Source organism: Sphingobacterium bovistauri (assembly GCF_020295405.1).
GTDB classification, from domain to species: Bacteria; Bacteroidota; Bacteroidia; order Sphingobacteriales; family Sphingobacteriaceae; genus Sphingobacterium; species Sphingobacterium bovistauri.
This window is the reverse complement of record NZ_JADEYP010000009.1, coordinates 1-57,671: the sequence shown is the minus strand read 5'-3', so window position 1 is coordinate 57,671 and position 57,671 is coordinate 1. Positions and strand designations below refer to the sequence as shown.

47 protein-coding genes and 2 tRNA genes (1 of these 49 running past the window's edge) are annotated in these 57,671 nt (G+C 33.8%); 18 read left to right on the top strand and 31 right to left on the bottom strand.

Annotation, left to right across the window (positions count from 1 at the left end):
- Positions 1-1,048, top strand: partial view of a hypothetical protein gene (locus tag IPZ78_RS06485; protein ID WP_225552185.1) — the 3' portion only. The gene continues 74 nt to the left of window position 1, outside the view; only the last 1,048 of its 1,122 coding nucleotides appear in the window; its start codon lies off the left edge, out of view; its stop codon occupies positions 1,046-1,048.
- Between the two features lie 6 nt (positions 1,049-1,054).
- Positions 1,055-2,722 carry a HEPN domain-containing protein gene (locus IPZ78_RS06480; RefSeq protein WP_225552184.1) on the top strand — a complete coding sequence of 556 codons (1,668 nt, stop codon included), beginning with the start codon at positions 1,055-1,057 and terminating at the stop codon, positions 2,720-2,722.
- 141 nt (positions 2,723-2,863) lie between these two features.
- Here the strand turns inward: IPZ78_RS06480 and IPZ78_RS06475 are convergent, their stop codons facing one another.
- From IPZ78_RS06475 to IPZ78_RS06420, 12 genes are all read right to left on the bottom strand, one after another.
- Positions 2,864-3,322: a JAB domain-containing protein gene (locus IPZ78_RS06475; RefSeq protein WP_225552183.1), complete on the bottom strand. Its 459-nt coding sequence runs from the start codon at positions 3,320-3,322 to the stop codon at positions 2,864-2,866.
- Between the two features lie 262 nt (positions 3,323-3,584).
- Positions 3,585-4,253 carry a hypothetical protein gene (locus tag IPZ78_RS06470; protein WP_225552182.1) on the bottom strand — a complete coding sequence of 223 codons (669 nt, stop codon included), beginning with the start codon at positions 4,251-4,253 and terminating at the stop codon, positions 3,585-3,587.
- Between the two features lie 5 nt (positions 4,254-4,258).
- Positions 4,259-5,170: a relaxase/mobilization nuclease domain-containing protein gene (locus IPZ78_RS06465; RefSeq protein WP_225552181.1), complete on the bottom strand. Its 912-nt coding sequence runs from the start codon at positions 5,168-5,170 to the stop codon at positions 4,259-4,261.
- Positions 5,151-5,513, bottom strand: a complete 363-nt coding sequence (locus tag IPZ78_RS06460; protein ID WP_225552180.1) for a plasmid mobilization protein — start codon at positions 5,511-5,513, stop codon at positions 5,151-5,153. The genes IPZ78_RS06465 and IPZ78_RS06460 overlap by 20 nt, the downstream gene beginning before the upstream one ends.
- Positions 5,514-5,627: 114 nt before the next feature.
- Positions 5,628-5,960, bottom strand: a complete 333-nt coding sequence (locus IPZ78_RS06455; RefSeq protein ID WP_225552179.1) for a hypothetical protein — start codon at positions 5,958-5,960, stop codon at positions 5,628-5,630.
- Positions 5,961-6,054: 94 nt separating this feature from the next.
- A complete protein-coding gene (locus IPZ78_RS06450) occupies positions 6,055-6,987 on the bottom strand; it encodes an AAA family ATPase (protein WP_225552178.1) in 933 nt (310 codons plus the stop codon).
- Complete coding sequence (locus tag IPZ78_RS06445) at positions 6,984-7,292, bottom strand: DUF3853 family protein (protein WP_225552177.1); 309 nt, start codon at positions 7,290-7,292, stop codon at positions 6,984-6,986. Before IPZ78_RS06445 ends, IPZ78_RS06450 begins: the two co-directional genes overlap by 4 nt.
- A gap of 402 nt (positions 7,293-7,694) precedes the next feature.
- The gene (locus IPZ78_RS06440; RefSeq protein ID WP_225552176.1) at positions 7,695-8,621 is read right to left on the bottom strand and encodes a HipA domain-containing protein; all 927 of its coding nucleotides are present in this window, start codon (positions 8,619-8,621) and stop codon (positions 7,695-7,697) included.
- A complete protein-coding gene (locus IPZ78_RS06435) occupies positions 8,614-8,949 on the bottom strand; it encodes a HipA N-terminal domain-containing protein (protein ID WP_225552175.1) in 336 nt (111 codons plus the stop codon). The genes IPZ78_RS06440 and IPZ78_RS06435 overlap by 8 nt, the downstream gene beginning before the upstream one ends.
- A complete protein-coding gene (locus IPZ78_RS06430; protein ID WP_225552174.1) occupies positions 8,949-9,152 on the bottom strand; it encodes a type II toxin-antitoxin system Y4mF family antitoxin in 204 nt (67 codons plus the stop codon). Before IPZ78_RS06430 ends, IPZ78_RS06435 begins: the two co-directional genes overlap by 1 nt.
- Positions 9,153-9,264: 112 nt before the next feature.
- A complete protein-coding gene (locus IPZ78_RS06425; RefSeq protein WP_225552173.1) occupies positions 9,265-10,305 on the bottom strand; it encodes a hypothetical protein in 1,041 nt (346 codons plus the stop codon).
- Between the two features lie 211 nt (positions 10,306-10,516).
- A complete protein-coding gene (locus tag IPZ78_RS06420) occupies positions 10,517-11,593 on the bottom strand; it encodes a phage integrase SAM-like domain-containing protein (RefSeq protein ID WP_225552172.1) in 1,077 nt (358 codons plus the stop codon).
- Between the two features lie 340 nt (positions 11,594-11,933).
- Here IPZ78_RS06420 and IPZ78_RS06415 point away from each other — a divergent pair, with 340 nt between their 5' ends.
- Positions 11,934-12,188 carry a hypothetical protein gene (locus tag IPZ78_RS06415; protein WP_225552171.1) on the top strand — a complete coding sequence of 85 codons (255 nt, stop codon included), beginning with the start codon at positions 11,934-11,936 and terminating at the stop codon, positions 12,186-12,188.
- A gap of 516 nt (positions 12,189-12,704) precedes the next feature.
- Here the strand turns inward: IPZ78_RS06415 and IPZ78_RS17340 are convergent.
- On the bottom strand, positions 12,705-12,875 hold the full coding sequence (locus IPZ78_RS17340) for a PLDc N-terminal domain-containing protein (RefSeq protein ID WP_225552239.1): 171 nt from the start codon (positions 12,873-12,875) through the stop codon (positions 12,705-12,707).
- A gap of 104 nt (positions 12,876-12,979) precedes the next feature.
- Here IPZ78_RS17340 and IPZ78_RS06405 point away from each other — a divergent pair, with 104 nt between their 5' ends.
- The 3 genes from IPZ78_RS06405 to IPZ78_RS06395 all read left to right on the top strand — a co-directional run bounded on the left by IPZ78_RS06405 (position 12,980) and on the right by IPZ78_RS06395 (position 14,539).
- Positions 12,980-13,333, top strand: a complete 354-nt coding sequence (locus IPZ78_RS06405) for an HNH endonuclease (RefSeq protein WP_225552170.1) — start codon at positions 12,980-12,982, stop codon at positions 13,331-13,333.
- A gap of 343 nt (positions 13,334-13,676) precedes the next feature.
- The gene (locus IPZ78_RS06400; protein ID WP_225552169.1) at positions 13,677-14,090 is read left to right on the top strand and encodes a hypothetical protein; all 414 of its coding nucleotides are present in this window, start codon (positions 13,677-13,679) and stop codon (positions 14,088-14,090) included.
- A 107-nt stretch (positions 14,091-14,197) separates the two neighbouring features.
- Positions 14,198-14,539: a Rieske (2Fe-2S) protein gene (locus IPZ78_RS06395; RefSeq protein WP_225552168.1), complete on the top strand. Its 342-nt coding sequence runs from the start codon at positions 14,198-14,200 to the stop codon at positions 14,537-14,539.
- Positions 14,540-14,587: 48 nt separating this feature from the next.
- Here the strand turns inward: IPZ78_RS06395 and ppnP are convergent, their stop codons facing one another.
- From ppnP to IPZ78_RS06380, 3 genes are all read right to left on the bottom strand, one after another.
- Positions 14,588-14,866 carry a pyrimidine/purine nucleoside phosphorylase gene (gene ppnP / locus IPZ78_RS06390; RefSeq protein WP_225552167.1) on the bottom strand — a complete coding sequence of 93 codons (279 nt, stop codon included), beginning with the start codon at positions 14,864-14,866 and terminating at the stop codon, positions 14,588-14,590.
- A gap of 37 nt (positions 14,867-14,903) precedes the next feature.
- On the bottom strand, positions 14,904-16,547 hold the full coding sequence (locus IPZ78_RS06385) for a glycoside hydrolase family 43 protein (RefSeq protein WP_225552166.1): 1,644 nt from the start codon (positions 16,545-16,547) through the stop codon (positions 14,904-14,906).
- Positions 16,548-16,656: 109 nt separating this feature from the next.
- Positions 16,657-17,028 carry a hypothetical protein gene (locus IPZ78_RS06380; RefSeq protein WP_225552165.1) on the bottom strand — a complete coding sequence of 124 codons (372 nt, stop codon included), beginning with the start codon at positions 17,026-17,028 and terminating at the stop codon, positions 16,657-16,659.
- A 428-nt stretch (positions 17,029-17,456) separates the two neighbouring features.
- Here IPZ78_RS06380 and IPZ78_RS06375 point away from each other — a divergent pair, with 428 nt between their 5' ends.
- A complete protein-coding gene (locus tag IPZ78_RS06375) occupies positions 17,457-18,524 on the top strand; it encodes a fatty acid desaturase family protein (protein WP_225552164.1) in 1,068 nt (355 codons plus the stop codon).
- A gap of 61 nt (positions 18,525-18,585) precedes the next feature.
- Here IPZ78_RS06375 and IPZ78_RS06370 read toward each other — a convergent pair whose 3' ends face one another.
- The 4 genes from IPZ78_RS06370 to IPZ78_RS06355 form a co-directional block, all read right to left on the bottom strand.
- A complete protein-coding gene (locus tag IPZ78_RS06370) occupies positions 18,586-19,563 on the bottom strand; it encodes a c-type cytochrome (RefSeq protein WP_225552163.1) in 978 nt (325 codons plus the stop codon).
- A 175-nt stretch (positions 19,564-19,738) separates the two neighbouring features.
- A complete protein-coding gene (gene odhB, locus IPZ78_RS06365; protein WP_225552162.1) occupies positions 19,739-20,962 on the bottom strand; it encodes a 2-oxoglutarate dehydrogenase complex dihydrolipoyllysine-residue succinyltransferase in 1,224 nt (407 codons plus the stop codon).
- 65 nt (positions 20,963-21,027) lie between these two features.
- Positions 21,028-23,766 carry a 2-oxoglutarate dehydrogenase E1 component gene (locus IPZ78_RS06360; protein WP_225552161.1) on the bottom strand — a complete coding sequence of 913 codons (2,739 nt, stop codon included), beginning with the start codon at positions 23,764-23,766 and terminating at the stop codon, positions 21,028-21,030.
- 141 nt (positions 23,767-23,907) lie between these two features.
- Entirely contained in the window at positions 23,908-25,086 is a 1,179-nt protein-coding gene (locus IPZ78_RS06355) for a deoxyribodipyrimidine photo-lyase (RefSeq protein ID WP_225552160.1), read from the bottom strand.
- Between the two features lie 180 nt (positions 25,087-25,266).
- On the opposite strand from IPZ78_RS06355, the gene IPZ78_RS06350 reads away from it, so the two are divergent.
- Together IPZ78_RS06350 and IPZ78_RS06345 are read left to right on the top strand one after the other, a co-directional pair.
- Positions 25,267-26,118 carry a hypothetical protein gene (locus IPZ78_RS06350; protein WP_225552159.1) on the top strand — a complete coding sequence of 284 codons (852 nt, stop codon included), beginning with the start codon at positions 25,267-25,269 and terminating at the stop codon, positions 26,116-26,118.
- Positions 26,119-26,196: 78 nt separating this feature from the next.
- Positions 26,197-28,035, top strand: a complete 1,839-nt coding sequence (locus IPZ78_RS06345; RefSeq protein WP_225552158.1) for a UbiD family decarboxylase — start codon at positions 26,197-26,199, stop codon at positions 28,033-28,035.
- Between the two features lie 657 nt (positions 28,036-28,692).
- On the opposite strand, the gene IPZ78_RS06340 is transcribed toward IPZ78_RS06345, so the two are convergent.
- A complete protein-coding gene (locus IPZ78_RS06340; RefSeq protein ID WP_225552157.1) occupies positions 28,693-29,394 on the bottom strand; it encodes a response regulator transcription factor in 702 nt (233 codons plus the stop codon).
- A 106-nt stretch (positions 29,395-29,500) separates the two neighbouring features.
- A complete protein-coding gene (locus IPZ78_RS06335; protein ID WP_225552156.1) occupies positions 29,501-30,667 on the bottom strand; it encodes a voltage-gated chloride channel family protein in 1,167 nt (388 codons plus the stop codon).
- 302 nt (positions 30,668-30,969) lie between these two features.
- Between IPZ78_RS06335 and IPZ78_RS06330 the strand changes: the two genes are divergently transcribed.
- On the top strand, positions 30,970-31,983 hold the full coding sequence (locus IPZ78_RS06330) for a hypothetical protein (protein ID WP_225552155.1): 1,014 nt from the start codon (positions 30,970-30,972) through the stop codon (positions 31,981-31,983).
- Positions 31,984-32,555: 572 nt separating this feature from the next.
- Entirely contained in the window at positions 32,556-34,268 is a 1,713-nt protein-coding gene (locus tag IPZ78_RS06325) for a tetratricopeptide repeat protein (RefSeq protein ID WP_225552154.1), read from the top strand.
- Between the two features lie 87 nt (positions 34,269-34,355).
- Here IPZ78_RS06325 and IPZ78_RS06320 read toward each other — a convergent pair whose 3' ends face one another.
- The 3 genes from IPZ78_RS06320 to IPZ78_RS06310 are packed head-to-tail and all read right to left on the bottom strand — an operon-like array spanning position 34,356 to position 38,721.
- Positions 34,356-35,267 (bottom strand): fimbrillin family protein, encoded by a 912-nt coding sequence (locus tag IPZ78_RS06320; RefSeq protein ID WP_225552153.1) that lies wholly within the window; start codon positions 35,265-35,267, stop codon positions 34,356-34,358.
- Between the two features lie 58 nt (positions 35,268-35,325).
- Complete coding sequence (locus tag IPZ78_RS06315) at positions 35,326-37,017, bottom strand: SUMF1/EgtB/PvdO family nonheme iron enzyme (RefSeq protein WP_225552152.1); 1,692 nt, start codon at positions 37,015-37,017, stop codon at positions 35,326-35,328.
- 18 nt (positions 37,018-37,035) lie between these two features.
- Positions 37,036-38,721 (bottom strand): SUMF1/EgtB/PvdO family nonheme iron enzyme, encoded by a 1,686-nt coding sequence (locus IPZ78_RS06310; protein WP_225552151.1) that lies wholly within the window; start codon positions 38,719-38,721, stop codon positions 37,036-37,038.
- Between the two features lie 399 nt (positions 38,722-39,120).
- On the opposite strand from IPZ78_RS06310, the gene IPZ78_RS06305 reads away from it, so the two are divergent.
- Entirely contained in the window at positions 39,121-40,779 is a 1,659-nt protein-coding gene (locus IPZ78_RS06305; protein ID WP_225552150.1) for an ABC1 kinase family protein, read from the top strand.
- Between the two features lie 13 nt (positions 40,780-40,792).
- Here IPZ78_RS06305 and IPZ78_RS06300 read toward each other — a convergent pair whose 3' ends face one another.
- A complete protein-coding gene (locus IPZ78_RS06300; RefSeq protein WP_225552149.1) occupies positions 40,793-41,842 on the bottom strand; it encodes an alpha/beta hydrolase in 1,050 nt (349 codons plus the stop codon).
- A gap of 169 nt (positions 41,843-42,011) precedes the next feature.
- Between IPZ78_RS06300 and IPZ78_RS06295 the strand changes: the two genes are divergently transcribed.
- From IPZ78_RS06295 to IPZ78_RS06285, 3 genes are all read left to right on the top strand, one after another.
- Entirely contained in the window at positions 42,012-44,309 is a 2,298-nt protein-coding gene (locus IPZ78_RS06295; RefSeq protein ID WP_225552148.1) for a TonB-dependent receptor, read from the top strand.
- A gap of 15 nt (positions 44,310-44,324) precedes the next feature.
- Entirely contained in the window at positions 44,325-44,924 is a 600-nt protein-coding gene (locus IPZ78_RS06290) for a hypothetical protein (RefSeq protein ID WP_225552147.1), read from the top strand.
- Positions 44,925-44,973: 49 nt separating this feature from the next.
- Positions 44,974-45,045 (top strand) — tRNA-Arg (locus IPZ78_RS06285).
- A gap of 238 nt (positions 45,046-45,283) precedes the next feature.
- On the opposite strand, the gene IPZ78_RS06280 is transcribed toward IPZ78_RS06285, so the two are convergent.
- The 5 genes from IPZ78_RS06280 to rpe all read right to left on the bottom strand — a co-directional run bounded on the left by IPZ78_RS06280 (position 45,284) and on the right by rpe (position 52,574).
- Complete coding sequence (locus tag IPZ78_RS06280; protein WP_225552146.1) at positions 45,284-47,548, bottom strand: aconitate hydratase; 2,265 nt, start codon at positions 47,546-47,548, stop codon at positions 45,284-45,286.
- Positions 47,549-47,745: 197 nt separating this feature from the next.
- A complete protein-coding gene (locus tag IPZ78_RS06275) occupies positions 47,746-48,243 on the bottom strand; it encodes a DinB family protein (RefSeq protein WP_225552145.1) in 498 nt (165 codons plus the stop codon).
- A 95-nt stretch (positions 48,244-48,338) separates the two neighbouring features.
- The gene (locus IPZ78_RS06270; protein WP_225552144.1) at positions 48,339-48,713 is read right to left on the bottom strand and encodes a hypothetical protein; all 375 of its coding nucleotides are present in this window, start codon (positions 48,711-48,713) and stop codon (positions 48,339-48,341) included.
- A 94-nt stretch (positions 48,714-48,807) separates the two neighbouring features.
- Positions 48,808-51,570 carry a bifunctional aconitate hydratase 2/2-methylisocitrate dehydratase gene (locus IPZ78_RS06265; protein WP_225552143.1) on the bottom strand — a complete coding sequence of 921 codons (2,763 nt, stop codon included), beginning with the start codon at positions 51,568-51,570 and terminating at the stop codon, positions 48,808-48,810.
- Positions 51,571-51,893: 323 nt separating this feature from the next.
- Positions 51,894-52,574, bottom strand: coding sequence for a ribulose-phosphate 3-epimerase (gene rpe, locus IPZ78_RS06260; protein WP_225552142.1), 681 nt, complete (start codon positions 52,572-52,574; stop codon positions 51,894-51,896).
- 168 nt (positions 52,575-52,742) lie between these two features.
- Here rpe and IPZ78_RS06255 point away from each other — a divergent pair, with 168 nt between their 5' ends.
- From IPZ78_RS06255 to IPZ78_RS06245, 3 genes are all read left to right on the top strand, one after another.
- A complete protein-coding gene (locus IPZ78_RS06255; protein WP_225552141.1) occupies positions 52,743-54,872 on the top strand; it encodes an HD family phosphohydrolase in 2,130 nt (709 codons plus the stop codon).
- Positions 54,873-54,998: 126 nt separating this feature from the next.
- Positions 54,999-55,088: transfer RNA gene (locus IPZ78_RS06250), tRNA-Ser, on the top strand.
- Positions 55,089-55,353: 265 nt separating this feature from the next.
- Positions 55,354-56,715 (top strand): site-specific integrase, encoded by a 1,362-nt coding sequence (locus tag IPZ78_RS06245; RefSeq protein WP_225552140.1) that lies wholly within the window; start codon positions 55,354-55,356, stop codon positions 56,713-56,715.
- The last annotated feature ends 956 nt before the right edge of the window (positions 56,716-57,671 follow it).

The window sequence follows — 57,671 nt, the reverse complement described above, 5'->3', positions numbered from 1 at the left end:
GCTAAAAGAGACATTCCAAGAATTTTCAACAGCAACGCAAATTCAGAATGAACTCTATGAAATTATGACATTGGCTGTCCGTAAAAATTATTGGATGACTTATGAATCTCCTTTAATACTTTACAAAAAGTACAAGAAATTGATTCGTTTAATTGAAGCAGGGTGGCTAATTGAGAAAATAAGACCTGATCTTGATTTATTAAAAAAGTTGTCTAAACCTTATAAAGAAATTCAAGTAAACACTTCAAAAGATTCAAATCAACGTCAATACGACTCACTCACTAATGCCTATCAAACACTAATCAGTGTTTACAATTCTGAACCTTTATTTTTATTAAAAAATGATCTATATAATTTGCTTTTTGAGGGGCTAATGCCTACCGCCGTTCACTACACATATGAATTCGAGGGATATATGGCCAGAGCGGTTGAACAAATCAATGAATTAATTATTTCATTACACAACATTTATAATTACGAGAAGGATAAAATATTATCTGATTTAGATATCGAAATTTTATCAAAAGAAAGAGATGAATTTATAAAAAGAGATACTGTATATAACTATAATGGTGGTTATTATGATTTATACAGTTACTCAATAAAAGAAGATGTAATAAATGCTGTAGCTATTTCAAAAGAAATATTGTTTACTAAAAATTTTTGGAAATTTCACGGCAATCCAGGTAATATATTACACTATTATCATGATTTTCTATTTATTTTAGACTGCTATTCAACACATTATAAATATATTCTTAGAAAGGGAATAGATATAAATACTAAATGGAAATATCCTAAGGAAAAGAGAGAAGAGCTATTCAGCAAGGGCTACAAATGGATTAAAAGACCTTGGAAATACTTACATAACCAATTTCAAAAAAAGTCAATTTATGAATGGCGAGAATTTCTTGAACTCTGTTTGGAAGATGTATTGAGTAACCAACAAATCGGATATAGAGTTGACTTTGATCATAACGAAATGTTGGATTTTATTGTTGCTTTACTTTTTTTACAAGAAATATCAGATTATGAACCAGAAATTTAGTAGAGCATGAAATATATTAAAGATCAGCAGAACTTAGAAAATATTGTTTCCATCATTACTTCTAGGTTTAATATTGAACAAATCTATCTTAATACATACGAAAGTGATATAACTACCTATGAACTTATTATACTTGTTTCGAATAAGTATGTAAAAACTTTAGGGAGTGAAGTACCTAAAGTTGTGAATTTAATTCGGGACTTCCCGCAATATAAAGTTATCTGTTATATAGCCTTTCAAGCAAAGGACAAAATCAGAGAAGGAGGTTTGTTTTTATTTAACTCTTGTCAGCCTGAAAAGCTTATTTATAAAAAAGAAAAATCAACATTTGAGATTATTCCTGAAAATTATAATTACCAAAATTGCAAAGAGGCTGCGATTAGTTTACATGAACGTGAAAAACAAAAAATTAATGAATTTAAGGATGGATATTTTCATTTTAAAAATATTGGAAAACTTTCTATAGCTTCATTTATGTTACATCAGGTTATAGAATTAACCTATAGAAATCTCGAATTGATTATTCTATCTAAAGAGCGTATCACACATTCGATAAGATGTCATCATATATTTATAAAAGAAAGCAGTGCAATTTATTCAGGGATATTTGATGAAGAAAAAGATAGCGATATTGCATTATTACAAATTTTAGAGGACATCTATCGCGCGACTAGATATGAAAATAAATTTGAAATCTCTTTAGAGACTTTAAATGAATTAGAATTGAAAATGGAAGCATTATGTAATAATGCTGAAGAACTTGTTATTAAAATGTTTGATGTTTTCGAACAACAAAATATGCGTACTTCAATTTCTATCGCTAAAAAAGAGATTGTACCAACATCCATAAAATATGCTGGAACTGAATGTTTGAAGCAAGTTGTTGACTACATAAATATTCATCTCTCTGAACTTTCGGGCATTTATATATTTGGAAATCGAACTAAGTCATGTATTACTTCTGGCATTAACTTAAAGGAAGATATAGATCAATGTGATTATTATTTTGATTTGTTGGTTGTTAGTCAAATTGATCAACGCGAAAAACTATCTAATATTCAGTCTAAAATAAACGAGAATTCAGGTGTTTCTGTATTTATATTATCGTTTACATCTGATCAAGTGCAAAAACTATTGGATAAGAATAATCCATTTTTCCATAAGGTCTTACAGTTTGCTGACCCCTTGTTAGATTCATTAAATAGTAATTGGTCATTTCATGAAAATAATGGAATTCGAACTAATCAGGAGTTAGAGAGTATTAGGACAAAATGGTACAATCGTAAAAATCATTCTACAGGTTTCTTTAATGGCGGTCAGGCAATTGAACACTCAGAAGAAGTTGTAGTTAAAGTTTTATTATTTAATCAGGCTATCGAGCAAGCTGCTTTGGGGTTATTGGAGTTCTTTTATGGGTATAGACCGTATAAGTACAATTTGAATCATTTATTTACCCTATGTTGCAGTTTGTGGCAGTTTCCAAATGACTTGTTTCCAAGATCATCGACTGAAGAAAAGGCTATTTATAATGATTTTGTAAATGTTGTAAAAGAGGTTCGGTATGAGGGGATGTCATATCTGGATTGGGATGAAGCTTATAGATATCAATCTAGGTGCGAACACTTCCTCGAAGAATGTACTGCCTTAGTTCATGATACGTTTAGCGATTCGTAATTTATAGACTAAAATAAAATCGTTGATGTCAAATCATAAATTTTTCTATTTTTCTCTAACCATATTACTATAATTATTAATATTTAGCAAAATAGTTTTTTGGTACAATGAATACATTTGAGTCTGTAAATGAAGGAGAGTTTAAAACTCTCCTTCATCTCTGAATGAATAGTAGTTTTCAGAAATCAGTATGATATGATCTAATAATTGGATATCCAAAACTTTTGCTGCTTCATTTATTCTATTAGTTAAAGTTCTGTCTGCACAGCTTGGTTTAAGTGATCCAGAAGGGTGATTGTGTGCTACCGCAATCTTTGTAGCATTGCACAAAAGAGCAGAGGACATAATCAATCGCATATCTACCATAACGGTATCTAATCCACCATCCGCTATTTTTCGGTAACCTATGACATCCAGTTTTGTATTTAAATATAAAGCATAAAAGCTTTCTCTAATTTCAAGTTCCTCTAAATCCCAAATTCTACGGAATGTTCTATCCATTAGTTTGGAATTATTAATACACTTGAAATCATCAATAGATAATTTAGCATTTTTGTGATAGCTTAATTTTAGTTCATTAGCGATAAAGTTCTTTTTCATGATTGTAAGTTTAAATGAATTGAAAATTGAATTAACGCTTAATGGCTTACGAGTCTAAGGCTGACTAAGCAAAAGAAAATAGAATAAAAATGACGAAGTGAAGGAGGTTCCATTCCTAAAGAATGGATACCCATTTTTTGAACTATTTTATTGTGTGGATTGGGGCTGGAAGTATGGGGCGTGTCAAGCTGACGAAGTAACTTTGCGACTAATTTAATGTAGAAAAAATACCTTAAGCTCGATGCCTAAGGTATTTTAGAACTTAATTTTGTAATTCAAGAATTTCTCGCTGTTTCTCCTTAATGCTCCATTTTAGGCGCTGTTGTTCCTCTTTTTTTATTACTAAATCATGAAATTTATCAGGATTTAGATTGTAGGAAGAGTCAATATTAGATGTTGCATTTGGCAATTCCAATTCCATCATTCGATAGCGCATCTCATATGATTTTCTTTTGTCTATCTGACTGTTTTTCTCGTATAATGCACCGAGTCCAAGCGATATAATGACCGTTAATAATACCATGACAATAACCACTGGAGTTGATTTTATATCAATACCATATTGATATTTTATATTGACCTTTTCTGGTATCTCTGAAATTTTTGACACAATTTCCTTTTCTTTGTCTGATAACACAACCAATTCCTGTCTAGCCGTAGTGGAAATTTCATTAGCGACATCTTGAAGAGAGCCATAATCATTGATGATCTTTGTTAGGATATCATTTTCACGTTTGATGAACCCTTTCAATTGCGTCATAACCTCCTGATCTTTAGCACGTATCTCATAGAATTCCTTCATTTTCTTTTCATTTTCAGAAAGTAGCGATACGATATTTGGTAAAATTCGCACTATATCTTGTGTGATTAAGTCTATGTTTTCTTGTAGAGAGTCTACCTGTTGTTTAATATTCTGTAATTCTGTATGCATTGTCTTTAACGTTTAAATGAATTGTTTTCTTTCATTTTTCTTTTTTTTCTCAAAGGATCTTCCTGTTCTGGTGAGATTTCAAGGATAGAGAATAGTTCAGATGTAATTTCACCAATTCCACTGGTCATACTGTGATCCATAGATTTTTCTACTGATTGGATGTTTTCCATTGTCTGGAGTAAATCTTCTGTTTTAACTATGCTATATAGAGCCTTGTCTATTTGTCCGAAGCTTAATGAACGATCTATTACAGAACCTCGAAATACTTGTCCGTCTTTAGAAAATGAAATCCCCTGAATTTCGTCTGATCCCGATCTGTATTTGAATTGAATTGCAACTCCTCTATATTTGATATATTTTTCTAGTTCAATCCAATTTTTGCAGGCTTTGATGCCTGCTTTTACGGTATCATGGATCTGATACTTTATAAGATCGCTACCTTTTAATCTACCTCTGTTTACATTTTTTTTGCCTTCCGATTGTTTAAAACCGTATAGAGTATTCAATTCTTTACAGGCTTTAAAACTCTTATACCGTCCATTACTGTTTGATATCGTTTTACCATGATCGTTGACCCGATTATAAATAATATGTATATGATCGTGCTTACGGTCATAATGTCTAACCATCAGGCATTGTGTATCCCTAATGCCCATTTTGGAAAGATAGCGTTTGGCAGATGATACCATGATATCATTGCTGAGCATATCCTTATCTGCAGTGTTCCAGGATAGTATAATGTGTCCAACGGCTTTGCCCAATCTAGGGTTCAGCATTCTTTGAAAATTGAAATCTTGTATAATGGTTTTTACATTTTCTGTCCGCAGTCCTACTGAATGAATAATTTCACTATCTTTCTTTAAGGCATAAGCAACACATCCTCCAAATGATCTTCCTTCAATTATCTTGGCTATCATGGTGTAATATTTTATCGATAAAATAATTAATATGTATGATTGTATTCTGACATTGATTTGCGATGTCTTGTAATCCTGATTGATGTGCCATTTTCGTAAGCTGATTAAGGTTGTTTGAAACTCCTGTAATAGCCCTTAATGCTTTGAGCTGTTCTTCTGTAAACCTGGGAACAACCTTACGAAGAATTGCAGATTTGCGCACCCATTCAGATTTACTCATACCAGCAATTATGGCATTTTGTAAAACTTTTTTATATTCTAACTCATCAAATCGAACATTGATTCTGAACTTCTTTTTATTTTCGATTAAAGGTCTTCCCCCCTTTTTACTAATATTTATCATGATTACTTTTTTTTAGCTGTGACCATCGGGAGCTTATCAGTTTTGGGGTCACCAAAACACAACCTTGCTCCTATTTAATTACTTAGATTATTTAAGATATTCGGATTGTAACATCTATCTATTTTCTTCCTTAGATTTTAAGAAATCATTCATATCTACAAAGCCATTATAGATATCGCACCAATCTTGGAACTGGTGCGATAAAGATTTAGATTTCTTTTGTATAGAGCTAACCTTTGCCTTATTACTAACCAGAAAAATTTTTATTTTTTTAAAGCTTTCACCAATAGCTATTTCGAAATCCTTAAATATCCTTCCTTGTAAGTCAATCGAGGTATTACGATGTTTACTATATGGCGCATTAAAAATTATATAGATCGTATATTTTAGAGCTGAGAATATCCCCTTTAATGACAAATAGTCATCAATTACATTATTGATATTCATAAAATTTTAGATTATTTCGCAGTATTCGTAATACCTCGTAATATTTTTAAATTACGAATGTTACGAGAATTACGAGCCTACGAGAATTTTACATTTAGTAATTAGCTTTATCTAGCCAATTTCGAATTGTCCCCTCACTTCTACCAATCTGACGAGCTATTTGAACATTACTCATTCCTTCAGCTTTTAATTGAAGTACTTCTTGAATCTTATCTTCATAATTTGATGAATCTTGAGATTTTAGTAAATCTCGTTCACCCCTGTAACCTATTTCTGTAAAACCCAAATATCCACTCTTGGTGGTCAACTCACAAACCAAGACATTCTCTTCGTCATAGAGTAGCTCTCCACTTCTGACTTTTAATTGCTTGATATAGCGCAGATTTTTATCAAACGCTGAACGACCGATTGTGAAAACAGAATCTGCAAAATTCGACTTCATTTTAGAACCTTGAAGATCATTCAGATTAATTGGCCTCCATTCATCAACTTTTTTATTGTGTTCTAGTACTAAAAAAGTAATACCTTTTTCAAACTTCATTGCTGATAGAGCATTCATAATGGGTATTGTACTTTTTGCACTATCAGTAGAGCCTGATACTACTTTTGTCATATTATCGATTACAACAACTTCAGCATTAAACTCTTTAATTCTTTCTTTTAAAGAATTAATAAAGAAATCCTCATAGAGAATATCAGCTGGTACTTCTCTTAATATTTCATAAGTTGCTCTATAGAAATTTGATGGAAAATTGAAATGTTTACCATCTTCATTACGATACCTCTTTTCAAATTGCTTATCTGTCAACTCTAGATCTACATACAATAGCTTGTACTTACTTGCTATAAAAATGGCAATTTGAACACTTAAAGCTGTTTTACCTATGCCAGTATCAGCAAATAATATGGTAACTTCCCCCTGAACAATCAGTGGCTCGTATAAGAAAATCGGATCAGGAAGTAATGCTGCATCAGCGAGCGTTTGATTAGCTGACTTAATCGCCAGCATATTGAATACTTTACTCATACCAACCTCCCCTTTTTATTTCTCGAATGCGCTTGAAATAATTCTAAAGCTTTCTTTACATCGATAATAATAGTTCGCTGATCTTGATCAATTGCCCCCTTTATTATCCCATCCTTTAATCGTTGAGCTTTTGATTTAGAGCAACTGAAGATTCGCATTATGCCACTCAATCCATACTCAAATTCTGGAATTGTTTTGATAATTTCTTCTTTTGGAATTTGCTTAATAGCTTCCGCCTGCAAAGCTATTAGCTCTTCCCCAGTCATCATGGCGACTGGCTTTTTTAATAATGAATGTATATCCATGTTTCAAGATTTAAATTTTAATAATTAGCTGTGTACATCAGCCTTATTTTCATTCTAGAACATGGTACTAAGGTAAATGGATATATAGGTGCACAAGAGTGCAACCCACCTCTACATTAAATTTTATACAACTGAATAACAGGTGTTTATAATTAATTTTTAAAATAAAAAATGCACCTTTGGTGCAAGATTATACATAAACATCTAAAAGTCTTAAATATTGAATTTTAAGGAGATTTAAAACCACGAAAAAAGCCTCAACGTTTTTAATGTTGAGGCTAATCTTAATCGTAATTACATATTAATAAGCGAATTCTATCAATAGCTTATTATATGCTTGCAATATAAAATATTGCTTAACCATATTCATATGTTTCTTCAAAACCTTGATAATCATAAAAACTAAATCCCTATTTGCTTCAATTTATTATCAAAAATTTGAAGGTATTGAACTTTATAATCATCAGGCAAGAAACTTCTATCAATAAGTTCAGCAATTTTCTTAGTCTGTTTTGAAAATTCTTTATACAAATTATCTCGAACAACATCAGACAAACCTAAGCTCATAGCAAATTGATCAAAATCTGATCGCTTAATCTTTGATTTACGACCACCTAAAGTCAGTGCTAAATCTTCCCTATCTTTTGGATAGATTAGGTTTACATTCAATAAATCATAAGCTGGAGTGAGTAAAATTTCATCATCTGAATGCATTAAAGAAAAATTCTTTAAATGCATATCATTATTTCCCGTGAGAAAACAAAAAAGCACCAACTTAAAATATTTAATCACATCCAAACCGGAATTAGATGCATATTGCTTAATAATCTTTCCTACACGTTCGTATGAACTCTTATATTTCTGTTCGGTGAGTAATTCGGATAACTGACATAAATCTTCTATGTGAACTTTTTTTCCTTTTATTCGGTCAAATCTTTTCGTAATATATGCCAAATCACCTTCTGAAGTACGTATAAGTGCATGACTTGCGGTCTCAATTTTAAACAGTTTGGCCAGGTGCATAGTCAGGTCTTCCACTTCAGGCATATAAGCATAATCAGTTGACTGAGGCTTTAGAATATAATCTCCCCAAAGTCCTACTAAGGTTAGTCGTTTACTTCCCTTTTCTCCTTTTAAAGTCAACGATATTTTTGGTTGAACTCCTGTTAATGCCAATCTCTCATTAACAGTTATTTGAGCCAGCTTATTTAATTTCTCACGATCTAATTCAAGTTGTGGAACCACAGCAGTACCAAAGAATTTTTTAGAACAAGATGAGTGATACTCCGCTGTTTCAATGGTTTTATAGCAAAACAAACAATTAGCCATTGTTTTCCTCCTCTATCGGGTAAACGGATACAGCACCTATTGTATCTCTACATAAATTGATTAATAATTCAAAACGGTCTCTGGGATTTAGCTTCCAATGCTTCTCCCCAATTTCCAAAAGCCAACCTTCTGGAATTAAACCATCAAAAAAAGGAAATAGCACGTTACTATGGAAAGGATACGCTGAAAGTGGCAATGTTAAACTAATTGGTTTAGCATTATCTAACTTTAAATATTGCTCATCATATTTAAACACATACCCTCCATCACCTTCGATTAGATAACCAGCTAATTGATCCTGATATAATATTTTTGCTTGACGTGCCATTATTCTCTATTTATATCTACAACTCCTACTTCCTTACCAAATAGCGCTAGCACATCATTAACTTTGTCTAAACGAAGTGTTTTCTTTCCTTGCTCCAAATCACGTACAAAACGTAACCCAACTCCTGCATTCAATGCTAAATCTTCTTGCGTAAGTTTTAACTCTTTACGCTTATGCTTAACAAATAATCTTATTGAATCCATAATTATACCTTTTCTGATATAAATATACGTAAAATTATATTTTTATATCAAATCGGGTATAAAAATTATATATTTAACATTTTATATACCCCAAAAGGTATAAAATAGATGTTTACTTAAATTCCTGTGGATCTATATAAATTAATTGCGCTAATTTCTCCTTTATTTCTTCTGATGCGCCTTTTCTTTTCTTTCGAATTTTGACAAGTATATTTTCTAATGACCATTCTTCAGTCCATTCTATATGATATATTACATGTTCTAACCAATTCTTGGAATTATCTTTTACCAAATATTCAGATAAGTTGTACAATATAAAATACGCATTTTGTACGTTGCCCTTTCTAATTTTCAATTTGGTTTTAGAATGATGCCCTTGAAATATATTAACAAATGAATTTCGTTCAATTTGTTCAAAAACGTCATCAGCTAATACTGCATACATATTATGAAAGACATTAGAATTAGGTAAAATACTTCCATTCAAAATTAAATCATCAGGTTCATTATTTGAATTGATTTTTACTTTCCTTATAAAACATACACTTATTAAATCATCTAAGTAACCTAATAAATCAATATGATATGATTTTATGTACCTGATATTTTCATGTATAAATTTTCTATTGCGAGAATAGAGTTCATCTAATATGTTTGTTTGAAGAATGAAATTAGGCTTCAAAATCTTCTGCTCCTGAGCCTTTTTTGCTCCTAATAATCTATGTTCGTTTTCCGACATACTATAAGTAGCAGATTCAAATGCTTTATCAAAAGACTCGTACTCTTGTCTTATTGCTGTTGTTTTCTTTAATTGTGTCCGATATTCATTATTCAAAATACTTTCTTTACGCTCAAATACATCTAGGAATATATCTTCATCAATTTTGATAGTATGAAGATTTATGAATTCTAACAGTCGTTGCTTTTTATTTAAAACAACACTATGCATATTTAAATACACCTCATCTGAAGAATCAACGATCTCCTTTAAAATAATTGCGTTTAAATCCTTATCGCTTAAAACTGATATCACCCTTTTTTGCACATCAACTATTTCATCCCAAAATGGATTATTCTTTGAATAAATTGACTCTGTAATTCTAATATATAAGTCAACTGTATTCAGTACATCATAAATTGATTTTGTCATCATTTACATCTTATTAAATATTTCCATAGCTTTCGAGCGCATTGAATCGACTGTGTCGATATATGGGCGCATTGAATCGTAATCTGAATGTCCTGTCCATTTCATCATAATATGAACTGGGATCCCCATATATAATCCATTACAAATAAAACTTCTACGACCAATATGCGAGGTTATATGATCGTAAAACGGTTTTATAGATTCCAAGCGCTCATTACCACTGAAAAAAAACTTCTTTTATAGGATCTTTAAAACCTATAAGCTCACCAAGCTCTTTTAAATAATCGTTATATTTTTGATTCGATATAACAGGCAAAACTTTATTTTTAGGAAAGCGTGTAAAACGATACTTTTCAATAATCGCACGTGTATGATTATTAAGTTCTACAATTATTTTATCATCAGTTTTTTTTGTAATAAATTCTAGCGAATCTGATTTCATGTCATCCCAAGTTAACGCATAGAGGTCAGAATAGCGCATTCCTGAAAAGCAAGAAAAGATTAGCACATCTCTAACTCTTTCTAAATATTGTTTTTCAGCAGGTATTTGAAATTTTTTAATTTTATCTATTTCGTCCTTAGTCAAAAAGATTACTTTTTTACTTACCTTCTTAATTTTTGGAGAATAATCTTTGTAAGCATCATTTGCAATATATTTTTTTCCTACCCCCCACTTTAAGAATCTTTTGAGAAATTTCAAATGCTTTTCTAGAGTCGTGTTTTTGTATTTATGTTTGGTAACCAAGTAATCTAAATATTTATCAAGCTTTTTATGATCAAAACTATCCAACGAAATACGACGGTCAAACTTTTTTAGGTTATTTCGTAACGTAGTATATTTCTTTATCGTACTCAAGGTCCAATTATTTTCTTTAGCACATTCACGTTTAAATTCATCGAAGGTTTCAAAAAAATTGATATTTGTAGATTTATTTTCAACTAATGGAGCTTGAATTTTTGACTTTAAATTTATATCTTCTTTAAGTGTTTGCAAAGAAGGTATTTCTTCTTTCACCTCGTAGGCTTTAAAAAGATCTTGGATAATACTTTCAATCTTTGTTAAGGAAGCATTAATTTCACTTGCAGATTGTTTTAATTTATTCGTTGTAGAAGGTTTTACTCTTTGCTTTCCTTCATCCCATTTATTCAAATCCACACGATACCCAGTAGACAAATCAAGACGTTCTCCAGCATATATAATACGAACTCGAATTGGAAGATTTTCTACTACTTCAAGATTATTCTTTTTTCTTTTCTCCAGTGAGAAAATTATGTTACGTTTGATTATCATTTTTAGGTAAAGGGTTATAATCTACACCCAAATTTACACCCAATTTTTGTAAATACCTAAAAATATAAAAGAATACAAAAGAACCCTAACCAACTATATATCAACACATTAAACAAGATAATAAAACACAAGAATTCGTAAAAACACACATAAAAAGTGCCTCCGACTCCACTTAGAAAAATTGATAATCAGCTTGTTAGAATACGTCCTGACAAATCACGGACACTTATACCTTCTTACAAGCTGATTAATTCTTACGATACATTGGAGATATTACCAAATATGGTTTGTTTCTTACAATTATTTAATCCCTGAAGAGCTTCGAAAAACTAATGGCAAATTGTATGAAAGATTTAAAGTCTTTAATACAATTAATTCCATTCATACCAAAAAAGAAAGATCTGCACAACTAAAAAAAGTAAAAGAAGCAATTTCTGAACTTTTTTTTGCCGGATTCAATCCCTATGATAAATTCAAATATTCAGATCAATACATTGACGATAGATATAATACTATAAGATGCTTTGACGATTATTTAGATTTCGTAAAATCAGTATTGAAAAAAACACCTACGAAGTTTATTACGATAGCTTAAGTAAATTTAAAGTATATCTTTCGGAAAAAGGAATCAATTTTAAAAGAATTAATTCAAGTGCCATCCGAAAACTCAAAAATAAATAAAACCCAATATATACCTGTTGACGATGAGTTCCTAAACATTCTTCTCGATATGAATTTGGATCGATATAATAAATTCGATTACATTTTTACAATTGACGGGAAACCTTGACCGAAACCAGCATATGAAAGCTACTTTAGAAAGCAATTTGTTCCTATAAAAAAGAAATTAGGCATCAATAATAGTGAAACTTTGTACAGCTTTAAACATACTAGATGCATTCATTTAGTTGAAGATGGTGAAAAACTTCATAATATAATTAAAATAACTAGACATCAAACCCTTGCTGAATTAATGGACTATTTAAAAGATATGGGAGTAATTCTTGTTGATGAAGTTAGACTAAAAAGTAGAAGTATATAATCATAGAACAACTCCACCCCCTTCTAAAATCAAAAGGAATAGATATTAATATTGGTAATTGGTGTTTATTTAAGAAGTTATAGTACGCTTTTTATTGTTCCCCCAAACCCAATATGCGATTGCTCCTAAAATATTAAAAATAAGGAAAATGATAATCCAAAATAATCGCTCATTAGCTGTTAGATATTTATCGACAATAAGTTTGTAAAATGAATATAAAAATAAAATGGATGGAATCATCAATATCATGATATCTATCCCGGTAAGGTTAAAAAACAATAGGTTCATAATTTTTAGTTTAATCAAATATAACAACTTAAATCATTAATCACCTATAAATCAACATGAAACGTTCAAAAATTCAACACCAAACACTGAAAGAAAAATATCAAGGTCGTTGCGCTTATTGTAGCAACCTTCTCGGAGAACGTTGGCACGCTGATCATATAGAGCCAATTGTACGTAATTGGTGGAATGGTAAGTGCGAACATCCCGAACGTAATACTTTAGAAAACTTCAATCCCTCTTGCCCTAGTTGCAATATCGTAAAGAGCATGTCTTTGGATAGCTTTCGTAAAATCATAGGAGGATTCATTACCTCATTAAATAGAGATAGCACCCAATACAAATTTGCAAAGCGTTATGGTTTACTAGAAGAAAAAGAGATTGAGGTTAAGTTTTATTTCGAAACTATTTAGTATTTTAGATTATGGACATTAACAAAACAATTGATAATCAAGATAAATCTAAAGGGTTAAGATTTATTAAAAATTACTTTAAATACCTTTTAGCTATTGGAGGTATAATTATTATTGGCTTATAATTTAGTCATGGGTTTGAATTTAAAGAATGTCCATTGGAAACAATTTTATCAATATTTATTATTCCATTAATTGCCAGCATATTTTACAGCTTATTCACAAAAGCCTAACCTAACCGTTAGGCTTTTGTAATTGCAACAATTCATCATCACTTCATTTGACAATATCTTCAAAAAATAATTTCTTTTTTTACTTTTATATTAACTAAATTATAAACTATATGAAAAAACTATTCGGCCTACTACTTATTTTAATGACAATATTTTCATGCTCGAAAAGTGAAATAGATTTTAATCCCGAAGAACCAATATTTGGAAAATGGGAATTAAAAACCTCTATTGATAATAGTTTTTTAGGTGATATAAAAGAGTATTCTTTTGTTTTTGATACAGCCAATTTAGGCATTAGAGGAATAAGATTGAATGGAAAGTGGGGAGGAGCTATTGCGGGGTGGAATGGTAATGCTACAACAAACCATGATTACTCACTATCAGATGATAAAAAAAAAATATACATTCATTATGAAGGTGAACTATTGGATTTTGATATAATAAAGTTAGACAAAACCTCACTCATAATTATATCAAATAATAGAAGCTACAATGACACTCTTGAATTTAAAAGAGTAAAATAACCCTCTTAAAAGACAACAAACAAGCAATTATAAGAGCTAATCTAAATTTTAAACTTAATTTATTCCAATTAAATATATCTTTCCACTTCTCCTATTTTCAACCTAATATGACATGGCACAAAATACCTCACTCAGCTATTGACTCTAAAAAAGCTATACAGCAAATTAAGTTGGCAGGAAAAGACTTTTGTTTAATTTATCATGAAGAAAAATGGCATGCTACTTCCATAAAATGCCCTCATGCAGGGGCTAATTTTACTGGTGGATGGTGTGAGAATGGAAGACTTATTTGCCCATACCACAGGCATAGCTTTGCCCTTGGTGATGGAAAAGGAGCCTTAGGACAATACAATGCCATAACAATTTATCGATTAGAACAAAAAGACAGCGAATTGTATATAGAATTACCAGAAAGTATATTTACTAAATTGGCTAATATTTTCAAATAAAATTCGAAAACGGATATAAAAGAACTACCCCTTATATCCGTAATATGATTATTTATATTTACATAAATACGAAGTCGGAGTGCTGACTTTTACTTTGAATGAAGCATTAGCAGCTACTTCAAACTGTTGTCCAGCTGAAAACAGTTGCCAATCTCCTTGCCCAGGAAGTAGCACTTTCATTTCCCCTTCAATAATAAGCATCGATTCTGGAGTTGACGTTCCAAATTCAAACTCACCTGTATCTATAACTCCCACGGTAGACTTTCCACCATTTTCATAAGCCAATGATTTAACGGCTCCTTCAAAATATTCGTTTAAATTGATCATACTACTAAAATAATGATATCTAACTAATTTACTAAAATTATTTACTCATTCTAAACCAGTCAATATCGGCTTGTCCGCCATCATTTAATGGGAATGAGCGAGAACAAAAAACACCTACTTTAGCGCCAATCCACTTCCCCTCTCTTGCTTTGAAAGATTTACCTAACAATTTGAAATCCTTCCCATCTAAACTGTAATAGAATTGACAGGTGTTATCTTTTATATATTTAACCTGCAAATAAATTTGTCCATTTTGTAATGCTACACTTTCATTGACTAGTTCTTGTTTCCCCTTTTCAGCACCATAACATTCTATTTGTGCCAATTTATAGTTACCAGACTCATATTCAACAGCCAAAACTGCATAATCCATCCCCATTATTACTAATCCACTTCTTTCCTTCTTGGCTTGCGGATTTGGTTTAAAATCTAATTTTGTGGTAGCTACAAATTCTGGTGCAGGAATTTTCTGTAACAATAAATTCGGAACATCAAACAGATTTTTGTACGACTGAGGAATAGCGACTGAATACAAACTCAGCACACCACTATTTACATTGGTATAATGCCACCAATCTTCAGGGTTTCCATGCCACTGCCACTGCAAACCTAAAGCATTAGTATTAAATTCATCCGATTCTTGAGGGTGCTTTTTGACAGTATTAGCAATTGGTTTGGCATGACTTTTAACCGGTCGACCTATACCATCCTGTCCCTTATCCTCACCAATAACCGGCCAATCATTGCTCCATTTCATAGGTTGCAAATGAACTATACGCCCTACTACACCTACATCTTGAAAATGATAAAACCAATCTTTACCATCGGGGGAATTCACCCAGGCACCTTGATGTGGCCCATTCACATCTGTATCCTCTTGCGCTAATACGACTTTACGCTCATATGGCCCAAACACATCCTTTGACCTCAGTATGGTCTGCCAACCTGTAGCAACACCTCCTGCTGGACAAAATATATAATAATAACCATTACGTTTATAAAACTTTGGTCCTTCTATGGTCTTATCCAGCTCATGTCCATCGTATATTATTTTACTTGTACCTACAGCTTTTTTACCATCTGTAGTTAATCTAGACACAGCTATCAAACTCTTAATCCCTGCCCTGCTTCCAGCATAGGCATGTGCCAGATACACATTTCCATCATCATCCCAAAATGGACAAGCATCTATTAATCCCTTTCCTGCTTTGACCAATACTAATGGCTCCCAATTACCGCGAGGGTCTTTAGTTTTAGTCATAAAGATTCCGAAATCAGGGTCACCATAATAAATATAAAATTCTCCATTGTGGTGGCGTATCGAAGGAGCCCAAACACCATTACCATGTTGTGCTTTATTAAAAAAGTCAATAGGTATTCCTTCGGATGCTTCCAACCTAGGAATAGCGTGATTGATAATTTCCCAATGAATCATATCTTTGGAATGGAGAATTGGCAAACCTGGTACCGCATTAAAACTTGATGCGGTCATATAGAAATCATCTCCTACTCTACACACATCAGGATCAGAATAATCCGAGTATAGTATTGGATTTTTGTATTTCCCATTGGCTAATTCAGGTTGCCAAACAGAAGAAATATATGAACTTTGGCCGTACACTTCGGTAGCAAGAAATATGCATACCACCGGGGCAAGAACTTTAAAAACAGAACGTATCATAATTAGATATTGATTATCGCTAACAAATTGATTGAAATTTAAAACTAATCAATAAGTAACAAAGAACTGTCCTGCTCGTAATAGTTAGAAATCCAGCACAACTTAAGGTCTAATCATTGATATATATTTTTTTTATATCAATGATTACAGATGAATTTTTAATATAATTAAGTTTTTTCTTTTTGAAGATCATATATGAAGCCTTCTTTTCACTTGCTATTATAAAATTGTAAAATTCTGAAAAATACAATTTGCGCAATGTCTTGTCTTGTGTCTTATTTGCATTTATGTACGAAAATGCGTCCATATTTACCAAGAGACGCACATCTCTATTCGCATCAGCTATCAACTCTACCAAAACAACATCAGAGTCTATTAAAAATATGGAATAAGCGATCATATTTTCACCTTTATCCACTATATACCCTTGAAATGAAAATTTCCCAACAAGAATGCTCTCAACTAAAATTAATTTCTTCATCTAAATAGGTGCATGCCAATATAATTGGTTTTAAAAAACTTATCTAAAGATAATACAAAAGCGTAGAAATCTAATCTATTTCGAATTAAAATATTTATTGTGCAACAACTATAAGACAAATAAATTTAACTGTAACAATGCCTGAAAAAAAACAGACGACCATTAATATTGAATTGCGCGAATCTCACATATGACACCATTAAATACATTAATCACCTCAAGACATCAACTTAAACAAGGTTAAATCGTCTAAACAGAAAGTCTAATATTAATCATAGATTAAAAAAAGTTTTTATTGATATCCTATGCTGATTACAAAAAATAATGTGAGTATTTTTAGAGCTAATTATAAAAGTTAGTTAGTTATCATTATATTTAGATAATTTAAAAAGCAAATTGTATTGCTTTAGTATACTTTTAAAATTACAATGAATCAAACCGTAAAGTTTAATCAAAAGGGTTCTTTATTCTCAAAGACTCTTAAACAGAAAACAAATAATTACTTCAGCAGTACTTTCACTAAAAAGACAGGAAATAGAAAAATATTCATTAAGGCATCTGTACTCTTATTAACATTTATACTTCTTTATAGTATTCTTGTCTTTGTGCAACCACACTGGATCATCAGTGTAATATTATGTGTGATATTTGGTGTCAATCTAGCGGCTATCGGTTTCAATATTATGCATGATGCAGGTCACAACTCTTTCTCTGAGAATAAAAGATTAAATACTATCCTGTCCTATAGTCTAAACCTACTCGGTGGAAATATCTATTTCTGGAAACTAAAACACAATATTGCGCACCATACTTTTACCAATATTGATGGTGAAGATCACGATATTGAAATTAAATTCATGCGTATCCACCATGATCAACAATTGAAAAAACACCATAAATACCAACATATTTATTTCATTCTTTTGTACAGTATTTCTTATTTAGCGTGGATTTTTTACCAAGATTATGAAAAATACTTCAGACAAAGAATGTCTGTAAATGCAGATATATTCCACTTTCCTTTACAAGAAAAAATTATATTTTGGTCATCTAAAATATTTCATTTTATATTATTCTTAGTCATCCCTATCGCAGTGTTAGGATGGGCTAAAGCATTAATAGGATTGTTGATCGCTGCAGTAGTATGTGGTCTTTGTTTAGCAATTGTATTCCAACTAGCTCATGTCGTAGATGGAACAGCATTCAAATCCCAAGAGAAGGTCGATGAAGAATGGATGATACATCAATTGCAAACAACAGCAAATTTTTCTACGAAAAGTAAAGTATTAACTTGGTTATTGGGCGGCTTAAACTTTCAAGTTGAGCATCATTTATTTCCAAAAATAAGTCACGTACATTATCCAGCTTTAAACAAAATCGTACGTGAGACATGCATAGAACATAATGTTACGTATATTGAATATCAAACAATTTGGCAGGCATTCATGTCACATATCAAAGTGATAAAATTCATGGCTAAACCAACGTATAATTAACAAGTATTACAAAAATAAAGGCGTAAAAAAGAGGGAAGATTCTAAAATCTTCCCTCTTTTGTTATTTCCTATGCGGTTCAAATTTAACCACCGTATGATCCTTGGGCTCGAGTGAGTTTAAATAAGTATATATAGCTTCTAAATCAGAGTTTTTCATTCCTGCATACATTATCCATGGCATGGGTGTATTCCAGTCATTAGGGCTTAATTCTTGAGCCTTGTAGCTACTATCAACATATTGTTTGAATCGCTGTACAAAAGTCTCCATAGTCCAGCTTCCGATACCTTTACTTTTATGCATTGTTATATTCGCTCCTCGTACTATTCCTGCAGGTTGAATAAATTCCATTCCCCCTCCAAATTCTGTTCCTTTAATCAAAGCTCCCTTATCTGTTTGACTATGGCAGTGAACACATCCAGCAGCATTTATCAAATATCCACCATATGCTACCTGATCTGACTCACTTGGTATGGTTGCAAGATTAGCCTTAGCGGGCATGGTATTCACTAGCAAACTTACAGGAAAATCAAGTTTTCTTTCTTCAACCGAACTTTCAATTGATTCTAGCGATCTCAAATATGCTATAATACTATAAATATCTTCCTGATCCATTTGTCCATAATTATGATACGGCATAACAGAAAACAAAGCTTTTCCGTCTTTATCTACACCAGTAGTAATCGCTCTAAAAAGTTCTCCATCGGTCCAAAGTTTTAAATTATAAGGCGTTATATTAGAGGAATAAATAGTGCCCGGAAAACCCATTTCATGACTAAACTTTTCACCTCCTGCACCCAAATTTCCAGCGAGTGGAGCTGAAAATTTCGTCCAATCTCGCGTACTGTGACAATCCATACATACTGTCACGTGATTAGCTAGATATTTACCTCGCTCGATTCTTTCTGTTGAATATTCTAAAGTTACTTCAGGTGCTGCACCGACATTAGGTAAGAAGAATGATAAAAAGGCTCCAGATACGAACACGAGTAGAATAATAGCACCAAGTACTCCCAACAGTACTTTATAAATTTTTTTCATAGGTTTTGGTTAATAAGATTAATGTCTTCGGAATGATCCGTAAATTTAGGATAAAATTTTAAATAATAAACATAAATTACACTATTTATTAAACAAAACTCATCAACTTAAACTATGCATATAACAAAAAAGCCCCATCAAATAATGGAGCTTTTTGTTATATATTAAATTCTCATTACACCTCTAATAACAAACGAGCTGGGTCTTCTAATAATTGTTTAACACGAACTAAGAAGCTTACAGACTCACGGCCGTCGATGATACGGTGATCATACGACAAAGCGATATACATCATTGGACGAATCACAACTTGACCATTTTCAGCAATTGGACGTTGTACAATATTGTGCATACCCAAGATAGCTGACTGTGGTGCGTTGATGATTGGAGTAGACATCATAGATCCAAATACACCACCATTCGTGATAGTGAATGTACCACCTGTCATCTCATCAATTGTCAATTTGTTATCACGAGCTTTAGTCGCCAAATTGATAATTTCTTTTTCAATACCTTGTAATGAAAGTTGATCCGCATTACGAATAATCGGAACGACTAATCCTTTAGGTGCTGAAACAGCGATTGAAACGTCTGCGAAGTCCGAATATACAATTTCGTTTTCTTCGATACGTGCATTTACAGCAGGCCATTCTTTCAATGCTGTAGTCACAGCTTTAGTGAAGAATGACATAAAACCTAAACCTACACCATGCTTCTCTTTGAAAACATCTTTATATTTAGATCTCAAATCCATGATTGGCTGCATGTTTACTTCATTGAATGTAGTTAACATTGCAGTTTCATTTTTCACAGAAACTAAACGCTTAGCAATAGTTTTACGAAGAGAACTCATTTTCTCACGACGTTCATTACGAGCGCCAGCTACTACTGGAGCAGCTGCAACTGCTGCAGGTTTTGCTTCAGCTTTAGGAGCTGCTGGTTTAGCTTGTGCTCTTTCTGCATCCTCTTTCGTGATACGACCATCTTTACCCGTTCCTTTTATTGTGGAAGGATCAATACCCTTTTCTCTTAATATTTTAGCGGCAGCTGGAGAAGCTGTACCAGCAGCGTATGAGTCAGGATTCTCTGATGCATCTTCTGCTTTAGCAACCGGAGCAGCAGATGCTGCAGGAGCCTCAGTTTTTTTATCACCAGCAGGAGCATCACCATCTTCGATACTACATACTACAGCACCGATTTCTAATGTATCACCTTCTTGAGCGATGATACGTAGAATACCAGCCTTTTCTGCCGGTAATTCAAATGTAGCTTTGTCTGATTCCAATTCGGCAATGTTTTCGTCCATTTCGACGTAATCGCCATCTTGTTTTAGCCATTGGGCTAATGTTACTTCGGTGATTGATTCACCAACTGTAGGGACTTTGATTTCTAAGCTCATGTGTCTATTATTTAAAACCAACGTTGTAATAGTACTCTATTACAACGCAAGTCTTCTATTTTTGTTTATGCAAATGCTTTATTAATAATTGCTTCTTGTTGAGCAACGTGTTGTTTCATATAACCTGTTGCAGGACTTCCACTTTCAGTTCTTGCGATCACATCAGTAAACTCAATATCAGTTCTTCTGAATTTGCGGCAGAAATGAGGCCATGCTCCCATATTTTCATTTTCTTCTTGAACCCAAATGAATTCTTTTGCTTTGCTATATTTCTTATGAATAGCTTGCAACTGCTCTACAGGAGAAGGGTACAATTGTTCTATACGAACAATAGCAATATCTGTACGTTTCTCAGCTTGTTGACGTTCTAGCAATTCGTAATAGATTTTACCAGTACAGAATAACACTCGTTTTACTGAAGCTGCTTTTACTGATGTATCATCAATCACTTCTTGAAAATTAGTGCTTGTGAAATCATTCAATGAAGAAACAACTTTTGGATGACGCAATAATGATTTTGGTGTAAACACGACTAAAGGCTTACGGAAATCACGTACTAATTGACGACGCAATAAATGAAAATAATTCGCTGGTGTAGTACAGTTTGCAATGATTAAGTTATCATTTGCACATAACTCTAAGAACCTTTCGATACGACCCGAAGAATGCTCTGGTCCCTGACCTTCCATACCATGAGGAAGCATCATCACCAATCCATTCGAGCGCTTCCATTTTGTCTCTGCAGAAGTCAAGTACTGGTCAACGATGATTTGAGCACCATTGTAGAAGTCACCAAATTGTGCTTCCCATATTGTCAACGCTTGAGGGTTAGCTAATGCGTAACCGTATTCAAAACCTAGAACACCATATTCTGACAATAATGAGTTGTAGATATTGAATTTATCGCCACCATTTACTTGTGCTAATGGAGCGTATTTTTCTTCCGAATCTTCTAAAGTCAAAACTGCATGACGGTGAGAGAATGTTCCACGTTGAACATCCTGACCAGAAATACGTACACGTTTACCTTCATTTAATAATGTAGCGTAAGCCATCAATTCACCCATTGCCCAATCGTACGAATCTTTCTCAATCATCGCGGCACGATCTTCATACAATTTAGAAATCTTACGGAAGAATTTTTTGTCCTTTGGTAAAGAAGTAATTTCCTTAGCTAAAGATAAAAATGCTTTATCGTCAACTTTTGTATCAACAGCTTTAAAAATATCAGCTTTTTTAGCTGGACGTAAGCCTTTCCAAGCACCACCAAACATTGGAACCTCATCTTCTAAAACTTCTACAGCTTTAGCAGCATCCAATTGTGTTTGTAAATAATCTTTGAATTCCTTTTCGACTTCCTTCGCATATTTAGAATCGATTGATCCTTCTGCTTCCAATTTTTTAGCGTAAACTTCTTTTGGATTAGCATGCTTTTCAATCAATTTGTACAACAAAGGTTGTGTAAACTTAGGTTCATCAGCTTCATTGTGACCAAAACGACGGTAACACAATAAATCAACGAATACATCAGTTTTATATTTTTGACGGTATTCAACGGCTAAATTAATCGCATAGACTACTGCTTCAGCATCATCACCATTCACATGGAATACTGGAGAAGAAGTGATCTTAGCGACGTCTGTACAGTAAGTACCTGAACGTGCATCTTTATAGTTTGTCGTAAAACCGACTTGATTATTAATCACGATGTGAATAGAACCACCCGTTTTGTAACCATCTAGTTTAGACATTTGAGTTACCTCGTACACTAAACCCTGACCAGCAATAGCTGCATCACCATGAATCAAGATAGGTGCAATTTTTGAAGAGTCACCATCATATTTCATATCAATTTTAGAACGAACAACCCCCTCAACTATTGGAGCTACTGTTTCTAAATGTGATGGATTGGGTGCCAATGACAAGTGGATACTTTTGCCACTATCTGTTTTAATATCTGAAGAATATCCTAAATGGTATTTCACGTCACCACCAAATTGCAACTCAGGATCTTCTTGTTTGTACATTTTACCTTCGAATTCAGATAAAATAGTTTTGTAAGGTTTCCCCATGATATTTGCCAAAACATTCAAACGACCACGGTGAGCCATACCTATCATGAATTCTTGAACACCTAGATCAGCACCTTTTTCAATTACAGAATCCAATGCAGGAATTAAGCTTTCAGCACCTTCCAAAGAAAAACGTTTTTGACCTAAGAATTTTGTCCCTAAGAAGCTCTCAAAAACTACCGCTCTATTGATTTTTTGTAAAATACGTTTCTTCTGCTCTACTGAATATTTAGGCAGGTTGCGATCTGCTTCCATGCGATCTTGCAACCATTTGATTTTTTCTGGATTACGAATATATTTAAATTCCGAACCAATCGAACGACAATATGTATCTTCAATTAATTGACGAATATCACGCAATTTTGCTGGACCGATACCGATTTCAATACCTGCATTGAAAACAGTATCCATGTCTGCTTCTGACAAACCAAAAGTTTCTAATTCTTTGCCTGGGTAATATTTACGACGCTCACGAACAGGATTCGTTTGCGTGAATAAGTGACCACGATCTCTGTAACCGTGAATCATATTCAACACATTGATTTCTTTTAGTGCGTGCTCTGAAACATTCTCATCCTCAACCACTACACCTTCAGAACTTTGACCAAATTCAAATCCTTCGAAAAATTTTTGCCACCCAAAATCTACCGAATTTGGATCTTGTTTGTAAGCTTGATATAAGCCGTCAATATAGCTTGAATCGGCGTTACTCAAATATGTCAGTTTATCCATTATATAAGTTATCGTCTAAATAATTTGCCAAATTTAGGAATAAAAAAGCAGTTATTGGTACTGAAATTATAGTTTTTCTAGCATAAAAATCAAAGTTTTATCCATTAAAATATTTTTGGCTTTAATGGATAATTTTCAAACTCAGACCACCTGCTCTTTTAACTTTTCTATTTTATTCCAATCGTCATTAGACCTATTATTTTTCATACTAGTTCCCTCCCCTGACACATGTGACCAAAAGCCATAAATACTAGCGGGAGCATAATCAGTTAATTGTTGTTCAAAATAAGCAGCACCTAACAACCAAGGCTGTTTGAGTTCATATATAAAATAAAGAGCACAATACTCGCGCTCTGAGCGTGTCAGCATACCCTCGCCATTAAGCTTAGTAATCAAACTGTTAATTTTAGTATCAGAAGTCCTACCTTCTAAGAAAGTAGCCAAGATTTCATTATTCGCTTCAACATCAGCAGATGTCTTAAAATAACAATTTGGAAATTTCTTCAACATGAAGCGATAATAATCCCTCCAAAGCAGACCATCTAGAATAAAATTTATCTTTTTCTTATTTTGTGAGGTCAGGCGTGAATTGAAAAAATGAAAGGCTTGAGCTGGAGAAAGTACCCCTAAAGCCAAATATGGAGATAGTACCGTATAAAAATCTTCAGCGTTACGTACATTTTCAAGTACGGAATACATATTACGTTGTGCAGCTAATTCACCGTAAGCTTCCAAATCACTCGCAACCAACGGCAATTCAGTCTTTTCTAAATGAGGTGGAATAGATATTTGATCAATATCGGGTAGACATTCACGTACAAAACTCTCTTTTGCAACCTTCTTTTTAAAAGTATTGAAATCATTAGGAATATCCTTTATTGGAAAAGGCAAATCCTCCTTGTGGTACATAGTATGACCGATAAAATGTCTTAAGTTACGTTTCACCTGCCACAAAGATTCTTCTACAAGCTCAGATATACGTGTTTCTCTACGAGCTACTTCACGATGATGATAAACTTCATCAACTTCGTATTTCTGAACAAGCTTTGGGATAATTTCTTCAGGAAATCCTTCAAAAGTCAATAAATCACCTCCAAGAGATTGAAGTTTGTTTTTTAACGATGCAACTGAATTTAGAATATACTGCTGACGAAGAGTTCCTGTGTAGGAAAACCCATGCTTTCCCTCAGCATAATAACGTGGATCAAAAATATAGACAGGAATAACAAAAGCTGATTTTTCAACGGCTGAATACAACACCTCATTATCGGATGTGCGTAAATCGTTGCGAAACCATACTAGTACTACCTTTCTACTCATTATAAATCCGTGCGAATTCCCCCTTAAACTTAGAATACTGAATTGTAAAGATATTGTATTTATATGGATAAATAAACACCGATCACCCAATATTACACTATTCTAACAATAAAATATATAAAACAATTTTAATGTGTTATAGGTTATTAATCATAATTTAGATTTTACTATTTTCGGCCTATGAATGTGATGGCTTGTGGACTTAATTCGTACTTGGGAAAAGCTTCCCTGCGTTATTTACAGGGTGATACTATACAAATCCATGGCCTCGTCCGGGACCAAGAACTCTTAATTAGCAAACTATATAAACCGACACTTGCCAAATTGTATAACGTGGATGTCATACGCTATAATCCTTATGTCGTAGACATTCATATCCCCGACTGTCATGTCGCTTTTTATTTTACACAAACACCAGAACTTCATGATGCTGTAGGAGCAAATTACGAACTTCTATCCATTCGGAACTACATTCATTTCGCAAAAAAAAACAATTGTAATAGAATTGTATATGTAAGTACTATTTATGATAGCAGGCACCTTTCTACTATTGAGGAGCTATTTACGGAATTACAAATGACTTATACTATTGTTCTAAAAGATGTCGCTATAGGCAAGGGGACTTCTTTTGAAGACTTCATGATCAAAATGCTTAAAAACAGATTCATTTACCTCTACAAACCCACAAAAAGCATCACTTTAAATCCTATCAAAATCAAAGACTTAATGAGTTGGCTAGGTTCTATTAATTGGTCTACAACCTACCTCAATAAATATATCAAATTTGAAGGTACACAAAGCTTTCAAATCGAAGAGCTTATGAAAATGTATCAAAATCACTTAGCCAAAGGTAATAAACACCATATTATAACCATTCAGAATAAAACTTTTGCCAAAATCTGTAATAAATACTTCTCAGGCATACCATACAACACCTATGCTGATTATATATCTGAACTGATCGATCATTCTAAAATTAACAATATACAGATAGTCAAAAGCAAAGGATTTCACCACTCAGATCTAATATAATAGATTACATTACTTTCTTGTGTAGAGATATAGTGAAATATTCTACTATTTTTGTAAATCACAAAGATTTCGAATATCATGGGATATCCTAGTTTAGCAGCCTGTGTAGCTGATTTAGAAAAAAATGGACATTTAGTACGAATCAAAGAAGAAGTAGACCCTTATTTGGAAATGGCAGCCATCCACATGCGCGTGTATGATGCCCAAGGCCCTGCATTATTGTTTGAAAATATCAAAGGTTCTGAGTTCCCTGCAGTATCGAATTTGTTCGGCACATTGGATCGTTCGAAATTCATGTTTAGAGACACCCTTGACCACATCAAAAAACTGGTAGATGTGAAGATGGATCCTACGGCGGTTCTTAAAAATCCATTTCAATACATTGGATCATCTGCAGTTGCTTTAGGTGCGCTACCTTGGAAAAAAAAATCCGGAGCACCTATCTTATATGGCAAAACCCAAATCAGCAAAATCCCACAAATTGTTAACTGGCCAATGGATGGAGGTGCATTTGTTACAATGCCACAAGTGTATACCGAAGATATTTCCAAGCCAGGGATTATGAAAGCCAACTTGGGTATGTACCGTATCCAACTATCAGGCAATGACTATATACAAGACAAAGAAATAGGACTACACTATCAATTGCACCGAGGAATTGGTGTACATCAACAGAAAGCGAATGCCTTAGGCAAACCCCTTAAAGTGAGTATTTTTGTAGGAGGTCCACCTTCTCACCCACTCTCTGCAGTAATGCCGCTACCCGAAGGACTATCTGAAATGATTTTTGCTGGTGCATTAGGTAACAGAAGATTCCGATATTTCTATGATGAAGAAGGATTCTGTATTTCGGCAGATGCAGATTTTGTCATTACAGGCACGGTCTATCCAAATGAAAACAAACCTGAGGGACCCTTCGGTGACCACATAGGCTACTACAGTTTAGTACATGACTTCCCATTAATGAAGGTCCATAATGTATACCATAAGAAGGATCCCATTTGGACATTCACAGTAGTGGGTCGTCCACCACAAGAAGACACGAGCTTCGGTGCATTGATTCATGAGATTACCGGTTCGGCAATCCCACAAGAGATCAATGGATTAAAAGCGGTACATGCAGTAGATGCAGCAGGGGTGCATCCACTTCTGTTTGCTATAGGACGCGAATCATACACACCATACCAAAAAATTGAAAGACCACAAGAGATATTAACAATTGCCAATCAAGTATTAGGCAAGAATCAATTGAGTTTAGCGAAATATTTATTTATAGCAGCTGCAGAAGACAATCAGCAATTGGACATTCACAACGTAGAAGGATTTTTCACACATATATTGGAACGTATTGACTTAACACGTGATTTACATTTCCAAACCAATACGACAATTGACACCTTAGATTACACAGGTGATGGCCTAAATGCTGGCTCTAAAGTTGTTTTCGCTGCCGCTGGTGAAAAAAAGCGTGAATTAGCAAAAGAGCTACCTGTTAATCTGGATTTACCACGCCCTTTCAATAAAGCAAAAATTGCACTCCCTGGAATTTTAGTTGTAGAAGGCACAGATTTCACCTCATATGAAAACGAGGTAAACGTATTAGAGGCTTGGACTAATGCAGCCAAAGAAGTCGACTTTGAAGGTATTCAACTGATCGTCCTCGTCAACAATGCAGATTTTTCATGTGCTAACGAAAACAACTTTGTATGGGATACTTTTACGAAGTCTAATCCTGCCTATGATATATATGGTATCAAATCCTTCACAAAATTCAAGCATTGGGGATGCGAAGGCCCTGTTATCATAGACGCAAGACGTAAACCGCATCATGCACCAGACTTAATAAAAAACGAAACCGTAGAGCGAAACATAGAACGCTTAGCTGTCAAAGGCGCTTCTCTACACGGAATTATATAAAAGACACATAGAGCCATCCTTATAAGATGGCTCCTGTTATTTCTCTATGATTACTTTACGGTGCTACTTACCAAATGAATTCAATTTTTTAATAAGAAAAAGAACAAACAACTAACTGATAATCAAATATAATACACAAAACAATCTCAACAATAAGTTTAATAAAAACCCCAACTCTAATTCTTTACTCAGCATCTTATACCCAATCTAAACTCGGGCACTTCAATTATTTTCAATGACTCGCCTAATACTATTAGATCTGAATAAATACCCAGTTATTTATCAAGCAATACCATATTACAGCGTTATGTACCTCAACCAAATCGGGACGACAAACCTTGTTTTTAACTATAGAACAACACACATTAACAACTGATAATAAGATAGTTACTCTCACAATAATACCGACACAGAATTTACAGCAATCATATTATTAATATGATATAAGTCCTGTAATAGCACAAATAATCGACGTTAGTCTTTCGGTGAAATACCATGAAAAAATAAAATATCTCGAATTATTGAATTAAGTAGTTCAGGTTGTGGCTTCCTCATTAGCAATATTCACACTTGTAAAAACCATGCTAATAAAACAATATCTCAAATGATAAAACCTAAATATATTTTATTCTGGTGAAAGATTTTTGATGAAGAATATTAAATTGTTTTAATTTTATTTAAGAGATCAATAAAATTACTCGAATCTGTCTTGTACAAAATATTACGTCGATGTGTATCAACTGTCATTTTGCTCAAAAAAAGTTTATTAGCTATTTCAGCACTTGTTAATCCCTTATTTATTAAGTCTAAAATCTCCCTTTCGCGCTTTGTTAATTTATTAATATTGTTAAAGTTAATACTGATCGCATTCGTCTTATCATAAATACTAAACAACCTATCAACCCTATAATCTGGAGCTAGCTCTTCCACCTTTACCCTGACTAATGATTTTGCTAAATACCCCTGATTATTAACTTCCAAAGCTTCATAGGAGAGATTAAAAACTAAACAACCTTTATCTCTAGTATTAAAACGAAAACTATAACTATAGCTGTACTTAAAATGTTCATCATAAAACAATGTATTTTGATAATCAATCGAAAGCCTTTCACAATTGGCTACGAATTCTTGGTCATCTTCATGAATATTATCTATTAATACATCAATATTAAATTCTTTAACTGAATAGCCAGCAAAAGATTCAATATTCTCACTCAAAAAGTCAAATTCATTCGTATAACAGTCAAGAATGAAATAAAAAATATTTGAATGTATGTATTCAACAGATTCGTTTCTTTGCTTTTGGTATTCATTATGATTATACCAAAAATCCCACATTTTCTTTCTACTATCTTCCATAGGTTTAATTGTGAACAGGGCGCAAAATTAAATTATTCACACAAATACAATATCAAATTACTTTAATACAATATTATTGTTACACAAACGCAATAATTGATTGGATTTACGTCATGCGTTGACTGGTATAAATACTCAATTTTCCTGAAAAGATATAAGATACTACACAAGCTATCGCAACATAGACAGCACTGTCTGCACCAAACAGCTCTATAGCCATCAAAGTACAAGCTATAGGTGTATTAGTCGCTCCCGCAAACACTGCGACAAATCCCATGCCGGCTAACAACCCCATTTGCAAGGGAATAAAAAGACTCAGGGCATTTCCTAACGTAGCACCGATAAAAAACAAAGGTGTGACTTCGCCTCCTTTGAATCCCGCAGACAGCGTAACAACGGTAAATAGGAGTTTCAAAGCAAAGTCATAAGGCAATTGCTGCTGCTCAAAAGACAACTCAATCATTGGTATACCTAGACCAATGTATTTTGTTGTACCTAAAAGATATACACCAGACACAACAAACAATCCAGCGAGCAAAGCACGTAAAGGTGAAAATACGATATATCGCTTCCATAATTTTGAAGCTTCATGCATAAACCTGATAAATACCGTAGCACATAGCCCGAAGATAATCCCTGCTAACAAAGAATACGCGATTCCCGCAAATGTCAATTTAGGTACAATATCAATATAATATGCTGTGTGCTCAGCATTCCACAATTTGCAGACCTGATCGGATAGCACAGCTGTCATTAAAACTGGAAATATAGCCCTATAATTTAGTTTTCCTAAATGATTAAACTCTAGCGCGAATACCATACCAGCCAAAGGTGTCCCGAAAACAGCTCCAAAGCCCCCAGCTATCGCTGACAACAATAACGTACTTCGATCCTCTTTGGATAGTCTAAAAGGCTTAGAGAATTGGTCTGCTATTGCACCCGCCATTTGTAGAGCAGTCCCTTCTCGTCCAGCAGAACCACCAAATAGATGTGTCAAAATTGTGCCAATATAAATCAACGGAGCCATGCGAAAAGGGATCCTCTCCCCTCCATCGTGAATAGTATCGATGAGTAAATTATTTCCTTGCTCTACATTCTTACCGTATCGCAAATAAACCCAACTAACCGAAAAACCGGCAATTGGCAAAAACAAAATAATCCAAAGATGCTCTTCTCTATAATCTGTAACCCAGTCCAAAGAGATCAGAAAGCCAGCAGAAGCAGACCCCACAAGTAAAGACAATAACAAGCTTATAAACAACAGCTTTAACACACTTGTATTATTTTTTTGTTTAAAAAAACAAGTAAAGAGATTATGTTTAGGCAAAAGGTTTGATTGATTATTTGTTAACATACTGCTTGACCAGTTGATAAGTTAAAGAACATATAGGTTGTCAGATTTCATTAGTAAATAATTTGATCTTGATTACTGAAAAATTGGTAAATCCTATTGAACTTCTTCGTACAAATATAATATTTCCTAATTCTTCCACTAATATATATTTGCATTACTCTCTATACAACAAATACCAATTTATGTTCAACTTTTTATATTTTTGTCAAAACCACCAAATAATGAACTTGTCGACATATCGCGCACTTATTTATTTATTATTGCTCATCAGCTCAATTCAAAATGCTTGCAGCCAAGAACTCGGAACAAAAATAGACTTCTTTGGTTACGCAGACAATCGAGAATACAAAGCACCATATACGATAGATAAAACATTCTTTGGGACTACCCTTTCCCCAAAAATTTACTTAAAGCTAGACCAACAACACAGACTTGTAGGTGGCGTGCATTATAATCAAGATTTTGGCATTTCTTCACAAAACAAATCGCGCTTAAATCCTATAGCCTATTATAACTTTAATTCAGATAAAATCGATTTTGGAATTGGTTTTATTCCACGTCATGAAAAACTAAAAAACATACCCCGCTTAATCCTATCTGACACCTTACTATACGACAGACCTAACCTAGAAGGTATGTATTTCAAATACAGTAAAAATAAAATGAATCAATTGATTTTTATTGATTGGTTAAGCAAACAAGGTAGCAAAACAAGAGAACGATTTATCGTAGGCATTTCGGGGATCTATAAATTTGGCAAAGTTTATTTTGCTAATGATGGAACACTCTATCACAACGCCTTGACAAGTACAGAAAACCCCAATGAGCACATTCAAGATAATGCCGTATTGACTTTACGTCTGGGGTTGGATTTCAGTAAACATACAACCTTGGATTCATTGACTATTGATGCAGGCACTGTCTTGGGGTATGATCGTCTACGTTCAGAATACACAAAAAAAAGTAAAGCTTTCATCAGTAACATACATTTAGCTCATAAACAATTTTTTATACACAATACATTATACTTAGGTGATGCTATAAACCTTCCTTATGGAGATTCGTTTTATCATCGTGATAAGTACAACCGACTTGATCTTGGATGGATTCCATTTCGTGGAAAACACATTGACGGTAAATTCACAGCATCATTTCATTTTCGAGAAGGTGGTATGGACAATCAACAGGCTTTCACATTACGTTATCTCTTTGATCAGAGTCTATGGAAGAAATAATATGCTTGTTTTATAAGCCACCGCACATATTGTTGTGAGTTCCTTTTCACTGCAAAAAAAGTAACGACCACTCATTGATTAAAAATAACATTTCACAATCGCTTCACATTTGTGAAATGTTATATAGTGACTGCCTCAGTAAGTAATAGCGTAGTTATTACGCAATCTAAAATGCCCCATAATTTTATTTTAGTATTCTGTGTCTTCATTCTGTCTCGCAATGCCGAAAACTAACAACCTTCATTTCAAACAAATTCAAGTAATCTCATTCAAACAACCACTCCTGCATTTGTGATACAAAAATTCTAAAATCACATCCCATCTCATGGCTTGAGCAACAACATAAAATATTAGTTCCATTATTTACGACTCAACCCTTACATTCAATTTCATTTTTCAATTATTTTGATTAAAATTGTAGCAAGCATCACACTGCCATTTAACCACCTATGTATAACATAATGAATATTTTTTGTTGTTTATTATCATTTCAACGTGAAATTTGTTAAAATCTAATGTTTCACATTCGTTACTGAAGTAAATATCAAACTACCTACATTCTTAATAGCTCAATGAAATTTAAAAACCCATTAATACTAACATTATTAATATTTTTTCTATTAACTAAGATCTCACTAGCATCAACTATAGGAGACATCATTAACATCAAAGATAAATCCCAACAGATTGAAGCGATTCTCACATTTCCGTTAAACTTTGGTAAAGACACCACATCATTAAAAAAGAATTTACAGCCCTTATTAGTATACGCACAAGAGAATGAAAATATCTCACTTCAATGGGCTTACTATATAAGAATCGCAGATGGCTTCTCGATTGCATTTGATAACACTAACCCTACTTCTGATAGATACTACACATTAGCTCGTAATATATTGGGAAAACATGATTTTATAGAATTGGAAATGATCACCTATATTCGTCAAGGCTATTACAACTTTGTATATAGGAAAGTTGTTAATGCTTTTCCCTTTTTCTTACACGCTAATCATCTAAAGTCAAAAGTCCGTCCTAATAAGATACCTCATATTCTAGAACACTATCAATTTACCTCTGCTTTTTATAGATATATTGGTGATTACCACCAGGCGATAGAATATCTCAATGAAGCTTTACCTTATGCACTGACTTCATCCAGAATGCGAATCAACCACATAAATTCAATAGCCATACTAAATGAAGATTTGCAACAAGAAGATAAGGCAGTAGTTAATTATAATGAAGCACTAAAAGTAGCAAATGAACTTAAAGATTCCGTTTGGATAGGAATAATATATGGAAATTTATCAAAATTTGAATGGCAGAAAGGGAATAAGACAAAAGCAATTGAACTACTTAAAGAAAATATAAGACTATCGACTAAATTTGAAGAGCATCATGATGCCATGCGATCGCATATCGAATTAGGTAATTATTATATAGCCATGCAAATGTGGAATTCTGCAAAATATCATATAATTTCCAGTATACATCTTATGCAGGACAAACCCTTCTATTTGCAACACAAAATGGAGGCTCAACATGCTCTTGCAAAAATCGCAAATGGTTTCAATCAAATTCATGACCAAGTAACACATCTCAATAATTACATTCAACTAAGGGATTCTATAGATATCATCAATGATAGTAAAGAAATTCAACGTACTATTTGGCAATCTGAAAAAGACAGGTATATAGACTCCATAGGCCAGATAGAGGAAAAACGTAAAAATACGATTCGCTTATTTTTATTTACCATAGCATTATTTTTACTAATTTTCAGCTTGATTGTACTCTTAATTAATAAATCTAAAGCACGTATAAAGATCAAAAATGCAGCTTTAGAGAAAGACCAACTAAAAATCAACTATGAGAAAAAGCTGCTCGACCAAGAAATGTTAATACTACAACAATCGCTGAATGAATTTACAAATACAATCCAACATAACAACGAAACTATAAAACAGCTAAAAAAAGAAATAATAACAGAGACAAAAGGTGATCAACCACAAGTTAAAGATGCATTGGATCAACTGAATAATCTTCTTCAATCACATATAATGACTGATGAACGGTGGATACAATTCAAATTCGTATTCAATAAAGTATATCCAAATTATCTCTCATTATTTAAAGAAAAATATCCTAAAATCACAGAGAACGACCAAAAGCTATTAGCGTTGCAAAAGCTGAACTTAAGTAACAATGTGATGAGCGATCTCCTATGTATTTCAGTGGAGGGTATTAAAAAAGCAAAACAAAGACTCAAGAAAAAAATAGAATAAATTATAAAGAGCCAGTAAGTTATTCACTTATACTGGCTCTTTAATTTACTTGCAACAACAAGCTATTTTCAAGACGCTTTACGCTACTTAATTAGCAACACCAGATCGTGATACATTTTGCCAATCGTTTATAGTAAGACCGCCCAATGTTACACCAGTTTTATTAACATTGATAGTATAGGTATATTCTTTTCCAGCTTCAAATGTTTCATTTGCTTGACTTTTCCATACATATGAATTTCCGGCCAACTGAAAACTAAATGTAACTGCGCCAACTGCTGGATAAATAGAAGGAATTACGATTGCTTCATAAGACACACCCATCGCGCGCGTAAACGGCACAATTGGCCCTGAAACTATGGATGATGGAGCTAAAGTTCCAGTATTCAGGTTAAAAGAAGATTGAGTAATTAAACCATTAATTATTACGCTCATACTCGTCCATGATGGATCTATATTACTAAATCCATTTCCAGCTAATGGTTTTATAATTATTTTACTCAACATGTGATTAAATTCTAGTGGAACATTTACCCCAGCGGTTTTATTAAATCCAGTTCCAGAATTAGTTGATTTTGCATATAATAAATCCAAACTTGAAGGATTTGATTGATTAGAAACATTAATCATAAGCGGCAAATTAATATCACCTCCAGGAAAAAAAGGATAATAGGCAATAAAATCTACTTTACTATCTGAAACAGGATAATACATCTCTTGTCCACTAACCGCAGCAAATTGCCCAGCAGTGTAAGTAAACCTACGATTACTATAACCTTCAGTAACACCTGAAGTACCTCTATTAACCATAAATAAACCGATTTCATCATTATTAGCCCACGTAGTGTTTGGTGTGCCAGTATTGATAGTAGCTTGAAGATTATTAATCTTACCGTTAAAATTTATAGCCTGTAATTCAGGCTCTGGACTCTCATTCTTATAGCAAGAACTTAATGTTATTGTACTAACTGCTAGGATTGTTAATAATTGAGTTTTCATATTTATTTTTATTATTCTATTTATTAAGTATATATTCTATTCAAACTTATCTGATGTACTACTTTTCAAAAACTACGCGAAAACCGACATTATAATTAGCACTTCCACTAACTACTGCTGATCTTAAGTAGGAGTTAGAAGTACTCTTGGTACTGATAAAACTACCACCTCGGATGATAAATGAAGAACCAGATCGGTTTATAGGATCAATAAGAGGATTGTCCTTTGTGCTAATAGTTGGATATGGGTCTATTGTATTAGAATCTGTATTTTTGTCGTCTGTTATTTCTGCTACATTGCCATACATATCGTATAAGCCCCATGCATTCGGAATTTTTTGACCTACTGCTTGTGCCTTATAGTTGCTGTTTTCTGAAATCCAAGCGTAATCCGTTAATAAATCTTGTTGAGTACCAAAATAAAATGGAGTTGTAGATCCTGCTCGTGCTGCATACTCCCATTGTGCTTCCGTAGGAAGTTTGCCACCAGCCCAAGTAGCATATGCTTTGGCTGAAGTATAGTAAAGCAAATTCATAGGATAATTTTCGAAGCCTGGAGTAGTAGTATATTTGTTCGCCACCATATCATATATTGGCAAAGTGCTTTCGTTATTTACATTGTTATACAATACTTCTCCTTGTAGCATTACTAATCCATCCTGTGGAGCTGTGACACCGATAGCGTTTAAAAACTCTGCATATTGACTAATTGTTATTTCATATTTGGTCATACAGAAATCCTTTGTCAGTTTTACCCAATGCGCCGGCCCGCCTTGAAAGCCTAAGGCATTAGGATCAGGATTTCCCATTAAGAATGTTCCTGCTTTAATAAAAACGGTACTAATATTGTCCGAAGGAAAATCATCAACAGAAATGCGATATGATTTACCTGCAGTCATTTGAAGTGTGTTTTTTTGTTTGGAGACTTTTGAAGTAAAACCTTGATTCATTATAATAAAATCTTGGTTAGCAGGGAGAGTCTGAGCAGGTACCAAAGCTCGGTAAGTATATGTATCGTTAAATGATGCACTACCTGTTTGTTCCACACGATGAGGTCGAATACTTGTAAATACTGTTGGATTCATAGTCAAGTGATTCGAACTTAGATTGAATGTGGTGGTATTCTGCAATTTATTTAATATGATTTCTAAACGAGGGTCTGGTATAGCACCTGTAGAAGAAGTCTCCGGCAGTTCAACTTGCATCAACGTCAATAGATGTGTGAAATTTAAAGAAACTGTAGAACCTATATTTTTATTTACTGATTTTGCAGACATTAAATCTGAAGCAGCATAATTATTACTCTTACTTTGATCAGATTTTATTACGAATTTATAATCGTTAGGGTTTGTCATTTGGGGATCGTACGGATAATAAGCGTAGAAATCCAAATTAGGATTTCCTAGTGGCCATTTTATATTTGACTGCCAATCTGTACCATTGTAAGTGACTTTAATATTATGTATTAAATTACTGGAATTAGCCAATGGCTGCCCTGTAGGTACTGCAAAAACACCAATGCTATCACCAACCGTAAATTGAGTGCTAAAATCAGTTCTGCTAATTGGAGCTGAAAGAGCTAATTTTGTTTCTATTCCATACGCATCAGCACTATTTGACCTATTAATAGCAATGTTGAAGTATATGTATTCATTTTGTACTTCCTTTTCTTGTATTGAATCATCCTTCTTGCAAGAATGCAATAGGCTCAAAAGAAAAAATAATGTATATATAATTTTTGTATTTGACATTTTTGCAGATTCTATTTATTACGGGTTTAATACTATTCTGAAACCGATTTGCCAAGCGGAATATGATCTACTAACACTATTTCTATAATATGCTGATGCTGTTTGCACAGGTGCAGAGTAATTACCGCCACGGTAATAAGCATTTCCCGTGTCATCTATTATTCCTACAGGATCAATAAGAGGATTGAATTCATCACTATACGATACATAAGAAGATATCGAATTATTACTAGGCCCATCTAGACACCATTCTAATACATTCCCTGCTATATCATATAATCCCCAAGGATTTGATAGTTTCTGTCCCACTGGTTGAACAAAACCTCCTGTATTATTATAATAATGGCCATAAGCCATCATTTCACTTGCAAAGTTTCCAGTGAAAAACTTGTTTTTAGTTGTGGCACGATACGCATATTCCCATTGCGCTTCTGTTGGTAATGTAGCCCCTTTCCATTGCGCATAAGCTAGCGCACCACGCCATGTAACACCTTGCATAGGGTAGTTTTCACGACCTAGTTTGACTCTCCATTTATTATTTTCAAAATAAGGCGTACTCTCATCCAGTGAATAAAACAAATAAATTGATTTTCCGTTGAAATTATGATAGATATTACCATTCCCTTCAGATGTTACGCTAATGGCATTCAAGAATTCAGCATATTGCGCAACTGTAATTTCATATTTACTCATGTAGAAACTTTTACTAATTTTCACCCAATGTTGAGGTTTATCTGTAATACTCGTAGTAGAGGTGTCAGGTGCACCCATTTGGAAGATTCCTGCTGGGATATAAGCATATTCGATAGGATCTGCACTTATTATACCTGAATCATCAATACCGCTAGAATTTTTAACCCAAGGTGTTATGTTCGATAGGCTAACTGTTATTTTCTTATTATTAATCGTAATTAAGTAATTATAGACTTTTCCTTTTTCGAATGCGTCTAAATTTGGCAGCGTATATTCATAAAAGAATCCGTCTAATTCGAAAGAAAATACTCTATTAGTCAATGTGCTGTTAGGGATAACAATAGCTTCACGCCCTAGTCCAATAGCTATAGGATTAGTGGATATGATAGGATTTGAAATAGTTCCATTCGCTAGATCAAATTCAGCTTGAGAGGGAAACCCCTTTAATGCAATATTTACATTTTCTAATCCAGCCGTAGTATTATCAAAGTTGTATAGCGAAAATACAATCTTACTTAATTGGTGGTCAAAGGATATTGAAACTGGACTTTCCTGCTTATTGATGTTTTTGATCCCATTACTATATAGTAAATCTATAGCTTTTAAATCGCTTTGGTTAGAAATATCTAAAGGATATATATTCGATAATCCAGCTTTGTATGGTGCATAGGCTATTAGGTTGACTGGAGTAGACTGCGGATAATAGATTGGATTTCCAACCAATGTTGATATAGATGTCTGTACATCAAAATTATATTGACGATTGCTTTCGATTCCATTCGCTAAGTTCAAATCATTAGATGAGATCATGAAAACACCATATGAAAAAGTATAATTAGGAACTGTTGAACTTACTGGTGATAAACTATTACTATTTAATTTTAGGTGTACAGGAGTATCGGTGATCCCATAATTAGCTGTATCCTGTTTAGCACAACTATTAAATAAAATAATAGCTAGATACATACTAAGAATCATATAGCCGTTTCGCTTCAATACATTCATCTTCATTTCTATTACTGAGTTACAATAAATTTTATAGCTTAGTCAAAGGCCGTATTATTCCTATCATTATATAATCATTCAATTTTTTCATCACGCAAAACTTCAAATAAATCACACTTTGAAAATCTTATTGAATCAAATTTTTCACAGGTAAATACAATACAGACGCAAAGATAAACTCCTAATACCTGTTATTACCGTCTATACAGTGGACATTAAGTGGACAATTTTGATAGAATATACCAAGAGACACTGATAATCATTGGTATAAGAAAATGAAGGATAAAATAGTTAACAATTACCTCATGAGCTGAATTAGAAGACATCTAAACTTCCATCATAAGATTTATTGACATAATACTAACACTAAATAGTGTATTTTAGTATAAATCATTAGTATCGACAATGGAAGGTATATTAGATAGACAAAAGTCAAAATTAAAAAGAGCCGCGAAACTCATGCAGATTTTGACCAAATATGGTTTCGAAGATTTCAAGTCCAAATTAGACAATTCAAATTCCAACAACAATAATGCTGATGATTCAAAGATAGCTCAGGATACAGCCTTTTACGAGAGAATACGTCGTGCCATTGAGGAACTAGGTCCTACGTATGTTAAGTTTGGGCAAACCCTATCAACACGCGAAGATTTGTTTCCAACAACGTTAATTAAGGAATTCAAAAAATTGCAGGATAATGTTATGCCTGGAGAAATTGATTTGATACCTCATCTTGAAAAAGAGCTAGAGATCGTAGTTGCTGATTATTTTTCCGAAATAGACAATACAGCTATCGCTTCTGCTTCAATCGCACAAACTTATAAAGCAAAATTGCAATCTGGTGAAGATGTTATACTAAAAGTAAAGCGATCTGGAATTAAAGAAATGGTCAGCGCTGACTTGTTGTTGATGAAGGATATTATTGAACTATTAACCAATTATTATTCTGTCGTAAAAGAAATTAATCTGACACATGTGTTTGATGCTTTTGCTAAAAACTTGCAAGAGGAGTTATCATTCAACAATGAGCTAAAAAACATACAACTCTTTGCTCGCAATTTTAGAGATCATAAGGAAATTCAAACCATGCAGGTTTATCCGAAATTGAGCAACGACAATATTTTATGCATTTCATTTATTAATGGAGTCAAGATTAATGACAAAACAGCTATTCAATCTCTAGGCTTAGATCCTGAAAAAATATTAGACAAATGCTTTGAACTATATCTTACACAACTGTTAGAGCATGGATTTTTTCATGCAGATCCTCACCCTGGTAATATATTCGTCACCCCTACCGGAAAAATAGCATTCATAGACCTAGGTGCTGTAGCTAAGATGTCCCCACATGATAAAGAATTACTAGAGGATTTTGTAGTTTACTTTATCTATAAGGATGCTCCCCGATTGGTTAATACTCTAAAAAAGATGGCACTACATGTTGACATCAAAGATGATAAATTACTGGTACGTGCTTTTCAAGAGTTGCTTGATATTATTAATACCCATTCGCTTGAAGAATTAGATATCAAAGCATTATTTAGTAAGTTTTCTCACTTACTAAATGATAACAATATCATTATGCCGGAGCACATTTACCTGCTTGTAAAAGGTATCGTACTAATGGAAGGAATAGGTCGCGAACTCTCTCCCTCTCTCAATATTGTTGACAAAGTAAAACCCTATATTAGTAAAATCGCTACTCAACGTATATCTTTAGATAAAATACTGAAAGAAAACATAGGTACGCTGTGGGAAATGAAAAGACTATTGCATTCTGCCCCACAATCTTTAACATCTATCGTAGACAAATTGAATAATGGGGAATTCAAGGTTTCGGTCAATCACAGAGAATTTGAACGATATAGAGGTCAAGAATTACGTAACAATTCCCTAAACAGAATGTTACTGATTGCCGCTGTACTATTCATCGGAGCCTGCTTATTAGCAAATATAGAACAAACAGCTTACCTCGGAATATCTTTAATCTCATGGATACTATTCCTTATGTCCATTCTAGTATTTATTGTTATGCTAATAAAGAAATACAAGTTGAATGATTAATTCAACTTGTATGCTACTTTTTATTAATCTTATAGGTTTTTAAAATTGAATTGAAGTTCGGATTATTAATATATCGCGTAAAATCATGAGAACGCATCCCTGAAAAATCTGATCGCTTCAAAAACTTATAAGACGACGCCAGCTTATCAAATGAATCACTTTTATAACCCAAATCAGTGGAATTCAATTTATTCGACAACCAACCAACGACCTTTTTTAGCATCAAATCATCTTTGTTGGTCGAAATATGAAAGGCCATCAACTGTGGCGTAAAAGATACATTATAAATTGAATCTTCATGATTGATTTCAAAATCAGATTTTCCAATGGCCGGAGCCAAAGCAATAGCATATATTTTATTGCGTTGATTTCGAATTAAATCATGCTGCAGACTCATCGTATCAATATTATGGTGCTCTACAATATCAGTCATCTTCACACTGTCAATTGGTGCAGAACTCAATGCGGATAATATGACTGATGCACCTCGACTATGTGATATTAAATAAACTTCCTTATTTGAAATATTGTTCAAAATCTTCCGTAAAGCAAACTTTCCTGCGTACTGCGAATAGTCGGATGCTGTAAACCAAGTTTTTAAACTGGATAGTGGATTTTTAGTGTAAAGTCCATCCCAATAAAACTGAATCACTTCATCTGAAGTTGTCAAATTCAACTTACTTTGAATAAGTTCATAGTTCTTCGTCACCTCTTTTGCTTTCGCATTGAAACCATGGATTAATACAAAAACACGCTTCTTATTAGACAAATGCTTTTTCAGTAGACGTAGATACTCTTGTTCAAATTTCACCAAATCATTAGTCAATGATTTCTCCTCGGCCAATTTACTTAGCGAATACGCATTCTTTTTCCCATTGCGGGGTGGAATTCCATACACGGAACGCCAATCGTTCGGATAAAATGCTCCGAATTGATCCACAAAAGCAATTGTAGTCCGTGGAGGGATTTGACGGTTAGGATTTAATACACTTGGTGCATTATGTTGAATCCCACACGATGCAAATAAAGCAACAATTAATAGGTAAAAAATAGAAAATCTCATACAATAAGGTCAAAAACAGTAAAGTGAGTTAACTCATCTACTTAACAGACTATAAGACAAATATGCTTAAAATAAGTTTTAAAAAAAATCTTGCAACATTGATGCATTTAATTTGCAACATTGATGCATTTGTGTTAATTTTGTAGCATTATTGCAACTAAAAGTTTACATGACGCGAATTACACTTATTTTTATCAATTTATTTATTAGCTTTTTATCCTTTGGGCAACAAAAAATAGACATTTCTGGTAAGGTAATAAATAAAGAGACGAAAGAAATTGTTGTTCATGCTTTTCTTAAAGTAGGCAATCAAATTACGGTATTAACCAATCATCAAGGTGAGTTTCATTTACAAGACTTACCACTAGGTAATTTAAATTTAGACATTTCTCATATCGCTTATGCTTCTAAAAAAATAAGCATCGATCTATCTAAGGATACTATTTTTAGTATTGAATTGACACCCAAATCCATCAATTTGGATGAAATATCAATACAAAAAGTTGGTACTACGAATACTGCCAACACCTTAAAAATCGAACAACGTAAAGAGAGTCAAGGTAAAAATCTAGCTGAAGTATTAGCTGACATAGCAGGTGTAAGCACTTTAAAAACAGGGGCAACTATAGCAAAACCAATGATCAACGGCCTATTTGGCAATCGAATTATTTTATTAAATAATGGCACTCGCCACGAAAGCCAACAATGGGGATTAGATCATGCCCCAGAAATTGATCCTTTTGCATATCAAAAAATTTCTATTCTAAAAAATGCGGAAGCGATCCGATACGGTGCTGATGCTCTTGGCGGTTTAGTGAAAATGGAGCCTCAAGACATTGTACAAAATAAGTTAGTAGCAGGTAGTGTCAATATAGGAGCCAACAGCAATGGACGTGGTGGATTCATCAACACACAATTGGAGGGCAATAAAAACAACTTCTCTTACAGAGCTGGGATCACAGGTATCAAAGCTGGCAATCTGAAAACCTCTGATTATTATATCGGAAACACAGGTAAAACAGAATTGAATGGAAACATACTCTTGCAATACAAAAAAAACAATCACAAGATAGACTTATATACAAGTCACTTCGGTACTGAATTGGGTATTTTTCAGGGTGCACACATAGGCACAAAAGAAGATATATTTGCTCGTATCGCGTACGGTCGTCCTTTCGAAAATTACGATTTCTCCTATGCGATCACTGCACCTAAACAAACAGTAAATCATCAGTTAGCGAAATTAGGCTATAGCTATCAAATCGATAATAACCAAAAGTTAGAAACGTATTATAGTATTCAAAAAAATCACCGTCGTGAATATGATTTACGTCGTGTACAATCTGACAATACACCAATGGCAGACATCGTATTGACGACACAACAGCTCGAAGCGGTATATAAAAATCGAAATACGAAAATAGGCGTTTTCGGATCTTTGCAAATCAACAATAATACATCTGGAACAGGCACTACGCCTATAATTCCGAATTTTGACAACCATAACGTAGCCCTATTTGCAAGCCATAAAATCAATTACGGTCGTCATTATGCAGAAATTGGAGCTCGTTACGACTACAAATATTTTGATGCGGCAGGTTACCGTTTTGCACATGATCAACTAAATTCGGATGGTTCTACTCCGCAATACTTATTAAAGGATCGCAGAGATTTTAGTAATTTCTCAGGCGTAATTGGGAATACACTTTCCCTATTTCAGGCACTTACATGGAAAAGCAATCTTGCTTTAGCATGGCGTGCGCCATCAGCTAGCGAATTGTATAGCGACGGCATCCACCATGGCACGGGAACTTACGAGATTGGAAACATTAACTTACAAAGTGAGCAAGGTTTGAAATGGGTAAATACAATCACCTACAAAAACCAATGGTTAAATCTGAATGCTGATCTTTTTGGACAAGTAATAGACAACTACATATACAGCCAACCCAATCCAGACGCTGTAAAACAGACCATACGCGGCACCTTCCCGATCTTTCAATACCAGCAAGATGATGCTGTATTTTATGGTCTAGACCTACAGGCTGAAGTTCAGTTGACTCAAAATTGGGATTATCTACTATCATTTTCATCGGTACGTGCCAAAAACACAACGAAAAACAGCTACCTGCCCTATATACCTGCAGATCGCGTACAACAGGCTATTGCCTACAACTTTTTACTTCGGGACAACAATAGTTCATATATCAAATTAAAACACCAGTACCAAGCTAAGCAATCTCGCTACGAAGCAAATTCAGATTTTGCAGCACCACCAGCAGGTTATCACACCTTTGATATTATCGCGAATACTACATGGAAAACACAACAATCAAGAACGATAAGTTTATTACTGAGTATAGAAAACATGTTTAATACAGCTTACAAGGATTACTTAGATCGTTTTAGATATTACACACACAGTATAGGAAGAAATACAGCAATCAAAATAAATTACACATTTTAGCACAAACAGAAAATTATGAAAAACTACATTTTATTAGCTTTAATTAGCATTTTCACTTTCTCGTCATGTACAAAAGATGATCCAACACAAGAGTTAGATCAAGAACAGTTAAATTCAGCTACATTGATATTTACCCCTGTCGTAAAAGAAACAAAAGATGGGAAAGCAACCTATACGCCTATGCAAGGTGAAGAAGCACATAGTATCAAATTCGAAGCTCCTACTTACTTACCTCCAGTTGGCACGCATCTGCACTTGCATGTAGGACATACATACAAATTGGAATTAAAGACAACAGACTTTGCAGGTAGAGCCTCAGAGCAAACGTTCTTAAACCGTCCAGAAAATCACCAAGCTTTCTTATTGGGAGCGGAAAACACGGAATTAGACTTTGTATACGCCGATGAGACTAATGTAGGCATCACAGCTTATATTACAGTGAAGCAAGAAGCATCTGTAGTATTAAACTATGTAATGCGTCACTTGAGACCAAATGTGAAGAAAAATATCACAGCCGAAGACTGGAATAATACAGAATATACGAAGTTCACAGGCGACAATGATTTAGACTTAAAATTCGAAGTTCACTTCGTGGATGAAGATCATGGTCATTAATCTCAAAAACTAGTTTGACTTTCGCTTAAAAGTTATATTTTTGCGAGACGCTTGCGTAGTTCAATGGATAGAATATCAGATTCCGGTTCTGCCGATGTGGGTTCGACTCCCTCCGCGAGCACGCTATAACATTTTTAAAAGCCCAATTTTACGATTGGGCTTTTTTTCACAGCCTTAACACCTTAGTATAAGACACTTATTTTAATCCTGAAAAGCAGCTTAATTGATATTCCAATTATTACTATCTGAAACATTCATGGACATCAAGTGTAATGCTATCGGAAGTCTCAATTGGTTTATTCAAAACTAAAAAAGCCTAACAAATATTGTAAGGCTTTCAATCTAATCTATTGTAATTATTATGCTTGATTTTTACGAATGATATTCAATGCGCCACCTGCTTTAAACCATTCTATTTGTTGAGCATTATAGGTATGGTTCGCTAGAATTTCTTCTTTTGTACCATTCTCATGATGCAATACAAGCGTCAATGGTGTATTCGGTGCAAATGTTGTTAACCCTACAATATCGATAGAATCATTTTCTTGAATTTTATCGTAATCATCCTTATTCAAAAATGTCAAGCCAAGCATCCCTTGTTTTTTCAAATTTGTCTCGTGGATTCTTGCAAATGATTTCACCAATACAGCACGTACACCTAAATGACGAGGCTCCATAGCAGCATGTTCACGTGAAGAACCTTCACCATAATTCTCATCACCAACAATGATCGAACCTATACCAGCTGCCTTATAAGCTCGCTGCGTAGCAGGAACAGTGCCGTATTCACCTGTCAATTGATTTTTAACGTTATCCGTTTTATCATTGAAGAAGTTGACCGCACCGATTAACAAGTTGTTTGAAATATTATCTAAGTGTCCACGGTATTTCAACCAAGGGCCAGCCATTGATATATGATCTGTAGTTGTTTTACCTTTAGTTTTGATTAATAGCTTTAAGCCTGTCAAGTCCGTTCCTTCCCAGGCTGCAAATGGCTCTAGCAATTGTAATCTATCTGAAGTAGGTGATACATCTACTGAAATAGAAGAACCATCTTCCGCCGGTGCTTGATAACCTGCATCTTCTACATCAAAACCACGAGCAGGTAATTCATCACCTTTAGGTGGATCTAATTTTATTTGTTCACCATTTTTATTGGTCAATGTATCTGTAACAGGATTAAATCCCAAATCACCCGAAATCGCAATCGCTGCTACCATTTCAGGAGAAGTTACGAAAGCATATGTATTTGGGTTTCCATCCGCACGCTTTGCAAAATTACGGTTGAACGAATGTACGATTGTATTTTTCTCTTGTTTGTCCGCTCCTGCACGATCCCACATACCTATACATGGTCCACATGCATTTGTAAAAATTGTCGCATTCAAGTCTTCAAAAGTTTTTAATAAACCGTCACGGTCAGCAGTATAACGCACTTGCTCAGATCCTGGATTTATACCAAACTCCGCTTTAGTTATCAAACCTTTATCGACAGCTTGTTTTGCAATGGAAGCTGCTCTTGCCAAATCTTCATACGATGAATTCGTACAAGAACCGATCAAACCCCACTCTACTTTTGTTGGCCAACCATTTTTTGAAGCTTCTTCACGCATGCGCGAAACTGGAGTATATAAATCTGGTGTAAAAGGACCATTCAACGAAGGCTCCAACTCAGATAAATTAATCTCAATAATTTGATCAAAATAGACTTCTGGATTAGCATAGACTTCTGGGTCAGCAGTCAAATGATGTTTAATAGCATTTGCTCCATCGGCAACCTCTTCACGACCAGTTGCACGCAAGTAGCGCTCCATAGATTCGTCGTAACCGAAAGTTGACGTTGTCGCGCCTATCTCCGCACCCATATTACAGATTGTGCCTTTACCTGTACAAGATAAAGATTCCGCCCCATCACCAAAATATTCTACTATAGCACCAGTACCACCTTTCACCGTCAAGATACCTGCCACTTTTAAAATAACATCTTTGGCAGAAGCCCAACCTGATAATCTACCTGTTAATTTCACACCAATAAGCTTTGGAAATTTAAGTTCCCAAGGTAATCCTGCCATCACATCACAAGCATCAGCACCACCAACACCGATAGCTACCATCCCCAGACCACCAGCATTCACTGTATGTGAATCCGTACCGATCATTAAACCACCCGGGAAAGCATAGTTTTCTAACACGACTTGGTGAATAATACCAGCTCCTGGTTTCCAGAATCCAATACCATATTTATTTGAAACAGAACTTAGAAAATTGAATACTTCAGAACTCTCATTCTTAGCTCTTGTTAAATCTTTCTCCGCGCCCTCCTTGGCTTGAATCAAGTGATCACAATGCACCGTTGAAGGTACTGTAACTTTTGGACGACCTGCTTGCATAAATTGCAATAAAGCCATTTGTGCTGTGGCATCCTGCATCGCTACACGATCCGGTGCAAAATCCACATAAGACTTGCCGCGCTCGTAAGCTTCTGTCGCACGACCATCCCAAAGGTGTGCATACAAAATTTTCTCTGAAAGTGTCAATGGCTTATTTACAACTTGACGAGCCGCAGTTATACGCTCATCATATTGTGAATAAACTTTCTTAATCATTTCAATATCAAAAGCCATATTATAATTGTTTATGTTTCTTATCAAAAGTTATATACAATTTACAAATATTATGCTAAATCATAATCAGACTAATGTAAATTGACTGTAAATAGCTAATTCAGACAGATTCTAAACAACTATCACATCTTATTATCAGCCTCATAACAATAAAACCAGAGTATTACCTCTGGTTTTATTGTTATATGAAATTATTGTTACTTACCTTGTTCATCAGCCGAAGGGCCATATAATCCTGGTACAGGAACATCTAAAAGACGTAAATAGAGTGCTAACTGTCCACGATGATGAATTAAATGATTCGCAACTATAAATCTAAATGCTCCTGCTTTGGGTAAATCGACAATTACATGTTCTCCTGCTTTCAAAGCCCAATTCGTTAAATAAGTTTCATCAGACAACGTATTTAACGAATTTAAATTTTTAAGATGACCTGCTTCTAAAACTTCAATTAATTCTTCAGCCGTTTGTAAAGTAGAAGGTTTATAATCCGTATGAAAATCAAAAACATCAGTTGTAAAGACCATTGAAACCCAATTATGCAATTCAACTACGTGATTTGCCAATTCGCCTAATGTCATAGATTTCGGATGTGGTTTGTAATCAAATTTATCCTTCGGTAATGCATTTAATATGCGTAAGGTATTATTTTTCTCTCTTTCTATTTCAATGGTTAATGCTTTCTGAATACTCATAGTTTGTTATATTTAATTTTATAAATAAAGACTTTGCTAACATCTACATAAACAACTGGAATACTTATTATTATAAATTAATCAATTTATTGCTGTTAATCAATAGTAAATCCACTAAAACAATTCCCCGATTGAACCCCTACTACAAGTTTAGGTTCACTAAAATTATCCTTTATAGTTATTTTCATAGCCTGATCACTAATTCTTTCTAGAATAAATAATTCACTATCATAAACAAAATTATTCGTTGTTATTACGGTCCTATCAAGATCCAGTTCTTTACCATTTACTGTAATAGAGTTAACCCACCAGCTCGAATTTTTATTAATTTCAATCGAATAGACTTCTTTACTATCAATAATTTTCGATTCCTTTACAGTGATTTTAAAAGGGGAACTACATTCACCAACCAACTCTCCTTTGCAAGACCACAAAGAAAAAACAATACAAATTAAAACCAATGCTCTCATAATAACACAGAATATTACATAAATATAATTAAGTAAAACGAAAACGGCTAATCTTTTACAAGATTAGCCGTTTTCTATTTTATCTTCCTAAAAACTATTTCGTAGAAATTGGAGCAAACTTTGTTAAGTTGATTCCTTTTACTGCATTTTTGTATTCTTCGATAGTAGGAATACGACCTAATATAGCTGACAATACTACTACAGGTGTAGATGCTAATAAAGATTCACCTTTTTTACCATCTCTATCTTCTACTACACGACCTTGGAAAAGACGTGTCGAAGTAGCTAATACCGTATCACCTTTTTCTGCTTTCTCTTGGTTACCCATACAAAGGTTACAACCAGGACGCTCTAAGTACATAATATTTTCGTATTCAGTACGAGCCGCTGTTTTAGGCATTGCGTCATTAAATTCGAAACCCGAATATTTCTGTAAGAATTCCCAATCACCTTCAGCTTTCAACTCATCAATGATATTGTAAGTCGGTGCAGCTACTACTAACGGAGCATTAAATGATACATATCCTTTTTCAGCCTCTATATTCTTAAGAATTTGAGAAACGATTTTTAAGTCGTCTTTATGAACCATACAAGAACCAACGAAACCTAAATCTACCTTTTTGTCATTTCCATAGTAAGACAAATCACGGATTACATCGTGCGTATAACGCTTAGAAACATCCGCATTATTTACATCTGGATCGGCAATCATTGGCTCGTCAATGATATCTAAATCGATGACAACTTCCGCGAAATATTTAGCATTAGCATCAGGCTGTAAAGCTGGTTTAGCGCCAGATCTGATTTCTTCAATACGAGCATTAGCTTTGTCGATCAGACCTTGCAATACTTGATTATGGTTGTCCATGCCTTTCTCGATCATGATTTGGATACGAGATTTAGCAATTTCTAACGATTGTATTAATGTTTCATCTTGTGAAATACAGATAGAAGCTTTAGCTTTCATTTCTGCAGTCCAGTCCGTAAATGTAAATGCTTGATCCGCTAATAAAGTACCAATGTGTACTTCGATAATACGACCTTGGAATACGTTCTCACCATCGAACTGTTGCAACATTTGTAATTGTGTAGCGTGTACCACGTCACGGAAGTCCATGTGCTCTTTCATTTGACCTTTGAAAGTAACTTTCACAGACTCAGGAATCGGCATAGAAGCTTCACCAGTCGCTAAAGCTAATGCTACAGTACCAGAGTCAGCACCAAAAGCAACACCTTTAGACATACGTGTATGTGAGTCACCACCGATAATGATAGCCCATTCATCAATAGTGATATCATTCAACACTTTGTGGATAACGTCAGTCATAGAATGATACTCCCCTTTAGGGTCACGTGCAGTGATCACACCAAAGTCATTCATGAATTTCATTAATTTAGGAATGTTAGCTTGCGCTTTTTTATCCCATACAGATGCTGTGTGACAACCAGATTGGTAAGCTCCATCTACAATTGGAGAGATCACAGTAGCCGCCATAGACTCTAACTCTTGCGCTGTCATCAAACCTGTAGTATCTTGCGAACCTACGATGTTTACTTTCACACGTACATCAGAACCAGCATGCAATGTTTTACCTGGAGTAACTCCAACCGCATTTTTGTTGAAGATTTTTTCAACAGCAGTTAAACCAGCACCTTCTTTAGTGATTTCTTTTGCAGGAGCAAATACTGTTGGCGCTTCGATACCTAAAGTTTGTGCAGCAAAAGTTTGGATTTTTTTACCAAATACGATAGCATATGAACCACCAGCTTTGATAAATTCTAATTTTTGTGGTGTGAATGATTTAGAAATATCTTTCAATTCAACATCACCGTTGTATAATTTTTTCGTTTTTGTATTAATTGTCAGAACAGTGCCTGTAGCAACAGAATAAGCTTGCTCTAAAACGATATCGCCAGCTTCGTTACGAACTACATTACCTTCAGCATCCGTTTTCTTTACCCAGTTTTGTAAATCGATACCGATACCACCAGTTACGTCTACTGTAGTTAAGAAAATTGGTGAAATACCGTTAGTACCCGCTACAATTGGAGCGATATTTACAAATGGAATGTATGGAGAAGCTTGACGACCAGTCCAAAGTGCAACATTATTAACACCCGACATACGTGACGATCCCACACCCATTGTACCTTTTTCAGCAATTAGCATCACTGAAGCATCAGGATGAGCAGCTTTTAAAGCAACGATTTCCGCTTGTTGAGCAGGAGACATCATACATTGTCCGTGTAGCTCACGATCCGAACGAGAGTGCGCTTGGTTACCTGGAGATAATAAATCTGTAGAAATATCACCTTCAGCAGCAATATAAGTAACAACCTTAATCTCTTCTTGAACTTCGGGAAGTTTAGTAAAGAATTCCGCTTTCGCGTAACTTTCTAATATGTCTTTAGCAATTGAATTTCCAGCTTCGTAAGCTGCAGCTAAACGTGCAGTATCTGCGTCGTATAAAAACACTTGTGTTTTTAATACTTCAGCAGCTTGTTTTGCGATTGCTTCATCATTACCTAAAGCTAAATCTAATAAAACAGCAATTGAAGGACCACCTTTCATGTGAGACAACAATTCGAAAGCGTATATTGTAGGGATTTCAGCAACTACTGACTCTCCTAAAATAATTTCTTTCAAAAATTGAGCTTTTGCACCTGCCGCTGGAGTAGTACCTGGCAATGTATTATAAATAAACAAACGAAGAGATTCAGCTCTATGTTCGTTGTTTACATCTTTAATTTGAGCGATAACTTCACTTAATAATTCAGCTCCGTCAATAGGTTTAGGATTTAATCCCTGACCTTTTCGTTCTACAACCTCTTGTACGTAATCGTTGTAAATACTCATATATCTGTCTTTCAAAGTTTAAAAGGATAAATAAAAACTGCAAAAAACATTTTTTATTTCCTTGTTGTTATAAAATCATATTGAAACAATATGCTAGAACCTAAAATATTATTTCAAAAATACATTCTCCCTATTTTGACAATCCTTTGTCAACAAAAGACCGTCAAAATTTAGCGCAAAAATACTAAAAATCAATGTTTAAAACTAATCCAAGTAACCATCAAATTAATTTGGAATCAATCTAAACAATAGATTTAAATTGTATTTAAACACGCCAAATACTTAATAAAAAAGCGACAAATTTTAAAATTTGTCGCTTTTTTCTATGCTAATTGACTGTTGATGTCAATATCCTTCAACGCTTTTATAGTATCAATTGGATTGTCTGCTGTAAACACAAATGATCCAGCGACCAACACATCTGCTCCCGACTCTAATAATTGCGTCGCATTAGCTGTAGTCACCCCACCATCGATTTCTATTAGTAAATTATCGTTCACACCCGCAGCCAACGCTCTCAATTCTTTGATCTTCGTATAGGTATGATGAATAAATTTCTGACCACCAAAACCTGGGTTAACAGACATAATACATACCAAATCAATATCCTGAATTACATCTTTCAACAGTTGAACTGACGTATGTGGATTTAAAGCCACGCCTGCTTTACAACCCAACTCTTTTATTGCTGCTAACGTACGGTGTAGATGTGTGCATGCCTCATAATGAACCGTAATAACCTCTGCCCCATTATCTTTACAAGTTTTCAAATAACGATCAGGATCCACGATCATTAAATGCACATCCAATGGTTTTTGTGCATGTTTTGCAATAGCACTCATCACAGGAAAACCAAATGAAATATTAGGCACAAAAACACCGTCCATAATATCAATATGAAACCAATCCGCTTCACTCTGATTAACCATTTGAACATCTCTCGCTAAATTCCCAAAATCAGCCGCTAAAACTGAAGGAGCAATTAAATGTTTATTATTTGACATGAATATCTTTATTAAATTTTTGCACAAAGATAGGCCTAATATTTGCCTATTTCAAAACAAAATCCACTTATTGACATTCCCTTAATAATATATAGACTGTAAGAAACTAAGACTATAATTAGTTACTTTTGTTTGATAACGTTGTAAAATTTTCAATATAATTACCAAGTGGCAAAACTAAAAATCAACTACATAGATAGTAAATTGCAAAGCGACTCTCCTATTCTTAAATATGGAATGCTTGTTTTGACTGTTTTTCTAATATGTTTATTTCTCCCTAAGCAGCCTCGTTTTGAGTACGAGTTCCAAAAAGGTAAAGCCTGGAATCACGACAACCTCATCTCACCCTACAATTTTTCAATCAACAAAACTAAAGAAGAGCTCGATCGAGATAAACAATATATCTTGAAAACGGTTCAGCCTGTATATAACCTCCAACAGACAATCAACAAGGAGCAAATAGACCTCTTCACTACTGACATAGCCGAAAAATGGCAGAGTAGCCAAATGGATACTATTCCTACATTGGATATTCAAAAATACAAACAAAAAGGTGTTGACATTCTTGAGTATGTATACAATCGTGGCATACTGTCCCTCAATAATCGTTACCAAAATAAAGGTGCTGACGCAGAAAAAGTTAGTGAAACAGAAGGAAATTACAATTTCACCTTAATCGACAATAATCTAGCGACACAAAAAAACACCGCCGATTGTTTTACAATCGAGTCAGCGATCAACTATGCACACTACGCGCTAGAGAAAGATGCTTCGGTAACTAAGAAACGTTGGTTAGAAGAGGTATTAAAAAATTACATCACTGTAAATTACATCTTCAACGAATCGTTAACCAATAAAATCGAGCAAACCGCATTAAGCAACATATCCTCCACACGTGGCATGGTGCAAAAAGGTGAACTCATCGCTGAAAAAGACAAAATCATTAATAATGATACATACCAAAAACTAGAATCGCTTCGAAAAGTATTCGAGGATGAAGCCCGCATATCAGGAAATAAAACGTATGTATCTTTAGGACAATTTTTAGTCGTTGGGCTAGCGATGGCCTTATTGATGGTTTTTTTGTATTTCTTCCGCAAAAACATATACAACAACAATAGACTTTTAGCAATTATATACATAGTTATCCTCGGTATGCTGGGCGTATTTTCGTGGGCACTACAATTACGTGTTTCCAGTTTATACTTTATCCCTTATTGTGGTGTACCCATTATTTTCCGCATCCTATTCGACACTCGTGTTGCCCTGAATATCCATCTTTTAATGGTGTTAATTACTGCGCTATTCGTACCGAACAGTTATGATTTTGTGTTTTTACAATTCATGTCTGGACTAGTTGCGATATACAGCATCAAAACGATGGTAAAACGCGAGCAGTTTTTGATATCCAGCTTACTAATACTAGCCACCTATATCATCGGATTTATAGGTCTAGTTTTGACACGTAATGGATCTTTTAGTAGTATTTATTGGATAGATATTTTACCATTTTTTGTGAGCGTTGGTTTAACCTTATTGGCGTATCCACTGATTTATGCTTTCGAAAAGCTGTTTGGAATAGTTTCCGATCTAACATTAATGGAATTAACAAACTCCAACTCAAAATTGCTGCGTGAATTGTCGTTAAAAGCACCCGGGACGTTTCAGCACTCACTACAGGTAGCCAACCTTGCTGAATCGGCAATTTATAAAATTGGAGGAAATTCCTTATTGGTACGTGCCGGCGCATTGTATCATGATATCGGCAAAATTGTAAACCCTCTTTACTTTATTGAAAATCAAAAAACGGGAATTAATCCACATCAAGAGTTAACATCCGAACAAAGTGCTCAGATTATTATTTCACACGTAATTAAAGGAATTGAAATTGCTAAACGTAATCAATTACCAGAGGTAATTATTGATTTCATAAGAACTCACCACGGTACGACGCGTGTAGATTATTTCTACAATGAATTTATTCAAAACAACCCAGATAAACTTGTAGATGAGACACTATTTCACTACCCTGGTCCTAACCCATTTTCTAAAGAGACAGCCGTATTAATGCTAGCTGATTCTGTAGAGGCAGCAGCCAGGTCTCTAAAAGAGCCGACAAAGGACTCTATAAGCATGCTGGTTGATAAAATTGTAGAACATAAATTGGCTCAAAAGCAGTTCAGCAATGCTAATATTACACTCAAAGATATCAGCGATGTAAGTACAATTTTCAAAAATATGTTGATGAGTATTTATCATGTACGTATCGATTATGATTTAAGTAAAAGAAAAGATTAAGCAAGACTAAAAGTATAATTATTGACTTTCAGATTGTTAATAATAAACAACAAAAAAAAATTAAAAAAACTCGCTTTAAAGTTTGTAGAATCGATTTTTTGCTTTATGTTTGCAGTGTCGAAACACGGAGAGGTGCCTGAGTGGCCGAAAGGAACAGTTTGCTAAACTGTCGTACTGGAAACGGTACCGCGGGTTCGAATCCCGCCCTCTCCGCCAAGACTAGTTTTAAAGCTTTTAAAAAAGCATATAAAAACACTAAAAGCCTGCAAAACAATGATTTGCAGGCTTTTTTAATTTTAGACCTATCCCATAATTTTCAAAAACACTCCTAAAAGTTATGGCATAATCGTGGCAATAATTCTCCTCGTCAAAATTGCCACGAAAATCACACTATAATCCTGATTATCAACAAATTCAAAAGATAAACATCTTGATAAAGAAACTGATTTGATCTACATTTATTCACTTAATAAATTATGATATGTTGAACACAAACATCTCTGTCACATTTTTTTTAAAAGCTTCTAAAAATATAGGTGATTTACGCTTTATATATTTTAGAATCCTTGTTAATGGAAGCTATAGAGAATCATCTACTAAAAAAAAGTGGTTAGCATCTAGATGGGATCAAGGAAAAAATAGAGCAATTGGGACAAAAGAAGATGCAAGAATTCTTAATAACCATTTAGATCAACTAAATAGAAAAATTGAAAATTTAGCCGAAATGTTTCAAAGCAAAGAGATTCAGATTACAGCGCAATCTATAATGGACTCATATTATGGTAAAACTTCAAATTCTAACAATGTATTATCCGAATTTCAGAAGCACAATGATGAATTATATGCTCTAATTCCATCTGGAGAAATTGCTGAGGGGACATACGACAGATATGTTACTGCTAGATCTCATGTAAAGGATTATATAAAACAAAAGTACAATGCTGATGATCTTGAATTTCAACAACTGAATTTTGATTTTATTAAAGGTTATGAACTCTATCTGAAAACAGTAAGATGCTGTAATAATAATACAACATTAAAGTATATAGCAAATTTCAAAAAGATTGTCTTAAGAGCAGTTGCAAAAGATTACATCCCTAAAGATCCATTTATGTTGTTTAAAGGGAAGAAAACTAAACCTAACAAAAAGCCTCTTTCACATGAAGAACTATATATTCTAGAGAGCAAAACTTTCACTACTAAAAGACTAGATGTTATCAGAGATATATTTGTTTTTCAATGTTATACAGGCCTTGCTTATAGTGATGTGTATAAGTTACAGAAGTCAAATATTATAAAAGGTTTAGATGGGGACCTATGGATAAGAGATAATCGTAGAAAATCTAAATCTGAATTTAATGTCCCATTACTTCCCAAGGCTTTAGAAATAATGGAAAAATACAAAAATGACCCTGACTGTGTTGCTACAGATAGAGTATTGCCTGTTAAATCAAATCAAAAGATGAATGAATATTTAAAGGAAATAGCAGTGTTATGTGAATTTAATACTGTCTTGAATACGCATAAAGCTAGACGAACATTTGGGAGTACTGTTACGTTAGCGAATGGTGTTCCAATTCACGTAGTAAAAGACATGCTTGGTCACCAATCTGTAAGACAAACTGAAGAATATGCTATTACAGAACAAGAAGCTATAAGTGAAGAAATGAAACAATTAAAAGAAAAACTTATAAAAAAACAACTTAAACAAAACGACTTAATTGTTAATCATGCAGATGTTATTACTATTTCCACTATTGAAAAAAAAATTGGATTAAAACTCACTGAAAAAGAAAGCTTAATGGTAGAGAAGCTCATTAAATCTCTTAGAAATGAAAAATAATTAGTGATATATGTAGATTTCGGATAAAGTAAGATTGTATATAAATAGCAAATTGTCTAACTGAACTTGTGTAAAAGCTATGTTTTGTGATTAGGATTAATGTTATCAATAATTAATACGTATTAATGTATTTTATATTTACAATATTAAAACAGAGCGATTTATTCATTAATTCTTTGCTACACTCATTTCAATTCTCTGTTGAGTATAGCTGATATGATCCACTATCATATCTACGATAGTTTATTTCAAAATCATGTTGTTTAACAGCTGCGCGGTCAATTAAAATTGAAATCTCCCTTATATAATTCCCATCCTCTTTAACCATCATGAATTTGGCAAAGAGGTATGGGTATTAGCTTAAAGATCTAATATACATAGATATGTGCCTAATATTATAGTATCGTAACTATTAAATTCTTAATCTACGCTTGTGCTTGATTTTATTAGGAGGTTTTATTTCAGTTGTTTAAAGGTTCTTTCTGTGAGACCTTACATCAGGTTTTATCAATATTGTGCTAAACTTCATATCCCCCCCTTATTTTAAAGAAACTTTACATAAATGTTTATAACTTGTCATTTTTATTTATAATTCCAAAGTTATTTACTGCCGAATCAGGTTGTAACTTTGTACAATTCACGTAATAATTTTTGTGAAACCGCCTGTCACATACATATTAATTGTAATTAAATATTAATTTTCCAGGTAGACTTCCCTGTTTTTGAATTAAGAAAATTAAAAAAATCTATTGAGTGGAATGATTTAAAGCAGATTTTGATTTACGTAAATTGCAAGCGTATATTTTATTATATTTCCTACAACATTGTTTTGTTTGTAGATATTTAAACAATCTAATAACTATACGTTATCTAGCTAGACTAATTTTTTCAATTAATTCCGAACTAGTATTTAAACTTCATGATTATTTATTAGATTGTTAAACTAGTTTATAAAA

What these genes read in the sequence shown, in the direction of transcription:
- IPZ78_RS06480 (WP_225552184.1), top strand. Translation starts at nt 1,055, where the DNA reads ATGAAATATATTAAAGATCAGCAGAACTTAGAAAATATTGTTTCCATC.
- IPZ78_RS06400 (WP_225552169.1), top strand. Translation starts at nt 13,677, where the DNA reads ATGAAAAAACTATTCGGCCTACTACTTATTTTAATGACAATATTTTCA.
- IPZ78_RS06275 (WP_225552145.1), bottom strand. Translation starts at nt 48,243, where the DNA reads ATGAGTATTCAGAAAGCATTAACCATTGAAATAGAAAGAGAGAAAAAT.
- IPZ78_RS06360 (WP_225552161.1), bottom strand. Translation starts at nt 23,766, where the DNA reads ATGGATAAACTGACATATTTGAGTAACGCCGATTCAAGCTATATTGAC.
- IPZ78_RS06265 (WP_225552143.1), bottom strand. Translation starts at nt 51,570, where the DNA reads ATGAGTATTTACAACGATTACGTACAAGAGGTTGTAGAACGAAAAGGT.
- IPZ78_RS06470 (WP_225552182.1), bottom strand. Translation starts at nt 4,253, where the DNA reads ATGCATACAGAATTACAGAATATTAAACAACAGGTAGACTCTCTACAA.
- IPZ78_RS06315 (WP_225552152.1), bottom strand. Translation starts at nt 37,017, where the DNA reads ATGTCAAATACAAAAATTATATATACATTATTTTTTCTTTTGAGCCTA.
- IPZ78_RS06300 (WP_225552149.1), bottom strand. Translation starts at nt 41,842, where the DNA reads ATGAGATTTTCTATTTTTTACCTATTAATTGTTGCTTTATTTGCATCG.
- ppnP (WP_225552167.1), bottom strand. Translation starts at nt 14,866, where the DNA reads ATGATCAATTTAAACGAATATTTTGAAGGAGCCGTTAAATCATTGGCT.
- IPZ78_RS06370 (WP_225552163.1), bottom strand. Translation starts at nt 19,563, where the DNA reads ATGAAAAAAATTTATAAAGTACTGTTGGGAGTACTTGGTGCTATTATT.
- IPZ78_RS06310 (WP_225552151.1), bottom strand. Translation starts at nt 38,721, where the DNA reads ATGAAGATGAATGTATTGAAGCGAAACGGCTATATGATTCTTAGTATG.
- IPZ78_RS06305 (WP_225552150.1), top strand. Translation starts at nt 39,121, where the DNA reads ATGGAAGGTATATTAGATAGACAAAAGTCAAAATTAAAAAGAGCCGCG.
- IPZ78_RS06340 (WP_225552157.1), bottom strand. Translation starts at nt 29,394, where the DNA reads ATGGAAGATAGTAGAAAGAAAATGTGGGATTTTTGGTATAATCATAAT.
- IPZ78_RS06375 (WP_225552164.1), top strand. Translation starts at nt 17,457, where the DNA reads ATGAATCAAACCGTAAAGTTTAATCAAAAGGGTTCTTTATTCTCAAAG.
- IPZ78_RS17340 (WP_225552239.1), bottom strand. Translation starts at nt 12,875, where the DNA reads ATGATTCCATCCATTTTATTTTTATATTCATTTTACAAACTTATTGTC.
- IPZ78_RS06460 (WP_225552180.1), bottom strand. Translation starts at nt 5,513, where the DNA reads ATGATAAATATTAGTAAAAAGGGGGGAAGACCTTTAATCGAAAATAAA.
- IPZ78_RS06445 (WP_225552177.1), bottom strand. Translation starts at nt 7,292, where the DNA reads ATGGATATACATTCATTATTAAAAAAGCCAGTCGCCATGATGACTGGG.
- IPZ78_RS06355 (WP_225552160.1), bottom strand. Translation starts at nt 25,086, where the DNA reads ATGAGTAGAAAGGTAGTACTAGTATGGTTTCGCAACGATTTACGCACA.
- IPZ78_RS06440 (WP_225552176.1), bottom strand. Translation starts at nt 8,621, where the DNA reads ATGGCTAATTGTTTGTTTTGCTATAAAACCATTGAAACAGCGGAGTAT.
- IPZ78_RS06380 (WP_225552165.1), bottom strand. Translation starts at nt 17,028, where the DNA reads ATGAAGAAATTAATTTTAGTTGAGAGCATTCTTGTTGGGAAATTTTCA.
- IPZ78_RS06425 (WP_225552173.1), bottom strand. Translation starts at nt 10,305, where the DNA reads ATGATGACAAAATCAATTTATGATGTACTGAATACAGTTGACTTATAT.
- IPZ78_RS06430 (WP_225552174.1), bottom strand. Translation starts at nt 9,152, where the DNA reads ATGGATTCAATAAGATTATTTGTTAAGCATAAGCGTAAAGAGTTAAAA.
- IPZ78_RS06325 (WP_225552154.1), top strand. Translation starts at nt 32,556, where the DNA reads ATGAAATTTAAAAACCCATTAATACTAACATTATTAATATTTTTTCTA.
- IPZ78_RS06405 (WP_225552170.1), top strand. Translation starts at nt 12,980, where the DNA reads ATGAAACGTTCAAAAATTCAACACCAAACACTGAAAGAAAAATATCAA.
- IPZ78_RS06450 (WP_225552178.1), bottom strand. Translation starts at nt 6,987, where the DNA reads ATGAGTAAAGTATTCAATATGCTGGCGATTAAGTCAGCTAATCAAACG.
- rpe (WP_225552142.1), bottom strand. Translation starts at nt 52,574, where the DNA reads ATGTCAAATAATAAACATTTAATTGCTCCTTCAGTTTTAGCGGCTGAT.
- IPZ78_RS06245 (WP_225552140.1), top strand. Translation starts at nt 55,354, where the DNA reads ATGTTGAACACAAACATCTCTGTCACATTTTTTTTAAAAGCTTCTAAA.
- IPZ78_RS06465 (WP_225552181.1), bottom strand. Translation starts at nt 5,170, where the DNA reads ATGATAGCCAAGATAATTGAAGGAAGATCATTTGGAGGATGTGTTGCT.
- IPZ78_RS06350 (WP_225552159.1), top strand. Translation starts at nt 25,267, where the DNA reads ATGAATGTGATGGCTTGTGGACTTAATTCGTACTTGGGAAAAGCTTCC.
- IPZ78_RS06475 (WP_225552183.1), bottom strand. Translation starts at nt 3,322, where the DNA reads ATGAAAAAGAACTTTATCGCTAATGAACTAAAATTAAGCTATCACAAA.
- IPZ78_RS06395 (WP_225552168.1), top strand. Translation starts at nt 14,198, where the DNA reads ATGACATGGCACAAAATACCTCACTCAGCTATTGACTCTAAAAAAGCT.
- IPZ78_RS06420 (WP_225552172.1), bottom strand. Translation starts at nt 11,593, where the DNA reads ATGATAATCAAACGTAACATAATTTTCTCACTGGAGAAAAGAAAAAAG.
- IPZ78_RS06290 (WP_225552147.1), top strand. Translation starts at nt 44,325, where the DNA reads ATGAAAAACTACATTTTATTAGCTTTAATTAGCATTTTCACTTTCTCG.
- IPZ78_RS06330 (WP_225552155.1), top strand. Translation starts at nt 30,970, where the DNA reads ATGAACTTGTCGACATATCGCGCACTTATTTATTTATTATTGCTCATC.
- odhB (WP_225552162.1), bottom strand. Translation starts at nt 20,962, where the DNA reads ATGAGCTTAGAAATCAAAGTCCCTACAGTTGGTGAATCAATCACCGAA.
- IPZ78_RS06320 (WP_225552153.1), bottom strand. Translation starts at nt 35,267, where the DNA reads ATGAAAACTCAATTATTAACAATCCTAGCAGTTAGTACAATAACATTA.
- IPZ78_RS06385 (WP_225552166.1), bottom strand. Translation starts at nt 16,547, where the DNA reads ATGATACGTTCTGTTTTTAAAGTTCTTGCCCCGGTGGTATGCATATTT.
- IPZ78_RS06435 (WP_225552175.1), bottom strand. Translation starts at nt 8,949, where the DNA reads ATGGCACGTCAAGCAAAAATATTATATCAGGATCAATTAGCTGGTTAT.
- IPZ78_RS06295 (WP_225552148.1), top strand. Translation starts at nt 42,012, where the DNA reads ATGACGCGAATTACACTTATTTTTATCAATTTATTTATTAGCTTTTTA.
- IPZ78_RS06280 (WP_225552146.1), bottom strand. Translation starts at nt 47,548, where the DNA reads ATGGCTTTTGATATTGAAATGATTAAGAAAGTTTATTCACAATATGAT.
- IPZ78_RS06270 (WP_225552144.1), bottom strand. Translation starts at nt 48,713, where the DNA reads ATGAGAGCATTGGTTTTAATTTGTATTGTTTTTTCTTTGTGGTCTTGC.
- IPZ78_RS06345 (WP_225552158.1), top strand. Translation starts at nt 26,197, where the DNA reads ATGGGATATCCTAGTTTAGCAGCCTGTGTAGCTGATTTAGAAAAAAAT.
- IPZ78_RS06455 (WP_225552179.1), bottom strand. Translation starts at nt 5,960, where the DNA reads ATGAATATCAATAATGTAATTGATGACTATTTGTCATTAAAGGGGATA.